Below are 46,294 nucleotides of genomic sequence, written 5' to 3'. Positions count from 1 at the left end.
TACTGTCTCAGTAGCCGCCGCATTCAAGAAGTCGTTAACCGAAGCTACGTCTTGCAGGGCGTTGGAGCTGGTGGACACAGTTTCCAAACCCTGCGGCCTCCCTTGGGAGGCTTTCTATGACACGCTCCAGGGTACCAGTGCCGATCTCGTCGTGAAGCGGAACGGGGACGGTCCGCGCGTCTGAATCGTGGTCCGCTGGCGGCTCCCACCGCAGGATGGCGTGATCGCCGTTGGTTCGAACCCACTCGTAGATACCGCTGTCCACCATCACTTTTACGACCTCTCTCCCGGAGAACGGACCAGTCGTCATTTCACTCCGCAGAGTACGTCACTCGAATATCTCGGAGTCGTCGAGCGATCCCGACTCGTTGTTCTCGGGATCGATTCCGAGTTCCCGAAGCTCTCCGTCCGTCGGTTCCTCGCCTTCGCCGCGGTAGCCCGCGAGCGCCTCGTCGAGATTCTCGAGGGCGGTCTCCTTGGTACGGCCCTGGGACGAGACTCCCGTTTCGGTGTCTCTTGCGACCCACCACTCGCCCTCGTCGGTCAGCGTGATCGTCGGTTCGACACCCTTGCTCATCAGGACATCGTACTGTGTCGCGTCAGTAAAACGTTGCGTCGAAGTGAGGTCCGGCGTCAGTCGTCCTCGGCGTCGAGCGCCTGCTGGGCGACGCGTTCGCTGGCCTGCTCCACGAACTCCTCTGGGAGTTCCTCGATTTCTCCCGCCTGTACGCGCCAGAGGTTGGCGTAGAGGCCGTCCTCGCCGAGCAGGTCGTCGTGGGTGCCGCGCTCGACGATCTTGCCGTCCTCGATGACGAGGATGGTGTCGGCGTCGCGCACCGTCGAGAGGCGGTGGGCGATGATGAACGTCGTGCGGTCCGCGGCGAGTTCGTCGATGGAGCGCTGGATGAGCATCTCCGTCTCCGTGTCGACCGCCGACGTGGCCTCGTCGAAGATCATGATCGCGGGGTGCTGGAGGATGGTCCGCGCGACGGCGACGCGCTGGCGCTGACCGCCGGAGAGCTTGACGCCGCGCTCGCCGATGTCCTGGTCGTAGCCGTTCGGGAGGTTCGTGATGAAGTCGTGGGCCTCGGCGCGCTTGCAGGCCGCGACGACCTCCTCGCGGGTGGCGTCGAACTGGCCGTACTTGACGTTCTCCTCGACGGTGCCGTCGAACAGGAAGTTGTCCTGGCCGACGTACCCCATCGACCCGCGCAGGCTGGAGAGGGTCACGTCGCGCACGTCGTGGCCGTCGATCCGGATCTCGCCCTCGTTCACGTCGTAGAGGCGCAGGAGGAGCTTGACGATGGTCGTCTTGCCGGCGCCCGTGGGGCCGACGAGGCCGACGGTCTCGCCGGGTTCGAGGTCGATATCGACGTCTTCGAGGATGATCTCGTCGCCGTCGTAGCTGAAGGTCACGTCGTCGTACTCGACGTGGCCCTCGATGTCTTCGAGGTCGACGGCGTCGGGCTTGTCCTGGATGTGTACGGGCAGGCTCATCAGGCCGAGGATGCGCTTGGTGGAGGCCTTGGCGTCCTCGTAGCGCTCGATGATGTTGCCCATCTGGGCGAGCGGATTGACGAGTCGCTGGGTCAGGAGGAGGAACGTGACGAGCGTCCCCACGGTGAGTTCGCCGTACTGTCGACCGAGGAACGAGAAGTCGTTCGTGATCGGGCCCGGCGGCCCCTGGAGGATCCAGACGCCGCCGACGATGAACGTCGCGATGAAGGCGAGGGAGGTGAGCACGCGCAGGCCCGGGCGGTAGATGAAGCCCAGTCGAAGCGCGAGCCAGTCGAGCCGGAAGTACCGGTAGGAGTGCTCCTCGACGCGTTCGTCCTCGTAGTCCTCGGTGTTGGAGGACTTGATGACCTGGATGCCGTTGAGGTTGTTCTCGAGGCGGCTGTTGAGGCTCCCGACGGATTCGCGGATGTCGGCGTAGCGCTCCTCGGCGAGTTGCATGTACCAGTAGGTGAAGACTGCCGAGAGCGGGACGACGATCAGCGTCACGACCGCGAGTTGCGGGTTGAGCCACAGGAGGATGACGGCCGTCCCGAGCATCAGGACGATGAGCTGGATCATCTCGCCCATCATCGAGTCGAGGAACTGCTCCAGCCGGTTGGTGTCGTTCGAGAGGATCGAGATGAGTTCGCCCGTCTGGACCTCGTTGAAGAAGTCCATGTCGAGGCGCTGCATCTGCTGGTACGTCGCGGTGCGGGCCTCGTGTTTCACGCGGTGTGAGAAGAGGTTCAGCGAGGAGGCCCGGACGAAGATGAGCAACGCCTGGCCGACCATCGCGACGCCCATCGTGCCGATGGCGAACCAGAACTGGCCCATCGTGGTGGTCGGGAGCCATGCCTCCGGGACGAACGGGAGGGAGAACGCGGCGTCGTCGCGGAAGATGGCGTCGATGGCGACCCCGAGGATGACCGGGGGAACCAGCGAGAAGAAGCGCGACCCGATGCTCGCGAGGACGCCGACCACGAACCAGCGTCTGTTGCCGTGGCCGAACTGCATGAACAACTGCCAGAGCGGGTGTTCGATCTCTTCGCGGTGACGTTCGATGTACTCCGAATCTATCGCTTGATCTGGGCTCACGGGTTAGGCTGTCACGCGTGTTAGCCATCGGGTTGGAAAAAGGAGTCGGTCGGCTACAGACTCGCCGCTAGTTCGGGGGAGACAGTCGGGTCGCGAAGCCGGGGACTCAGCACAGCTCGCCGAGGTCGCGCCACTCCTCCGTGTGGAGGCCGATTTCGAGTTCGCGCCCGCAGCCCTCGCAGTAGAGCGACCCGCTCCGGCGGTCCGGCGGGAACTCCGTCCACTCGCCGTGCTCGTCGCACTCGACGCGGATCCCGCGTTCCTCCCCATCGAGCAGTTCGACCGAGTAGGATGGCATCGATACCCCGTTCGGGGCCCAGCGGGAATAAGTCCGACGCCGGAGTCCGCTCGCGGTGGCGCCAGTAGCGGTCGACGACCGCCGCTCAGTCCCAGAAACTCCGGGTCCGCGCGTACTCCCGTTCGCGCCGGAGAATGTCGCGGTAGAACTCGTCCTCGTCCTCGCGGAGTTTGTTGATGATCCGGGCAGCGTTTCGCGGGCCGACGCCACGAGCGGCGAGCGCGATGACGGCCTGCCTGCCGTGGGTCTGGACGAGGCTCGCCGAGGTGTAGGCGCGCTCGGTCATCTTCTCCTGTTCGTCGTCCTTCTCGGCGGCTTTCACCGCCGACACGACCTCGTCGGCCCACGGATTGAGGGCTGCGATGCGGGTCGACCCGCACTCGGGACACTCCGGCTGCTCTCGAACTCGCTTGACCGGTTTCTTGCGCTTCCAGTCCTGGCAGTGCAGACAGAAGAGGATCATCCGGTCGCTCTGGATCCGCTCGCGCACCGTCTGGATGACGCTCGCGTCGGCGTGTTCCGGCGAGAGCAGTTCCTGCCCGGCGCTCCGGCCGCCGAGACCGATCGGCGTTCGCTCGCCGAGCAGTTCGACGGTGAGGTCGTCGGACTGGACTCGCTCCAGGACGTCCGCCGCGCCGTCTACGTCCAGTTCCTCGTGGAGCATCTCGCGCACGGCCTCGTCGTAGACGGGCGTGCCCTCCAGCGCGTCCATGAGGCGGTCGCGGCCGAACTTGTTGCTCGACCCGCGGCCGCGCCAGCGCTTGAGCGCGCCGAACTTCGTCGCCACCTGCGCGACCTTGAACTTCAGCGAGTCGGAGTTCTTGAGGCTCAACTCGATGAGTTCGGGGACGTGCTCGGGGTCGGTGTCCTCCAGCACGTCGACCACGTCGGTGGCGCTCACGTTCCGGGGGACTTCGAGTTCGATCCGGTAGGGGTCGATCTCCATGCCGACCGAGGAGCCCGTCCGCTGGCCCAGAAGCGCCGACAGGAGGCGCCCGAGCGTCTCGTTTATCTTGTGGCCGAAGCCGGCGTTGACGACGAGTTCCCGCCCGCGGAACTCGACAAGGAGGGTGTCGTCCGTCGGGATGGGGTGGTCGTGGTCGGCCAGCTGTTCGAGGCCGACGGCGATAGTCTCGGCGTCGCCGTCGTAGCGAGCGGTGAACTCCCGAGACACGGAGTCCACGGACGCACCGGACTGGAGCTGTCGCCCCGCGATACCTCGCATCTCGCCCACCTCTTGCGCGACGGCGTAGGGCACGGGGATCTCGGAGCCGGTCCACGAGGGGACCTCGCCGCCGGGGTCCTCGACCGGGGAGACGGTGACGGTCTCCTCCTCCTCGTCGATCTCGGTGATGCGCCACATCTCGCCGCGCTGGATGAACACTTCGCCCGGCGTCGCGAAGTTGACCACGAACCGCTCGTCGAGGGTGCCGACGTCGCGGCCGCTGGCCACGTCCTGGACGCTGTAGGTCGCCTCGTCTGGGATCATCGACAGGTTGTGGTAGAAGTACTGCCACGTTCCCCGCCGTTTCTGGATCTCGTCGACCTCCTCGTCCAGCCAGACCACCTTGTTCCCGGCCAGTTCGCGGACGACGCTCTTGAACTCGCGCTCGCTCAGGTCGCGGAAGGGGTAGGCCCGCGTGAGTATCTCGTAGGCTCGCATCGCGCGGATCTCGCCGAAGTCCATGACGAGGCCGGCGATCTGGTTGGCGACCGTGTCGAGGCTCCCGTCGTGGATGTCCGCCGACTCGACCTCTCCCGCCCGCGCCTTCCGGGCGATGGCGAGCGCCTCCAGCGTGTCGTCGGGGTGGGTCGTGACGACGGTGCCACGGGAGACCAGGTCCCGCCGGTGACCCGCCCGTCCGACGCGCTGGAGCAGGCGTGTCACCTGCCGCGGGCTGTTGTACTGGATCACGTGGTCGACGTGGCCCACGTCGATGCCCAGTTCCATCGACGACGTGCAGAGCAGGCCGTCCAGTTCGCCCGCTTTGAAGCTGTCCTCGACCTCGATGCGGGAGTCCTTGGCCAGCGAGCCGTGGTGGACGCCGATGTTGGCGTCGAGTTCCTTGAACCGCGAGCCCAGCGCCTCCGCCAGCTGGCGAGTGTTGACGAATATCAGCGACGACTCGAACTCCTCGACCAGATCGCGGATGTAGCGGACGTGGCTCGCGAAGTCCGGGTCGGTCATCAACTCGCCGGCGAGTCCCTCGTCCTCGTCCGTGACCTCCGGTGACCGGACGCGCACGTCGAGGCGGCTCCCCACGTCGATCTCGACGACCTCGCACCCTCTGTCGCCGGTCAGGAATCGCCCGACCTCCTGGGGGTCGCCCACGGTCGCCGAGAGGCCGATCCGCTGGAAGCCGTCGGCGAGTTCGAGCAGTCGTTCGAGGGCGACCGTCATCTGCGCGCCGCGCTTCGAGACGGCGAGTTCGTGCACCTCGTCGACGACGACGTGGTCCACGTCGGTCAGCGCGGTCCGCAGCTTCGACCCGGTCAGCATCGCCTGGAGCGTCTCGGGAGTCGTGACCAGTACGTCGGGCGGGTCGTTGGCCTGCTTTTGCCGCTGATAGTCCGTGGTGTCGCCGTGACGGACCTGCACGTCGAGATCGAGACGTTCGCCCCACCACTCCAGGCGCTCGCGCATGTCGCGGTTGAGCGCCCGCAGCGGCGTGATGTAGAGCGCGCCGATGCCGAACGTGTCCTGCCCTTCCAGTGCATCGAGAACCGGGAGCATCGCCGTCTCGGTCTTCCCGGTTCCCGTCGGCGAGACGACGAGGACGTTCTCCCCGTCGACGAGCGGCGGAATCGCCTTGCGCTGTGGCTCCGTGGGCGTCTCGAACCCCCGTTCCGAGAGCGCGGCCCGAACCTCCGAACCCAGCGCGGCGAACGCCGCCGGATCGCCCGCGCTCGACCCGTTCACGGCGTCCGCCTCACCGGCTGCTCCGGCGTCTGTCATCTCGCCCGTGCTATGGGTTTGAACCGATTAAGGGCGCCGATTCCGGGTTCGATTTCGCCCTCGATCTGATCACATCTGGCGCGCGCTGGCGCGCGCTTTCATGCGCGCGACGAAACGTGCGAGGGATGACTGAGGGAGCGGAGTCGTTCGAAAGGCGCGTAGCGCCTTTCGTGATGACGAGAGAGCTCCGCTCTCTCGGACCACGACCGAGGGAATCGGCTGGGGAGGCGTGAGGGTGTTTGCGGTGCTGTGCCGGGCTGTCTGCCGTGCCGCCCTGGCGGACTGAAAGGGCGAGGCCCGGTCGCGCCGACCGCAGGGAGGGCAGTCGCTGAGCGAGCACTATCCGAACGAAGTGAGGATATCTCGCTCAGCGACCGCGAGCGGGCCGAGGGCTTTCATCGCTTGCTGTCGGTAGCTGTACGAACGACTGCTAGCGAGCGGGTCAAGGGCTTTCAGCGGTGGCTGTCGGTAGCGGTCCAATCGACCGTTACCGAGTGCTTCTAGCGGACACGAGGAACACGAACACGGAGAGTACGTCTCACCCCTGATCGAGCCACTCCTCGCGCAAGAGCCCATATTGAACCATGTCCCGGTACTCGCCGTCGACGAACATGAACTTCCGGCGCCGGCCCTCCTCCGAGAAGCCGAGCGACTCCAGCAGGCCCCGAGAGGCGTCGTTGTGGTCGAACGCGCCGGCACCGATCGCCGGCTTGTCGTACGAGCGGAAGACGTAGTCCACGACCAGCCCGACGGCCTCGCTCCCGTAGCCCTGACCGTGGACCTCGGGAATCAGCCAGTAGCCCAGTTCGGGCCGGCGGTAGTGCATCTCCTCGGCGTTCACGGCGCCGATCCGTCTGACCTCGTCCTCGTCGACTTGGCCCGGTCCGGCGTCCTCGCCGTCGAGACAGACCAAGAACCGGTCCGTCCCCTCCTCCGCGGAGACGTTCATGGCTTCCTGATTCCGCAAGTAGGAGCCGAGGGGGTAGCGGATCTCGTCGTTCGCGCTGGCCCGCTGGAGGAAGGGCACGTCCTCCGCTTCGACCGTCCGGAGCGTGACGCGGTCGCCGCTGGCGATGCGTGCGCCTGGCATGTGGGACAGGAGTCCTCACCGGGGCATCCGTCTTCCGGTCTGTCGAGATAAATTCGAGTGTGCCGCCCGCCGACCCGTGCGGGGTGGCGAGCGCGTCCGTGTGTTTCGGCCGTGGCTCGGCCGTCCGTGACTCACCGACTCGCTTCGTCGACGACGTCGTCGTGGAGCGGTGTGAGGCGGAGCGAGTCGCCGGCGACGACTTCGACGAGGAACCCGTGATACCGGAACGCGACTCGACATCGGCCGTCCGAGTCGTCGGCGCTGTCGAGGAGTCCGTCGAGGGCGTCAGGGTCGAGGGTCTGGCCGAGCGGTTCGAGCAACTCGGGTTCGCAGTTCGTGAGTGCGGCGACGGCTCTGAGTACCGCGACGCTGGGTGACTCGGGCGCGATCGCCTCGAGTTCGGCTTCGTAGACGTGGGACTCGTCGCCCCAGGCTCTCTGATCGTTCATGGTTCGGTGGGGTGGCGACACCAGCGGCAGCCTGCCAGCGATCGTACACAGGGATATTCGGGCAAGTACCTGATGTCTATGTGATTAGGTACGGGACACTGGATCGACCCGTCCGACGCGGAGAGAGAAATCCTTTTGCGTGATTCGTCCGCACGTGGGGGTATGGACTGGCCGCACGACCCCGACGGTGACGAGGGGAGCGAGGGACGCCGCAAGTACGGGCAGGCGGTGCTCGCGAAGAAGATCGACGAGGACGAGGACTTCCCGCTGACCCAGTCGGAGTTCGTCGACGCCTACGGCGACCACCCGATCCGCATCGACTACGAGACGGTCGTCAGCGTCGCCGACATCTTCGACCACGTCGACCAGGCGGAGTACGAGGACTTCCCCGACTTCCACAAGGCGGTCGGACAGGCGCTCCGCGACGCCGACTACTGGCCCTACCGGCTCGAACACGCGTAGTCCGGCCGGAGTTTTAGGGGGCCGGCGCTCGTCGCTCGGGACGAGACCCGACAGTGGCAGACCGAACCGACGGCGACTCCGGCTCCGACTCTACCACCGATTCCGGAGAGGACGACCCGCGACGTGCCGATTCGGACGCCCAGAGCGCCGATACGTTGCGCGAACGAGCCGGCGAGAACCGGCTGAAGCTCTGGCTGTTCTTCGAGGCCGACCGCAGACTGGTCGCGGTCGCCGGCGCACTGATCGTCTTCGTCACGCTCGTCGGCGTCGGCGTCCTCACGCCGAACGTGACCGGGCATCTCCGGAGCGGCGACCCCATCGAGACCGCGTTCCAGGCGTTCATCGGTGCGATCATCACGGGCGTCACGCTCGTCGTGACGCTCAACCAGCTCGTCCTCTCGCAGGAGTTCGGGACGCTGGACCAGCAACGCGACCGGTTCGAGGGGACGATGGACGCCCGCGAGACCGTCGCCGACCACACCGACGTGGCCGTCTCTCCCTCTGACCCGTCGGCGTTCCTCCGCGTCATCGTCGAGGCGGCGGCCGCGGACGCCAGTGCCCTCCGCGACGGACTCGGCGCCGACACGCCCGACCACGTCGCCGAAGCCGTGTCGGACCTCGTCGACGGGGTTCGCTCGAACGCCGACACCGTCGGCGACCAGCTCGACGGCGCGACTTTCGGGACGTTCGACGTGCTCTCGGCGGCGCTCGACTTCAACTACTCGCTGAAGGTGTTCGACGCGCGCCGCATCCGCAACGAGTACGAGGACGACTTTTCGGAGGCGACGCTGGAGCGGTTCGACGAACTCGTCATCACGCTCGAACTGTTCGCTCCCGCGCGCGAACACATCAAGACACTGTACATCCAGTGGGAGCTCATCGACCTCTCGCGGTACGTGATGGGCAGTGCCATCCCGGCGCTCCTCGTCTCCGTCTCCACGCTCCTGTTCTACTCACCCGGGACGCCCGGCGGGTCCGTACTCGGCGTCCCGATGATCGTCCTCTTCGTCAGCGCGGCCGTCACGGTGTCCGTCACGCCGTTCCTGATCCTCCTCTCGTACGTCCTGCGCATCGCGAGCGTCACGAAACGGACGCTGGCGATCGGTCCGTTCACGCTCCGGAACACCGTCGACCAGGACGAGTGAGCGAATCGCGCCTCGCGGTCACGAGACCGGTTCGACGCCGGTGACTTCGAAACGCGCTCCGCCCTCGTCGCACTCCGAAAGTTCGACCGCCCAGCCGTGTGCCTCCGCGATCCGGTCGACGACCGCGAGACCGGACTCCATGGTCTCCGGCGCGGTGGACAACCCGGACTCGAACACCTGCTCGCGTACGTCCGAGGGGACTCCCGGGCCGTCGTCTTCGACGTAGAACCCGTCGTCCGTCTCGTCGATCGTGACTGTCACGGACCGCTCGTCGGCCCCCGACCGACTGCTCGTGGAGCCGTGCTCCACGGCGTTTCTGATCAGGTTCTCGAGCAGTCGTGCGAGCCGGTCCCTGTCGGCCCGGACCGTCAGGTCGGTCTCGACTACGAGCCGTCCCTCGTCGGAACCGGCGGTCTCCCAGCAGTCGGCGGCGAGAATCGCCAGATCGACGGGGACGGTGTCGGTGATCGTCTCTCCCTGTCGCGACAGGGTCAGGAGGTCGTCGATCATGGTCTCCATCCGGTCGACGGCCCTGTGACCGCGCTCGAAGTGTTCGGACTCGCCGGACCGCTCGGCGGACCCCAGGGCGTCTCGTACGGCGTCCAGCGGTTCGCGGAGGTCCTGGGAGACGAGCTTCGTGAACTCCGCCAGCCGTTCGTTCTTCCGTTCGAGCGCTCGCTCGCGTTCCTCGCGGTCGGTGACGTCGACGGAGACGCCCAGGACGGCCCGCTTGTCGGTCTCGGCCAGGCCGTAGGGGAGCACCCGCGGTTCGAAGCGATGGATCTCCCCCGTCGCGTCAGCGAGTTCGATCCCCGTGATCCGCGACGGGGATCCCGACTCCAGCACGTCCGCGAGGTCGGAGAGGAACTGGTCGGCGTCGTCGCCGAGGACCTCGCTCACGTGTCTCCCCTCGATGTCGTCGACGGTCGTGCCGTGGAACTCCGCCAGCGCCTCGTTGGCGAGCAGGTACGTCCCGTCCTCGTCGGTGACGTAGAGCAACTGCGGGAGCGAGTCGACGATCTCCCGGAGTCGCTTCCGACTCCGCTCGACGAGTCGCCGGGAGCGGTCGTGTTCGACCGCGTTGACGATCCGATTGGCCAGCACGGTGTACCGGTCGGTCCCGCTCCCCTTCTGGAGGTAGTCCGTCACGCCGGCCGAGATCGCGTCGCTGGCGACCTCCTCCGACCCCTTGCCGGTGAACAGGATGAACGGCAGGTCGGGGTGCTCCGTGCGGACGGACTCGAGGAACTCGATCCCGTTCTGTCCGGGCATGTCGTAGTCCGAGACGATACAGTCGACCGCGCCCGCTGTCAACCGCTCCTCCCCCTCGTCCGCGTCCGTCGCTATCTCGACGTCGAATCGGTCGTCCTCTCGCTCGAGGAACGTGGCGGTCAGTTCCGCCAGGTCTCGGTCGTCGTCCACGTGGAGCACTCGGATGACGCGACCGGACCCCGAACTCATACCGACCAGAAGTTCAGACCGCTACAAAACCGTTGTGCCACGAGTATCGGGACTGAAAGTTACACTCGCGGCTCGGTCACTTACTTCCACAGAAAGATGCTCCGTCTGGGATTTGAACCCGATGCCAGACCTCCCTGCGGTCGGTCTGCCGTGGTTCGAATCCAGAACGTGCGCGCTTCGCTCACTTCGTTCGCTGTAGTGCTCCGTCTGGGATTTGAACCCAGGTCATCGGCTCGAAAGGCCGAAATGATTGGCCGGACTACACCAACGGAGCGCACGACGCGTCGTCGTGTTTCGAGGATTGGACCGGTGGTATAAAAACTCGTCTCTCTCGGGTCGGTGTGGTGGTCACTGACGTGCGGCCCGCCGCGGCGCCCGGGCGACTGTCCGCTCCGTTCGGGCGAACATATTCGGATCTGTTCCGGTCGCGCGAGAACGCGCTGGACGGTATATCAGTGAGTGTCCGCCAGATACGGATGTCGATGACCAGTACCGATCCATCTAGACGGCAGGTGTTACGGGTCGCGGGAGCAGCGGTCGCCGGCGGTGCAGTGGCGGGCTGTTCGGCCGCGCCCGGCGGATCTTCGGACAGTGACGGTGGCGACGGTGGGTCCGAGGACACGCCGACGCCCACGCCGTCTGGCGACGGCGGGGACGACAGTTCGGGCGAGGAGTGGACGGAAACGGATACGGTCGAGATGACGGACGAGCTCGGCTACGAACCCGAGCGGATCCGGGTCGAGGCCGGGACGACGGTGACCTTCGACAACGTCGGCAGTATCGGGCACACCGTCACGGCCTACGACGACGGCATCCCGGACGACGCCGAGTACTTCGCGTCGGGCGATTTCGACTCACAGGACGCCGCTTCGGAGGCCTACAGCGAGGACCAGTCGGGGAACGTGCCCGCCGGAGAGACCTACGAATACACGTTCGAGACGGAAGGCACGTACGAGTACTACTGCATCCCCCACGAGCTGAACGGGATGGTCGGCTACGTCGAGGTGGTCTAACTATGAGTGAAGACAACACCGATACCGAGCGATTCGTCGAGGAACACGAGCGACAGATCAACGACCTCCTGCAGGACGTCGAGGACCCCGCCCAGACGAGCGACGACGACGGGTTCTCGATGCAACTCGGCGGGCTCGAACTCGGCCGCCGCGACTTCATGAAAGCCGGAGCGGCGGCCGGTGTGGCGAGCGCGGCGGGCGCGCTGGCCGGCTGTCAGACGGCGCTCCCCGACAGCGCGACGCCGAACGACAGCGGCGACGGCGGATCGCAGGGGTCGTCCTCCGGGCACGGCCATCTGGTCGCGCCGGGCGAGAAAGACGAGTACTACGGCTTCTGGTCGGGCGGCCACTCCGGGGAGATCCGCATCATCGGCATCCCGTCGATGCGCGAACTCCAGCGCATCCCCGTGTTCAACACCGAGGCCGCCCGCGGGTACGGCTACGACGACCAGACGACGGAGATGCTCGAGAACGAGGGCGGCGGCTACACCTGGGGCGACAACCACCACCCCAACCTCTCCGAGACGGACGGCGAGTACGACGGCGAGTACCTCTACGTCAACGACAAGGCCAACGGCCGCATCGCGCGAGTCAACCTCAAGTACTTCGAGACGGACGCCATCGTGGACGTCCCGAACGTGCAGTCTGTCCACGGCTGTACGGTCCTCTCGCCGGACACGAAGTACATCCTCGGGAACGGCGAGTTCCGGACGCCGCTGCCCAACGACGGCCGCGACGTCAACGACCCCGACAAGTACACCGCGCTGTTCTCCGCCGTCGACCCCGAGTCGATGGAGACGGTCTGGCAGGTGAAAGTCGACGGCAACCTCGACATCGTCGACACCGGCAAGGAGGGGCGCTGGGCCATCGCCTCCTGTTACAACAGCGAGGAGGCGGTCGAGATCCAGGGGATGACTCACGACGACCGCGACTACGCGAAGGTCTTCGACATCCCGGCCATCGAGGAGGCCGTCGACGCCGGCGAGTACGAGGAGATCAACGGCGTGCCCGTCGTCGACGGGACGCGAGACAGCGACCTCAACGAGGGCGACGACCCGCTCGTGCGCTACGTCTCGACGCCGAAGTCGCCCCACTGCGTCGAGGTCGGCCCGGACGGCAAGTACGCGTTCATCGCCGGGAAGCTCTCGCCGACGGTGACGATGCTCGACCTCGACAAGATCGGCGAGGTCGACGACCCGAGCGACGCCGTCGCGGGTCGGCCCAAGGTCGGCCTCGGGCCGCTCCACACGACCTTCGACGGGAACGGGCACGCGTACACGAGCCTGTTCATCGACTCGCAGGTCGCCAAGTGGGACATCGAGGAGGCGGCCAACGCTGAACTGGGCTCGTCGGACCCGGTCATCGAGAAACAGGACGTCCACTACAACCCCGGACACATCCAGGCGCTGGAGGCGATGACGACCGACCCGGACGGCGAGTGGCTCGTCTCGCTGAACAAGCTCTCGAAGGACCGCTTCCTCCCGGTCGGGCCGATCCACCCGGACAACGACCAGCTCATCCACATCGGCGACGGCGAGAAGGAGATGGAGCTCGTCGCGGACCACCCGGCGTACCCGGAACCGCACGACTGCATCTTCGCGCACAAGGACAAGATCGATCCCGCGACGACGTGGGACCGTGAGGACTACGAGGGCGAGAAGCCGTTCGTCACCGAGGAGGACTCGGGCGTCGAGCGCATCGACGAGGAGACCGTCCACGTCAAGGCCTCCTCGAAGCGCTCGGAGTACGGCATGTTCGACTTCACCGTCAAGGAGGGCGACGAGGTCCGCCTGACGATGACCAACGTCGAGGGCGTGCGCGACATCATCCACGGCGTCGCCATCCCCGAACACGACGTGAACCTCGCCATCGCACCGCAGGACACCCGCGAGGTGACGTTCACGGCCGACGACCCCGGCGTCTACTGGATCTACTGTACGTACTTCTGCAGCGCGCTCCACCTGGAGATGCGCTCGCGGATGATCGTCGAACCGCGCGACTGACCGGACCGACCCGAGCACCCGCCCCCTGAGCCGCGCGGGTTTCACCGCCCGCGGCTTTTCGCGTCACAGGAATCGAACGCCAACTGCCCCACGACAGACAAAACGACCCACAGCACTGCGGTGATACCCATGAACTACGAACCACCCGACCTCGGCGAGTTCACGCAGCTCCGACGCGCCCTGCCGCTCGTCGCGGCGGCGCTGTTGCTCGTCGCGCCGATCCTGCCGATGTGGCACATCGTCGTCGACGCCGTGCAGTACCCGGACACGACGCTCCGGCTCCACCTGCACGCCTACCCGTACATCGGCGGCGACTACGAGGAGATGGCCGCGCTGAACCACTACATCGGGTTCTACTACCCGGACCCGGTGTTCTGGCAGCCGAACTACGAACCCCACCCGAACGCGATCGACGTGCCCGAGTGGTCGCTCGGCCCGTTCGCCTTCGCCGCGCTCGCGGCCGCCGGGCTGTTCGTCGCGCTCGCGCCGGACGGCGACCGGCTCCGCCGCGGGCTGACCTACCAGCTCGCCGGCTCGGTCACGGTGCTGACGGTCATGCTCGTCGACATCCAGTACCGCCTCTACCAGGCCGGCCACACCCTCGACCCGGGTGCGCCGGTGATGGGCGTCGACGGCTTCACGCCGCCGCTGTGGGGGACCTACGAGGTCGCGAACATCACGAGCCACTCCCGGCTCGGGATCGGTGCCTACGTCACGGGCGCCGCGATCGGCCTGCTCGTCGTCGCGTTCTACTACCGCGACGCGACGGTGACGTTCGGCGACGTCCCCGACAGGATCGCCGCCCGGATAGAGGGCGGCCGCGACTGGCTCGACGAACGCACCGTCGGCGACGACGAGTGGGCCGAGGGTGACGACGACCCGGACCGCGACGACCGGTCCGGCCCCGGCCCGAGCGGAGGTGACTGACCCGTGCGACTGCCGTCGACCGAGTCGCTCATGGCCGCTGTCGCCGCCGCGCTCCTGGTGGCCTCGGCCGGGACGGTCCTCGCCGTCCCGACCGACGCGACGCCCACCGGCGACGACGTCGCGTTCGACGCCGGCGTCCCGGAGTCGTTCGACTTCGCTCCGACCGAGCAGCCCGGTGTCGCGACCGTCGACGGCGAGCGCTACGACGAACTCCGCGCGGCGCTCGACGCCGCCGACCCGGGCGACACCGTCGCTCTCCGCGGGCGCTTCGACACCGCGGACGCGGTCGTCGTCGAGACGCCGAACGTGACGATCCAGCGCGCTGAGGCCGCCGGCGACGCCCGCCCGCTCCTCGACGGACCCGGCGAGGGCGACGTGCTCGTCCTGAACGCCACCGGGGTCACCGTCGACGGGCTGTGGGTCCGTGACTCCGGCTACGAGACCGAGGGCAACGACGCCGCGATCTGGGTCGCCGGCGACGGCGTCACCGTCCGCGACACGCGAGTGACGGAGACGACCTTCGGGATCTGGGTCGACGGTGCCGCCGACGTGACGCTGGTCGGGAACACGATCCTCGGCCGCGAGGAAGTCCACCCGCTCACGGACCGCGGGAACGGCATCCAGCTGTGGGAGGCGACGGACACCGACGTCGCGGACAACCGTATCGCCGACGCCCGCGACGGGATCTACTTCTCGTTCGCGGAGGGCGTCGAGGCGCGTAACAACACGCTGTGGGACCTCCGATACGGCGTCCACTTCATGTACTCGAACGACAACACGCTCACCGAAAACACGGCGTTCGACAACGACGTGGGCTACGCGCTGATGGTCTCGGAGGAGCTGCGCCTCCTGAACAACACCGCCGTGAACAACACCGGTCAGAGCGGCCACGGGGTCCTCCTGAAGGGCATCGACGACACGACCGTCCGGGGGAACCACCTCGTCGGGAACGGGAACGGCCTGTTCCTCTACAACTCCCTCGACAACGAGATCGCGTACAATCTCGTCGCGGGCAACGACGCCGGCGTCCACCTCTCGGCCGGGAGCGTCCGCGAGTCGGTCCACCACAACACGTTCGCGCGCAACGCGCTCCAGGTGCGCGCCGACGTCGGCGAACAGGTCGTCTGGAACGGCTCGGTCGGTAACTACTGGGCGGGCGCCGACGCGCGCGACGTGGACGGCGACGGCGTCAGCGAGACCCGCTACCGCCCCGCGGGCATGGTCCAGCACCTGACCGCCCAGCACCCGAACGCGAGCGTCTTCACCGGCAGTCCGGCGTTCGAGGTCGTCAGACTCGCCGAACGGAGCCTACCGGTGGTCGAGGCGCCCGGCGTCGTCGACCACAGACCGCTCGTCGACCCCCCACACGAATGGAGAGACTACTATGATCGAAGTCACTGATGTCACGAAGCGGTACGGCGGCGTCGTCGCGCTCGACGGCGTGTCGCTGTCCGTCCCCGACGGCGCATCGCTCGGCCTGGTCGGCACGAACGGCGCGGGCAAGACGACCCTGTTCCGCCTGCTCGTCGGCCACGAGACGCCCGACGCCGGGACCGTTCGGGTCGCCGGCGTCGACCCCACCGCCGGCACTCGCGTCCGCGAGCGGGTCGGCTACCTCCCGGAGGACGCCGGCTTCCAGCCAGCGCTCACGGGGTCGGAGGTCCTCGGCTACTACGCCGACATGTCCGGCGTCGAGGCGCCGCGGGTCGAGACGCTCCTCTCCGTGGTCGGACTCGAGGGCGCCGGCGACCGGCGCGTCGGCGGCTACTCCAACGGGATGAACCGCCGACTCGGGCTCGCGACCGCGCTGCTGGGCGACCCCGACGTGCTCCTGCTCGACGAGCCGACCGCCGGGCTGGACCCCGGCGGCGTCGACGCGTTCAATCGCGTCGTGGAGCGAGTCCGCGAGGAGCGCGACGTGACGGTCGTCCTCAGCACGCACGTCCTGAGCGAGGTCGAGGCGCTGTGCGACCGCGTCGCCGTGCTCGACGACGGTCAGTTGCGGACGGTCGGCACGGTCGAGGAGGTGGTCCGAGCGGCCGGCGACGCAGTGACCATCACCGCCGGATACGCCGACGAAGCCACTCGTTCGAGCGTGACCGAGACTGTCCGAGCAGCCGTTCCCGAGGCGTCGCTCACGGCTCGCACGACCGACCTCGAACTCGCGGTCGAACGCGACCGGGTCAACGACGCGCTCGCGGCGGTCGTCGAGACCGACCCCGAGTCCGTGAGCGTCGACGAACCGGGGCTCGAAGCCGCGGTTCGCCGGACCGTCTCCAACGGAGGTGAACGAGCGTGACCGATTCGGAGAGCGAGGGGGTCGACGCGCCCCACGACGAACGACCGTGCCCCGACGGGGGCGCGACCGCCCGTGCGTCCGCGTCCGCCACGGCGACCGAAACCGCGGGCTCTGTCGACACCGTGCGGCAGGTGTTCGGCGTCGCTCGCCGGGAGTACCGGGTGCTCGCGCGCGCCCGCTGGAGCGTCGGGCTCGCCGCGCTGTTCGGCGTCTTCTCGCTGGCGGTCGTCGGCCTCACCGGCACCGCGACCGGGCCGACCAGCGTCGGCGCGCTGCTCGTGACCCTCGCCGAGCTCTCGGTGTACCTCGTGCCGCTGGCCGCGCTCGCGCTCGGGTACGGCACCGTCGTCGGCGCCGACGAACGCGGGACGCTGGAACTCCTGCTATCCGTTCCGCTCGGCCGCACCGCCCTGTTGGTCGGTACCTTCCTCGGCCGCGCGGCGACGCTCGCGGTCGGGATGACCGTCGGGCTCGGTCTCGGCGCCGTCGCGGTCGGCCTCCGCTTCGGGCCCGCGGTCCTGCCGGCGTACCTCCACTATCTGCTGACCGCGGTGACCGTCGGCGTCGCCTTCCTCGCGCTCGGCGTCTGCATCTCGGCCGCCGCGACGGAGAAAGCCCGCGCGCTCGGCGGCGCGCTGCTCGCGTGGGTGTGGTTCGTGCTCGTCTACGACCTCGTCGCGCTGGGGGTCGTCGTGGCGCTCGACCCGCCGCGCTGGCTCCTGAGCGCGCTCGTCGTCGCGAACCCGGCCGACGTGCTCAGGCTGGTCGTCCTCTCGCTCGTCCCCACCAGCGGCGGTGGGGCCGGCGCCGTCCTCGCCACCGCGGCCGTGTCGACCCCGGCTATCCTCGCTGGCCTGGCGGTCTGGATCGTCCTGCCGCTCGCGGTCGGCGGGCGGTTGCTGGGTCGGCGGGCCTGAGCGGTCGGCAGGATTCGATCGCTCGATTACCGCTGTGATCGCTTCCCGTCTCGAATACCGTTCGAAACACCGTAAATGGTCCACTGAGCATGTGTGTGGCCGTAACTCGTTCTACTGTTCCGAGAACTACACTCGAACATATGTCTCTCCTCGACGTAGTTAGAGTCGATGCCGGAAGACCAGCTCTTCAAAACCGAGGAACAGGCTTCGAGAACGGAGATCTCTGAAGCGTTACGCGACGCTGCAGATCAGGTCGAATCCGGGGACGTCACGTTAGTGAGCGCCACAGCGGAACAGACTGTGACTGTTCCGGAGAACCCCCGATTCGAAGTCGAACTCGAACGACTCACGGATTCGGAATCCGGAGACCAACGGTACGAACTGGAGTACGAGATCAGGTGGACGGAGTAGCGCTCTCTTCGTGTTGACTCCGTCCTCTGTATCCGCAAGCTGTTCTCGACACGTCCCGTTCGAGCCAGTATTCGGACTGACGTGAGCGTCTCTCCGTACCGAGCACCCGCCGGGCGCCGGAGGCGCGAGGCTGTTCAACGCATCGAGGCCGAAGGCCGAGATTCGGGCTTCCCCATGAGTAGCGAGGGAGCGACGCTCCCTCGGACCGTTCGCGCGGCGACGCCGCGCGAAGACGAAGCGGACGACACCTCGTCAGAGGGGCGCTCCGACTGTGTTTTCACCCACGTTTTTCGGCAGGGTCGTGGACTCCTCCGGGGAAATAGTGGTAACGAGGTGGTCTCAGTGCTGGATCGCGGGCGTGCGTTCGCTGCTCAGGTCCGTCTCGTCGACGAACTCCTTGACGATCTTCTCCTCGGCGCGGTGGAGCGTCTCGCTGCAGGTCGACTTCGCGATGTCGGACTCGTCGGCGAGTTCCGTCAGCGTGCACTCGCGGGGCGTGTCGTAGTACCCCTCGCGGACGGCGGTCTGGACGAGCCTGTGCTGTTTGGGCGTGAGTAGCTGCTCGGTCTCCATCTCCTGGCGGACGGCGATGACCTCGAAGTCGATGCCGAACTGCCGGAGCTGGTCGCCGAGGGTCGAGAGCCGGTCCCGGGGTGCGGTGACCTCCCACTGGACCGTTCCGTCGACGACGGTGAAGGGGAGTTCGAGCGGCGTCCCGGCGTTGCGAACCGGCAGGAGGAGCACGGGGTTCGACGTCTCGAACTGGACGAGCGCGGTGTCGTCGGTCCGCTGGAGGTAGTCCGTGCTGGTCACCTCCTCGTAGGCGTCCATCTCGACGACGATCTCCTCGACGGCCTCGGCCGTGATCTCGGCCAGTGCGACCCCGCCCTCCCCCTTCGGAAACACCGTCAGGATCTCGAACTGCGCGTCGGGGTAGTTACGGGACAGTTCGCCGATCCACACCGAGTCCGGGACGGTGATCTCCAGTTTGGCCCGCGGCATACCCGTAATTACGGGCCCCGAGGACTATCAGTGTTCCCGAACATGTTCGGAAATTCGACCGCCGAACTGCCGTTCAACCGAACAATGTTCGGGAACTACGGGTTGCTGGTCCGGGCTTCGGGGCGTCCCGATTACTCCGAACGCCTCGCGTGCCCCGGTCGATCCCGCTTGCCCTGGCCGATCCCGCTTGCCCCGACCGATCCCGCTGGTTCCGGGCGAACCCGCTGGCTCCGGCAGGGGTTTGTGGGCGGTCGCCGTAGGCGAGCGCATGCGACTCGGAGGGCGGCTATTCGCCGACTACGACAGTCCAAAGGAGTGGATCGACGCGGTGCGGGAGTGGGGATACTCGGCGGCCTACTGCCCGCTCGATCCGGGTACCGAGAGCGAGACGATCCGTGCCTACCGCCGGGCGGCGGCGGACGCGGACGTGTCCATCGCCGAGGTCGGGGCGTGGGGACACAATCCGGTCAATCCCGATCCCGAAGCACGCCGGGAAGCCGTCGAGGCGTGTACGCGACACCTCGAACTGGCCGACGAGATCGGCGCGAATTGCGCGGTCAACGTCGCCGGGTCGCGCGGCGACTCGTGGGCCGGTCCACATCCCGAGAACTTCGACGAGGCGACGTTCGATCTGGTCGTCGAGACCGTCCGGGATATCGTCGACGGCGCCGACCCGGACGACGCGACGTACACGCTCGAAGCGATGTCGTGGATGGTCCCCGACTCTGTCGAGAGCTACCGGCGCCTCCTCGACGCGGTCGACCGCGAGGCGTTCGCCGTCCACTTCGACCCCGTCAACCTCGTGGCCTCGCCTCGACAGTACGCCGACACCGCGGGGCTGATCGAGGCGTTCGTGGACGAGTTCGGGTCGGAGATTCAGTCGGTCCACCTCAAGGACGTTGCGATGGGCGAGGACCCGCTCGTCCACCTCTCGGAGGTGCCTCCGGGTGAGGGGAATCTCGATTATCACGCGCTCCTGCGGGCGCTCGACGGACTCGACGACGATCTTCCGGTCATGCTCGAACACCTCGACGGCCCCGAGGAGTACGAACGGGCCGCGGCGCACGTCCGGTCGGTCGCCGACGAGGTCGGCGTCTCGGTGTAGCCGGCCCGGCCGGTGCGAGCGCGCCGAGAGTCCTTACCGCGTCATCGTCGCCCACTGCTCGCGAGGGATCCGGTATTCGAGCGAGGTCCCGTCACGGAAGCGCTCGACGTCGTCCAGCACGGCGGCGGTCAGCGGCGGTCGGATCTCCGACCCGCCGACGTGCGGCGTCAGGAGCACGTTCTCCAGCGATCGGAGTTCGTGGTCGGCCGGGAGCGGTTCCTCGTGGTACACGTCGAGCGCCGCCGAGATTCTGCCGGAACGGAGTTCCGCGAGGAGGGCGCCTTCCTCCACGATCTCAGCACGAGCGGTGTTGACCAGCAGTGCACCGTCGGGGATCTGCGCGAGTCTGTCCGCGTCGAGCATCCCGACCGTCTCCTCCGTGCGTGCCGCGTGGACCGAGACGACCCGGGAGTCGAGCGCCGTCTTCAGGTCCGTCAGCGACGCGGACGGCCACTCGGACAGGTCCTCGGCGTCGACGTACGGATCGTACACGGAGACGGTAGCGCCGAACGAGTCGAGGTGGTCGAGCAGGTTCCGTCCGATGGTGCCGAGACCGACCAGACCCACGTCGGCCTCGTGGAGCGTCCGGATCTCGGCGCCCTCGCCGTCGCCTGTGCCCCACTCGCCCGCGCTCATCGTGCGGTCGAGCGCGGGGACGGCACGTAACTGCGAGAGCAGGAGCGCGAGAGTGTGCTCTGCGGTGTGGTCGGCCATCACGTCGTTGGCGCTCACGACGGCGATCCCGGCGTCGTAGACGGCTTCGGAGACGAGCGAGGCCACACTCCCGCCGGTGTGGGCGACCAGCGAGAGGTCGTCGGCCGCGTCGAGCACGTCGGCAGTGACCCGCGGACTGCCCCAGCCGGTCACGAGCACGTCGACGCCGTCGATACGATCTCGCAGTTCCGCTTCGGTGAAGTCGTCGACGTCCGGGTTCCACTCGACGGTCCCGAGCGATTCGAGGCGGTCGCGCATACCCGGCGGGAAGAACGAGTCGCGCAAGTCGCCCGCGGGCAGGGTCACGAGGATTCGCATACGCGGCGATTTCGGCCCTCGCGCATAAAGACCGGTCCTCGACTCGCGGAACGGACGACCGCCACCCCAGCGATTATTGTCGGGCCGACGGAAGCGCGGCCATGGCTGACAGACCGCTCTCGGCCGACGAGCGCGCCGAACTGCTGGAGTCCTACGAGGGACTGCGCGTCCCCGACGTGACCGACGGGATGGACTTCCTGGGCTTCCACGACGTGAACCGACTCGACTCCGACGTCGAACCGCTCCACCGTGATTACGAGGCGTTCTCCCACCGCTTCGTCGGCTTCGCCAACACGATCCGCTTCCTGCCGGCTCGCCGACCACGTGACCTGCCCGCCCAGGACGAGCGAACGTTCGAGACGACGACGGCGTGGCGCGACGAGTGGTACGAGGAGATATCGGGGGAACCCGAGGACGTACGCGAGGGCGACGTGATCGTCGTCGAGTCCCACGAGATGGACGTCGGTATCGTCGGGTCGGCGAACTCGCTGCATTGGCACGGCGAGGGCGCGGTCGGCGTCGTCACCAACGGCGGCCCGCGCGACACCGACGAGATCGTCAAACAGGGCACCCCGGTCTACGCGAAGGACCGCAACAAGACGATCATCCCCGGGCGCGCCGAACTCGACGACACGCACGTCCCCGTCAACGTCGGTGGCGCGCAGATCCGCACCGACGACGTGATCGTCGCCGACGGCGACGGCGTGGTGGTCGTCCCGCGGGAAGTCGCCCACGAGGTGGCCGAGGCCGCCCGCCGCGAGCAGGCCGACGACCAGGAGTTCCGCCGCGAGCTCTACGAGAAGGCCGGCCTCGAACCCGACTTCACGCTCGAACAGGACGAGTGAGCGCTCCGCGGCGTCGCTCGCTACTGCGAATCGTCGGCCGCTGGCTGGAACTCCCGGTCGGTGGCGTCGTTGAGCAGTTCCCAGTATCGCAGGAGCGTCGCAGCGTGGCCGTCGTCGGGACCGGTCCGTCGGACGGTCGCCTTGTACGCCTCGTGGACGGCCGCACCGATCGGGAGCGCGGTGTTCCCCTCGCGGGCCACGTCCCGGGCGTACCCGACGTCTTTGTGCCAGATGGCGAGGCCGCCCAGCCCCTCGATTCCCTGCGAGAAGTCGCGCTCGATATACCGATCCCACACGTCCATGCCGAAGAAGTCGCGGAGGTGGGCGGGATCGACGCCGTTGTCGCGCGTGAACTCGACGATCTCGGCGTCGAGGGCGTTCTGTCCCGCGTAGCGCATCTGGAGCGCGAGTTTGAGGATCGTGGCCTTCCCGACCGGGCCGACGTGGAGGTGGTCGTCGCTCAGGAGTTCGACCAGTTCGCGGGCGGACTCGTAGGCGTCGTCGTTGGCCCCGACCATCATGTGCGCGCCGTCCCGTGGCGCGGCCCGGGTGATCGGCGCTTCGACGAACGACGCCCCGCGTTCCTCGCACCACGTCTCGCAGTCTCGCGAGGTGTCGGGGTGGGTCGTCGTCACGTCGACGACCGTCTGGCCCGCCGAGAGCGCGCTCAGAATCCCGTCTGCGCTCTGCATCACCGCCTCGACCTCCGGCGTCCCCGGGAGCGCGAGGACGAGGAGGTCGGCGCGGTCAGTCGCGTCCGCCGGGCTCTCGGCGGCGGTCGCGCCTCGCTCCGCGGCGGCTTCGATCTGTGATTCGTCCACGTCGTAGGCGACGACGTCGTACTCGGTGTCGGCGAGTCGGTCGAGGAACGTCTTCCCGATGTAGCCGACGCCGATCAGTCCGACTGTGGGCATGTCCGAATCCTCTCGGACGCGCTCAATAAACGTTCGAGTCGGCGAGGATTCCGCCGCTTGCGGCCCGGCGGGCAACCCGCTACGCTTGGTCCCGACGCTGGGCGTCCAGCACCGCCGCAGCGCCCAGATTGACGATATCTTTCACTTCGTCGTCGCGCTGGAGGACGTGGACCGGTTCGTCCATGCCGGCGAGCATCGGCCCGACGGCGTCCGCACCGCCGAGGCGCTGGAGGAGTTTGTAGACGATGTTGCCCGCTTCGAGGTTCGGGAGGACGAGCACGTTCGCCGGCTCCTCGAGTTCGGCGAACTCGTAGTCGTCCTGCAGGAGGTCCTCGACGACGGCTGTGTCGGCCTGCATCTCCCCGTCGACCGGGAAGTCGACCGCGGGGTCTTCGCGGAGTCGCGCCGCCGCGCGCCGGGGTTTGCGGGTGCCCGGGTTGTCGACGCTCCCGAAATCCGAGTACGACAGCAGGGCCGCCCGTGGCTCCACGTCGAACTGCCGAGCGACCCCGGCGGCGTGGCGGGTCACCTCCGCGAGCGTCTCGGCGTCGGGGTCCTGGTTGACCGTCGCGTCCGCGACGAACACGACCTGATTCTGGAAGGTGAGCATGTACACCCCTGCGGCGTGCTCGACGCCGTCCTCGGTCCCGATGACGCGCAGCGGCGGCCGGAGGGCGGAGGGGTAGTGGTGAGTCAGCCCCGTGAGCATCGCGTCGGCGTCGCCGCGCTCGACCATCACCGACGCGAAGTAGTCGCCGTCACGGATCGTCTCCGCCGCCTCGCGGCGGGTGAGCCCCTTGCGCTGCCGGAGTTCGTACAGTCGATCGACGTACGCCTCGTAGTCGCCGCCGGCGGGGTCGACGACCTCCGGGTCGAACGCCAGTCCGAGCCCCTCGACCTTCCGTTCGATCGTCGTCCGGTTCCCGATCAGCACCGGGTCGGCGATGCCCTCCTCTTCGAGCTGGTGGGCGGCGCGGATGATCTTCTCGTTGGCCCCCTCGGCGAGTGCGAGCCGTTTCGGGTCGCTCTTGGCCTTGTTGAGGACGATCCGCATCATCTCTCGGGACTTGCCCAGCCGGGCTTCGAGGCGCTCGACGTACGGCTCGGTGTCCACCTCGTCGCGGGCGGCGCCAGACCCCATGGCCGCTTCGGCGACGGCGGGTGCGACCTCGAAGAGGACGCGCGTGTCCAGCGGCTTCGGGATGATGTACTCGGGACCGAACTGCAGCGGCTGGTCGCCGTAGGCTTTCCGTACGGCGTCGGGTACGTCCCGCTTGGCGAGGTCGGCCAGCGCCTCCGCCGCGGCGACTTTCATCGCCTCGTTGATCTCCGTCGCGCGCACGTCCAGCGCCCCGCGGAACAGGAACGGGAAGCCGAGCACGTTGTTGACCTGGTTCGGGTAGTCCGAGCGCCCCGTCGCCATGATGACCGTGTCGTCGCGGGCCGATTTGGCCGTCTCGTAGTCGATCTCGGGCTCGGGGTTCGCCATCGCGAAGATGATCGGGTCGTCCGCCATCGACTGCACCATCTCCTCGTCGACGATGCCGCCGGCGGACAGCCCGACGAGCATGTCCGCCCCGACCATCGCGTCGTCGAGCCCGCCCTCCGGCACGTCGCTGGTGAACTCGCGATTGTACTCGTTCAGGTCGCCGGACGCGGCGCGCTCGTCCGTGAGGATCCCGTCGATGTCGACCATCGTGATATTCTCGCGACGGACGCCGAGCGAGAGATAGAATCGTGCCGTCGCGATGGCGGCCGCCCCCGCGCCGGCGAAGGTAACCTGCAGGTCTTCGAGGTCCTTCCCGCTGATCTCGATGGCGTTGAGCAGGGCCGCGCCGGTGATGATCGCCGTCCCGTGCTGGTCGTCGTGGAAGACCGGGATGTCCATCGCCTCGCTGAGGCGCTCCTCGATGACGAAGCATTTGGGCGCCGCGATGTCCTCCAGATTGACGCCGCCGAACGTCGACTCCATCCCCGCGACGCAGTCGACGAAATCGTCGGGGTCGGTGTGGTCGACCTCGATGTCGAACACGTCGATGTCGGCGAAGCGCTTGAACAGCACTCCCTTCCCCTCCATGACCGGTTTCGACGCCTGCGGACCGATGTCACCCAGACCCAGTACCGCGCTCCCGTCGGAGACGACGCCCACGAGGTTCGCCTTCGCGGTGTACTCGTAGGCGGCCTCGGGGTCCTCGTCGATGGCGCGGCAGGGGCCCGCGACGCCGGGCGAGTACGCCAGGCTCAGGTCGCGCTGCGTGCTCGTCGACTTCGTCGTCCGTATCTCGATCTTCCCCGGCGGGTCCTCGCGGTGGTACTCCAGCGAGTCGTCTTCGAGAGTCATACCGGGTATTCTCGAGTGGTCCGGTAAAGATGTGGGTGTCGCCATCTCGAAGGTGTATTAGGTCGAGTGGCGTGAGCGTGCTGCCGCCGATTCCACGTGTGAAATTTATTACACGGTGGTCGATGTCGGAACGTTGTCTCAGTGTGGTTGCGAATTTAGCAGAAAGTATTCATTCTGTTTACCATATGTTCAAGTAATGCGTGATCGCTTGCTGAAGGCGTTCTGTGCTTTCGCAGCGATACTACTCCTGACTGGATGTATGGGGAATCAGAAGACGTTCCAACCGAATTCAGACCATTCAGTGAATCTCGAAAACCAGGGAAGCGAGAGCGCGACGTTCAACATTAGCGTAATACAGAATGCGACGGACGAAACCGTTCACAATCAGAGTCATGTAGTTGGCCCCGGCGAAAACCGAGAGGTCTACAACACCGACGAAGCGTCCCCCAATGGCATCGAGACCTTTGAAATCCACTGGACCGTACGTAACGAAAGCGGGCAGGTAAACATCAGGACGAACCATTGTTACGGGGATGCAGATATTGTGCTTCAGGAGGACGGTACTGCCTCATCTCACTACTCAATTTGCTGAGTGAGTCTCCTCTACTGAGCATCCGCGCGAGTGAAGCGAGAGCGGTTCACCGGTCACGACCGAAGGGAGTGACCGGCCTTTCTCGTGAGCGGAGCGAACGAGGGCTCGTCAGAGCTTTGCTCTGACGGTGTTTTCACCCATGTTTTTGCGTGCGGGGTTCCCGCAGCGAGTGCGAGGCCGAGCGAAGCGAGGCCTCGAAGGCGAGCGGGGACCGGAGTGACCCGCGAGCCGCAGGCTCGCGAGGAAACCCCGTGGGGAAAATGATGGTAGTGCTCCGTCAGGGATTCGAACCCGATGCCAGACCTCCCTGCGGTCGGTCTGCCGTGGCTCGAATCCCTTCCGTGCGCTTCCTTCTTCGTCACTTCGTTCCTCAGAAGAATGCTCCGTCAGGGATTCGAACCCTGGTCCTTGCCGTGAGAGGGCAAGATGATTGGCCGGACTACACCAACGGAGCGCATACGCCCTCTGTGCGTACTCAATCCTTGCGAGGATACGGGTTTAACGGTTGCGCTTCGCACCCGTTCCGTCACGCAGTCGCACACTCACTCGTCGTCGAACGGCGAGCCGGCGGCCTCGGGCTCGTTCCCGCTGAGGCTGATGATGTTCTCGCGGCCGACCCGGAGTTTGCTGATGTCGCCGTCGTCCTCCATCTCGGAGAGGAGCATGCTCACTTTCGACTTCGACCACCCCGTCCGGTCGACGATCTTCGCCTGTTTCATGCGCCCGTCGTTTGATTCGAGGATGTCGACGATGATCTCCTGGTCCGTTCGCTGTGCGGGCTCTGCCGTCTCGGTCCCGGAGTCTCCCTCGACGCCTGGCTCCTGGGGACGGTCCGCCGTCTCCGGCTGGTCGGTCGCGCTCGCGGACGACCCGCTGTCGCTCGACCGACTACGCGAGAGCAGCGACGGGATCCCTGAGTGCCAGGCTGCGACGCCGCCGAGGCCGAGCACGAGGAGGATGAATCCGGCCATGAACATGGCACCGAGGTCGCCCGACGCGGACGACTGGAGGAGGCCGACCAGCGGCTCACCGACGGTCGAGAAATCGAACGGATAGTGCGGGTGTACTACCCGCACGCTCCCGACCCCGGTCGACAACGCTCCCCCGACCGCGTCGACGACAGACCACTGCAGCATCTATCGTAACATGCCGGGTTCGGTATAAAAACGCTGTGAATACGGGGGATCGGAACGGCCAGATCGCCGGACGTGAGTGGGGTGGTCAGGCGAGACCGAGCGTGGGAACGCCGGCCTGCTGAAAGACGCCGGCGATGTCGAGGACGGCGACGAGGAGCGTGGTCAGGACGATGGACGCGGACGGTGGGTCGAAGTGCGTGTCCGCGTGGGCGTAGGCGACTCGCTGAGCGAGTTCCCCGAGGACTCCGCCGAGGACTCCGAAGCCACCGCCGACCAGGACGGCGACGACCGGCGTCGCGTTCGGGACCGCGAGCGCCGCGATACCGGCCGGGAGCGCCATGTGGTGAGTGACGGGGAACCGCTCGACGCCGGCGGTCAGGAACAGCATCCCGGTCGCGGCGATACCGAAGGCGAGGAAGTAGCTCCCGGTGGCGACCGCCAGGAAGCCGCCGAAGACGCCGACGACGAGTCCGAGCACCGTCACGACCGCCCACTCGGACTGGTAAGAGAGCCACGGCTCGACGACGTACCGGCCGACGAGCGACTGTGCGCCCTCGCCGTCGCCGTCGGTGGCCATCCGTCGGTCGCCATCCTCGTAGGGAGACATGTCGAGAACGTCCGTGTCGAGTCGACCGACGAGCGAGTAGCCGAAGACGGCGCGGTGGAGGAGCGCGGAGACGACGACGCTGGCCGCGACCGGGTCCCACGGGAGCGCGAGGCGGAGCGAGAGCTGGGCGAGCCAGTAGCCCAGGATCCCGAAGACACCCCCGACGGCGAGCGCGGCCGGGCGCGGACCGAGCGGCGTCGAGAGGTGTTTCGCCTCGTGGTAGGGGAAGTCGGTGTCGAGGTGGCCCTTGCGGCCGGCGAAGGCCGCGGCCGCGGCGGCGCCGGCGAAGGCAACGTGCGGGCCGAGAACGGGTCCATAGCCCACGAGGCCCGTGACGCCGGCCGTCCCCAGGTCCGCCGATCCGGAGACGAGCGAGGTTCCACCTCCGTCGGTCGTGACGCGGGCTATCTCGCCGATCGTGATCGTCAGGCCCGCGAGCCCGTACGCCGCGTAGCCACCGACGGCCGCTCCGATGGCGCCGCCGGCGAAGGCGACGAGCAACAGGTCCACCGCGAGCAGACCGCCGTCAACGGCCATCGGCATCACCCGTCGGACCGGTCGAACGACGGTCTCCGGCAGCGTCGCCACACCTTCCTGTCATAGGATACGGCAGTCAGAGCCAGTAGTTAGTACTGACGGATGGAACGCGGCTGGCTCGGGTCGAAGAAAACCGTCCGTCGGACGGACCGAAGAGCGAGCGTGACCGCTCAGTCGCGCCGAGAGAGCCCGACGAGCGAGAACAGCGCGGCGCCGGTGAACGCGACGACCGTCAGGGGACCGGCGGCCGACGGAACGGGCAGTGTGACGTCGTTCGGCGCGTCGGTCGCAGTCCCCGTGGACGTGCTCGAACCGTCGGTCGACATCGAGTCGTCAGTCGGGGTGCTGGTCGAACCGTCACTCGGAGTCGCTGTCGAGTCGCCGGTCGGCGTCGAGTCATCCGTCGGGGTGGCGGTCGAGTCGTCCGTGGTCTCGTCTCCGCTCGAGTCGTCCGTGGTCGTCTCGTCGCCCTCCGTCGAGTTCGTCTCGATGCGGTTGGGCTCCTGGTCCGACAGTGCAGGACCCTTCTCCAGGGAGACCTCTGCGGCACTGTCGTCCTCGCCGATGACCTGTCCCTCGGTGACGTTGGTCGTGCCGACGTACCGGAACGAGTGGGTCTCGTTGGACTTCACGTCGGTACGGAACCGGTAGCCGTCGGTCGCACGCACGGTCGGGTCGGTGTACCCCTCTTCGGTGCCCCACTCGTCGTAGCCCGTCGTCGAGTACGGGACCGTCATCGTGAACGTCCCGTCCGAACCGGTCTCGGCCTGCTGGCGGTAGACGAACGTGGAGTTCGTCGAGGGGACCTCCATCTGGACGGCCGCCGTGACCGTCGAGTCGGCCGGTCCCTCGCCCTCGATGGTCGCGCCGGGGACCTTCTCGAACGCCTTCACCCAGTTGCTGGAACTGGGCTGCAGCGAGCTCGCGACGCCCGGCGACCGGATCGACGTCTGGTACGCGCCCTCGGCTTCTTTTCGGAGTCCGAGCAGGTAGCGCTGTGAGTCCGTCGAGCGGGACTCACTTCCGCCGACCATCCGGTAGTGTTCCATCGCCGGGACACGCTGCTCCGGGAACTGGCCGATGCCACCGATCTGCGAGGTCGGGTCGTTGGAGACGTACTCGCGGGCCTCCTCCATCGTGTCGAACCGCCTCGTTCCGTTGCTCTGTCGGATCTGACTGCCCTGGACGCTCTCGATGGTCCAGTCCACGACGACCGGTTGCGGCTCGACGGCGCTCCCGTGGAAGTTGTACAGTCGGACGGCCGTCGAGTTGTAGTAGGGCTGGTGCTGCAGCCTGAAGAACTGGTACCCACCACGCTGACCCGCCTGGTAGAAGATAGAGTCACCCGTTCCCGTGTAGTAGTCCGACTGGTTGATGTTCTTGTCGGTGAACTGGAAGGGGGCGAAGTACTTGCCGCCGACGTTGATCGAACCGCCGCCGGATCGCTGGTAGAACTGCGTGGTCTCGGTCATCTTCCAGTCGACCATGACGAATCGCGTCTCCGCGTCGTCTTCGCTCAGACCGGCGACAACGTCGTTCGCCTCCGACTCGTCCTGTGAGAGCAGGAAGTTCGCGGCCTCGCTGGCGCCCTGCTGGAAGGGGTTCGCCGTCGGTATCCGCTCACCCATGACCGTGATGAAGTGGCCGTAGTCCCACCACGAGAGGACGCCGTAGTACCCCTCCGGGTAGTCGAAGTCGTCCGTCCGTTCGAAGGTTCCGTAGTACGGGACGTCCTCGGCGTTGTCCGCGCCGCCGTAGGTCCCTTCCTCGGGCGAGTTGTCCTGCATCCAGCCGAGGCTCTCGTTCCACGCCGTGGCGGACGGGCCCGCGCCGCCCTGGCCGTTGGTCACTTGCAACGCGATCGCACTCGGGTACACGAGCGGAGCGAACACTACCAGGACGACCGCGAGCACCGTGAGCACCTGGTACGTCTCGATCTCGGTGTCGGGCTTCGAGAGGCCCGCCAGCTTGGCCATCTGCCCGACCATCAGGCCAGTCATCACGGCGACGGTGACGGCGAAGTAGTAGTCGAAGCGGCTCTGGGTCAGCGTCGCGAGTAGCATGAACACTGTCCAGATCGGGAGCAACGTCAGTTCGGCTCGCGGCCGCTTGTAGAAGAGGCGAGCAGCGATGTACGCGACGCCAGCGAGGGCGATAACCAGCGTGAACTGGTATCGCGGGAACAGCTGTCCGAACGGCATCGACTGCGCCTCGCCGACGGTTCCGGCCGTATCGGAGGTGGACAGGCCGACGACACGGGTGGCCTGGTTGACGAGGAATCCCCAGAAGTCCGGCAAGAGGATGGCCATCCCACCGGCCACCAGAACGAGGATACCTGCGACGGCGGCGGGGAACCCGACGTTCGCCAGGTCGCGTGACTCCCACTCACGTGCGAACCACGCGAGGAAGACACAGCCCGCTGCGACGGCGAACGCCAGGAGCGGCTGAACGAGGTTGTAGCTCGTCGCACTGAGACCGATCTCCTCCACCACGGCCAGACTCAGGACGCCGGCCGTCGACAGGGTGATCGCCCCGGCGATGGCGACGTGTTCGGGGCTCTCGCCGTGAGCGTACTCCGAGGAGAGTTCGACGAGGAAGTAGACACCGAGGATACCGACGAGGAAGATACCGGGCGCCCACGTCCAGAGGTAGATCGCGATGGTGGTCCCGGCGACGAGCGACCAGCCGACCGGGCGTCGGAGCGCGTCGACGTCGCGTGCGCGGAAGAGCTCCCAGACGGGTTTCTCCTTCTCGGCGACGGAGACGGCGACCATCGTCGTGAGGACGGCGATAGTCTGGAAGAGCGCCTCGGCGATGTGGTGGTCGTAGAATCCGACGGTCCCTCGCTGAGCGAACGTACTGCCGACGAACGCGAGCGTCGCGACGGCGATGACGCCGGCGAACCTGCCGCCGATGCGTTTGCCGATGAAGTAGACCGGGATCGCGACGAGCGTCCCGATGACAGCGGGCGCGAACAGGGCGACCAGTCGGATCGTGTGGTCGGTCGGACTCCCGAGGCCGACGACGAGGGCGGCAGTGGCGACGAGCTGGTCCATGACGGTCCCGAACTGGCTCGAGTGGGTCCCGTACGGGAACTGGGTCCAGGGATCGAACGGACTCGTCGCGGGCCAGTTCAGGACGGTGTATTTCACCATCCGGTAGTGATACCACGGGTCGAACCCGTTGAAGTAGACTGTTCCTTCGACCAGGAACTGTTTCCAGTGTCTGGTCCGACTCCACAGCATGAACCCGAGGAGGGCGACGATCGCCGGGATGTGGTAGTAGTCCCCCACCACGTCGACGACGTCTTCGGGTTCTTCGATGTCTTCTATACGGCCTCGCCACTGACTCATTGGACGGAACCAGTCCCATCGCGCGCATAAGCCTTGTCATATCGACGTAAATCCGACCCCGAAGCGACAACGGATACCCCTCCAGTCCTGCGGTTCACGCCCCGTTACGGTCGGCTCCTCGCTCGGGACAGCAGGCGGATATCGGTCAGACGGAAAGCCTATCCCGGGCCCCAGTCCATACGCGGCACATGCGCGTCTCCGTCGTCCTGTGTGAGCACACGATGGACCGCTACGACGCGGTCACCGAGGCCGCCCGGAGCGTCCTCGACCAGACCCACGACGACGTGGAACTCGTCTTCGTCAGCGACGGAAACCCCGAGGTGCTGGAGCGGTTCGAACGCGACTTCGGCGACAGGGAGAACGTCGTCACTCACTGCAACGACGAGAACCGTGGCCTGCTGGTCAGCCGCAACAACGGCGCGGAGACTGCCAGCGGCGACGTCGTGGCGTTCATCGACGACGACGCCGTCGCCCATCCCGAGTGGATCGCTCGGCTCGTCGATGCCTACGAGGACCACGACGCCATCGCCGCCGGCGGCCGGATGGACCCGATCTGGGTCGACGGCAAGCCCGACTTCCTCCCGGAGGAACACTACTACCTGATCGGCGCGACCTATCGCGGGTTCGGCGAGGGGAGAGACGTGCCCGCCGAGGTCCGCAACACCAACGGCTCGAACATCTCCTTCAGGCGCGAGGTGTTCCTCGATCTGGGCGGGTTCGACGACGAGATCGGCGGCCGAAAGGGGGACAAGAACCTCCAGGGCGGCGAGACGGAAGTCTGTGCTCGGATGGCGGTCGAGTACGGGCAGGGCGTCCGCTACGTCCCCGAGGCGCGAGTCGGCCACAAGGTGTTCGCCTACCGCACGGAACCGAAGTGGCTCCTCGACCGCGCCTTCTGGCAGGGCTACTCCAAGCGCGGGATGCAGCAGTTCGTGCCCGGTTCGGCCGAGGAGGAGGGGGACTTCCTGGGGAAGATACTCGGCGAGTACGTCCCGGGGCGACTCTGGGGGCTGGTCCGGGACCCCGACGCGGCCGCGGCGAAACAGCTCGTCTGGCTCGTCCTCCTGACTGGCGTCGTCGGCCTCGGCTACCTCTACGGCATCGTCAAGTGGAGGTGAGGCGGCAGGGCCGTCGGCTGGGCCGGTCGAAGCGCTCCCGGCAGGATTAAGCGGCCGCCGGAGCCAGAGAGCGGTAATGGCGGACCTGCCCGACGTGTGCGTCGTCACCCATCCGCTGGCGGCCGCCGGCGAGAACGCGACCCGGAGTCTGCTCGACATCCTCTCGGCGATCACGGGCGTCGCGCTCGTGACCGCCGACCTGCCGGCCGACTCCGAGATCCGCGACCGACACGAACTCGTCGAACTCACGCGGAAGAGCGCCGGCGACTCGGTACCGGTCGCGGCCGCGCGATTCCTCCTGAATCAGCTCCGCATGTGTCGCGTCCTCGCCGGCCGCGACGAGGACGTCGTCCTGTTCTACGGTGCCACGTCCTACCTGCTCCCGATCCTGTTCGCTCGTGCTATCGGGAAGACGGTCCTCGTCGAACCGCGCGGCGACGTACCGCTGACGCTCCGCATCGCCTGGGAGGAGGCGCTCCCGTCGCCGGTCGCCCGGGGGCTGGCCGGTCTCGTGCGTGCGCTCGAACGCGCGGGCTTCGCCGCCGCCCACGGCGTCGTCACGTACACGCCGTCGATGGCCGAGCAGCTGGACGTCGATCCCGACGCGCCCGACGTGTACCCGACCGGCGCTCGCTACGTCCGAACCGACGAGTTCGACGTGGTGACGCCCTTCGACGACCGCGACCGACGGGTCGGCTTCCTCGGCCGCCTCGACGAGGAGAAGAACGTCCGCGAACTCGCCGAAGTAGCGAAGTCGCTCCCCGACGACGTGACGTTCTCGTTCGTCGGCGACGGCGGCCTCCGGGAGTGGCTGGAGACGGAACTCGCGGCGGAGATCGAGGCGGGCTCCGTCGAGATGCGCGGCTGGGTCGACCACGACGACGTGCCCGCCGAACTGAACCGCCTGCGGCTCATCATCCTGCCCTCAGAGCCGACGGAGGGGCTGCCGACCTCGATCCTCGAGGCGCTGGCCTGCGGGACACCGGTCTACGCGACGCCGGTGTCCGGGGTTCCCGACGTGGTCCGCGACGGCGAGACCGGATTTCTGATGGAGAGCACGGAACCGGAGGACATCCGACGGGAACTGCTCGCCGTCCTCGACCGCGAGGACCTCCCCGAGATCAGCCGCGCCGGGCGTGACCTGATCGAGACGGAGTACAGCTTCGAGGCCGCCCAGCGACGATACCGGGAGATACTCCAGCGCGTCGGGCGACGGCGCCACCGGTAGCGGTCGGGTCGCCGGTCAGTACGTCTGGTCGCGCCCGAGCAGGAAGTACAGCACCAGTCCCAGCAGCGGAGCGAGAAAGACGACGATGGCCCAGAGGAACGCGGGGTGACTGCTGTTCTTCTGGGCGTCGTTGTACGTCCAGACGATCAGTGCGATCCCGATTGCGAACAGGAGCAGGCCGAACAGGAGGACGAACGCCGCCTCACCGGCCTGCAAGGGTATCATGGAGGGCATCACTGCCGAAAATCCGGCCACCGCGGCAAATGCTTTGTGTTCGGTTCGGCTCCGGGCTCGTTAGCGGTCCGACCCCGGCTTCTCCGCCCGCCGGCTCCCCGAAGCGGTCACGTCGACGCCGGGACTGTAGCGGAAGACCGGGTCGCTCTCGGGCGTCGCGAACCCGTTGGTCTCGAAGACTTCGTTCTCGCCGAACTCGACGGACGCCTCGTACAGCGGCCACGGGCGGTGACGGATCTGCGCGTATCGCAACTCCCCGCCGGGCGTCTCGGTGTAGTAGCGGTACCGCTCGGTGAGGAACTCGTCGAGCGTCCCCGGTTCGAACCGGAACCGGTCGCCCGCGGGCCCGTAGCGCGCGTCGAAGTCACAGGGCCGCGCGCCGGGGTGCCAGCGCTCGCTCTCGAATGCGATCCGGGAGCCGTCGCCCGTCATCGACATGCTCGCGAAGTAGTAGGGAAGGTGGTGGAACACGCGCGCGCCGGTGACGCCGAGGACCCCGTCGGCGTCGAGGCTGAAGAAGTAGACGCCGCGGTCGGCGGCGGGCCCGTTGTCGGTCGGTCCGGCGTCACCGTCGGATCGCTCGCGTTCGCCCTCGTGGCTGACGTACGTCCGCAGATTCAACTCGGGGAGTCGGAAGCCGGCCCACTCGGGGACGCCGTTCGGGCGGACCGCGACGTTGGTGAACGGGACGACAGAGAGCCACGCCCGCCCGCCGTGCGTGTCGACGGTCAGCGACTCGGGGAGGTGGGCCCGGACGACCGCGGGGTCGACCGGCCAGTTGGCGAACAGGACGTGGCGCCAGCCCATCTCGACGGGCAGATCGAGCAGCGAACGGAGAGACATCGGACGCTCGATCCTACGGGCTGGTTGCCTATCACTTCGGGGACTCCGCCGGACTGTCTCGCCCGCTACTCCATGTATCCGAGTTCGGTGAGTCGGTCCGCGACCTCGTCCGAGGGGCCGCCGGTGCCCGCCTCCTCGTGGTCGATGGGCTCCTGCGTTCCCACGTCGGGGTCGTCGACGAAGATATCGAGTACCTCACCGTCGACGTCCGTCGGCACGTCGACGCCGTGGTTCGCGAGGATCGTCGGCGCGATGTCCCGGATGTCGATCTCCGGGATCTCGCCCCTGTTCCGGAAGTCGGGGCCGTTCGCGACGAAGATGCCCGTCGGCGTGTTCTCGGCGGCCCAGCGGTCGGGCTTCGTCTGGATCTCCGACCCGCCCATGCCGTCGTTGACGTGGACGCCGGGTCGCTGGTCCAGCACCACGTCCGGCCCGATGTCGAGGTAGGGGCCGTCGTACACCTCCTCGGCGCGGTGGACGCCCGTGAAGAGCGGCTCGCCGTGCTCGTCCGTGACGTCTTCGAGGTCCGAGATGAGGTGTTCGCGGACCGCCTCCACGTCGAACTGGGGGTTGATGTAGATCGGTCCCTGCCCGCTGGCGAGCGCCTTCGTCTCCTGTGGAACGATGAGTTCCATCTTGCGCTCGCGCTTGGCGCCGGCGCTCTGGGGGACGAGTTCCTGCACGCTCTCGGGGACGGTCTTCGCGAGGAACTCCACGAGCCCGAACCGTTTAGCGACGCTCAGCGCGTTCTCGCGCGTGAGTCCGACCCGCTGGAAGTAGTCCTCGACGCCGCTGGCGCGCGTGAGGTAGCCGTTCTCGGCGAGCCACTCGTTGATGTAGAACTCGGTGGTGGTGGCGGCGGCGCCGTGGTCCGACATCACTACGAGGTTCGTGTCCTCCAGTTCGGCGAGTTCGCCGAGCCACTCGTCGACGAGTTGCCACGCTCGCTTCGTCGGTTCGTCGTCCCAGAAGAAGTGGTGGAGGACGTTCAGGTAGAACAGGGTGACGTGCGTGAACTCCAGATCCTCCTCGAGGAACAGGTCGCGGGCGACCTCGAGGCGGAGTTCGAACAGGCGGAGGATCTCGTCGACTTCGGCGCCGCGTTCCTCGTTCGAAGAGAGGAGGGGGTCGGGGTGGACCTGGTAGTCGTAGCGGTCGGCGAGCTCCCGTTCGAACTCGGGCGGGTGGGTGTAGCCGGTGTCGAGCGAGCGGTACTCGCCCTCGACGGCGTCCGGGCCGCCGGAGACGACGTAGTCGTCGATCTCGCGGGGCGGATACATCGAGGGCATGTTGACGACGGCGGCGCGCTGGTCGTCGGCGTTGAGGTAGTCCCACAGCTCGGCGGTCTTGTAGTCGCTGCCGCTCATGATGTCGATGCGTTCGTCTGCGAGGTCGATGCGTTCCCACCAGAAGACGCTGTGTTTGCCGGGGTTCTTGCCCGACGCGTAGCACTTCCAGTTCGGGTAGGTCACGGGCGGGAGACAGCTCCGACTCGTGGCGTAGGACCCGGTCTCGCGGAGCTCCGCGAGGTTGGGAAGGAGGCCGTCGTCGATCCACGGCTCGGTCAGGAGCCAGCTCGCGCCGTCGAGCCCGACCACGAACGTCCGCGTCATTACCGGATGCCCGCGAGGCGGCCGGAAATACGTTTCGTTCGCGCGGACAGTCCCCCCACACGTCCCCGGGTTTCGCCCCCGATCACCCCTCGTCGCGCCGCGCGAGGATATCGGCGAGGTCGACGTTTGCCGCCGGCAGCCACCCGATGACGGCGGGGAGGTAGACGCCGAACGTGCGGTCGACGAGGATAACCACGGGCGCGAGCTCCGGCGCGACGCCCAGACTGACGAACACGGCGGTCGCCGACGCCTCGGCGACGCCGACGCCGCCGGGCGTCAGCGGCAGGACCGTCACGCTGTAGGCCATCACGAGCACGACCGGCAGGAGGATCGCGGGTGAGAACTCCCCGCCGAGCGCGGTGAGCAGGAGCCACACCCGGAGCGCCGGAAAGATCATCAGGTTCCCGGCCCACCCGAGCGCGTACGGGACGACGACCGACGGTTTCGTCGACAGCCGCCGGAAGACGCTCGCCGAGTCCGCCGTGAACGTCGGGAGCGCGCCCGCGACGCCTTCGAGTCGGTCACCGACCTTCGGGACGCGACTGAGGAGGCCGCCGAGCCGACTCGCGAGGCGGCCGGCCACGTCCATCCGGCGGCCGGCGAGCAGGACGAGCGCGCCCGCGACGAGGTAGATCCCCGTCGACAGCAGGATGACGAGCAGCCACCCGCTCCCGAGTCGCGTCGCGAAGACGGCCAGCCCCGCCAGCGCCGTCAGCCCGTACAGCGCGGCGTACAGCCCCGTGTTGAGCCCGGAGATGCTCACCGCCTCCGTCCAGTCGACGTCCGTGTAGTAACGCAGGACGAGCGGCGCCACCGAGTGACCGGAGGCTTTCGACGGGATCACGTGGTTGATGAACTTGATCACCAGGTCTATCCGCGCGGTCGTGGCCAGCGGCGTCGGCTCGCGCCCGTTCAACAGCGCGTACCACATCGAGAAGCGCGACCCGAACTCCAGGACGGTGATCGCGAGGATACCGACGACGACGAGCGGGGAGAGCGTGACGAGTTCCGCGGTCGTCGCCGCCCAGTCGACGCCCCTCGCCACGTACCAGAACGCGCCGACCGCGAGGGCCCACTGGAGAAGTTTGATCGCGGTCCGGCGCCAGTTACGGCCGCCCGGATCTGTCTCGCCGGGTTCGGCTCCGCTGGAGTCCGTGTTACCCGGTTCCGCGCCCGGATCCGAGTCCTCGGCGCCCGCGCCGCCCACGGCTACTCACTCCCGGCCGCTGACGCGGCGTTCCCGGCCGTCGGGCCGACACGCTCGGCGAGGCGCCCGACCGAGACGAACTCGAACGGCTGCGCGAGTATCTTTCGGACGGCTCGACGCATGTACGCCCCCGTCCTGACGTACACGCGCTTGGGGACTCCCTCGACCGCCGGGAGGTCGACGAGTTCCCAGGGGTGGACGTACAGCACCGGTGCGATCCCGCGCCGGGCGAGCAGGCGCATCCCGAGGATCGTGTACTGGACGCCGAAGAATCGGATCCAGGTTCCCGTCAGCGGGAGTCTGAGTCGCGGCATCACGGAGACCGGAACTTCGGCCACGTGGTCGGGTGCGTCCGGGTCGACTGCGCTCGCCCGGACCGGCCGCTCGGCGTCGAACTCGCCGCCGTACCAGCCCGGGATCGACCGGCAGGGGACGACACTCGAGTCGTACTCGTACCCCAGTTCCGCGAGCGTCCCGAAGTGGTCGGGGCCGAGGTCGAACGACGGCGCGCGAAAGCCGGTGACCGATTCGCCGGTGACCGCTTCCAGTCGCTCTCTCGACGTCGCCAGTTCCTCGCGACGCTCGGACTCGGAGAGGTCCGAGAGGTGCTGATGGGTGTGCGTGTGCCCCCCGATCTCGTGGCCGGCGTCGGCGACGCGCTGCAGGACCTCGGGCCGCTCGTCGGCGATTTCGCCGACAGTGAAGAACGTCCCCGTCGCGTCCGCTCGTTCGAACGCGTCGAGCAGGCTCGTGACGCCGTCGAGGCCGACCGCGGGCCGGTCGGTCGTGCCGCGGGCGCCGCGGTAGGCCGGCAGGTGCGTGAAGTACTCGAAATCGACGGAGAGAGCGGCCTGTGTCCTGGACATCGGCGGGTCGACCTATCGGCGGTACACTCCCGCCCTACTTGGGCGATGTGTTTCTCCCGAGGGCAACCGTCTGCCTCGTCGGTTCTCCGCGCCGGTCTCACGGCTGACCCCCGGACCGGCAGATACAAATCGTCCGAGTCTGACCAACGACACGAAACGATGCTGCCGAACCCGCCGGTCGCGCCCATGGCCGTTCTCCCGGGGCTGAGCAACGAGGCGCTGTCACTGCTCTTTCTCGGGCTGGCCGTCGTGACGCTCCTGTGGGGGTTCGAGCGCTACCGCACGACGTTCTCGCGGGTCGAGTTCGGCCTCGCCGTCGCCGTCGCGCTCGGACTGCTGACCGTCGCGTTCGCGCCCGGTCTGTACGGGTCGCTCGCGGGCCTGCTCAACCTCGAGAGCCGGTTCATCCTCATCCAGATCTTCGCGAACGTCACGTTCCTCGTGCTGATCTTCTATCTCATCTCGCAGCTCAACACGAGCCAGCGGGTCGTCAGCGACCTCACCCGGAGTCTGACCGTCCAGCAGGCGACCACCGACGCCGCAGTCGACGAACGAACCCTCTACGTCGTCATCCCGGCGTACAACGAGGCCGACACCATCGGGCCCGTCCTCGCGGAGCTCCCCGGCCGGATCCACGACCACGTCGTCCAGGCGGTCGTCGTCTCCGACGGCTCCGACGACGCCACTCGCCGGGCGGCGGACGAGTACGACGCCATCGTCGTCGAACACCCGATCAACCAGGGCCAGGGCGGCGCCCTCAAGACCGGGTTCGACATCGCGCGCCAGCACGGCGCCGACATCGTCGTCACGATGGACGCCGACGGCCAGCACCCCGTCGACCAGTTGCCGGAACTCGTCCGCCCTATCGTCGACGACGAGGCCGACTACGTGCTCGGCTCTCGCTACCGCGGCGAGGACAACTCCGGCAACTCCATCACCCGTCGGGGCGGTATCCGCACCTTCACCTGGCTGATCAACCGTCTCGCCAAGACGGACATCACCGACTGCACGAACGGCTTCCGCGCCATCAGGGGCTCCCGCCTCGAAGAGCTGACGCTCACCGAGGAGCGATTCTCGGCGCCGGAGCTCATCATCGAGTCGCGCAAGAACGGCCTGCGCATCGTGGAGGTGCCAGTCACCATCCACGAGCGCGAGGCCGGCGAGACGAAGAAGCCGAAACTGGGGTACGCGGTCGGGCTCGCGCGGACGATTCTCGTCACCTGGATCCGGTGACCGACCCGGTCGAGGCAGGAGAACGACCGGAGCGAGCATTCTACCGGAACGAGAGCCGCGGCCGGGCCGCCGGCGTTACTTGTAGCCGAGGTCTTCGAGGAGTCCGTCGATCTCGAGTTTCTCGGTCTCGCGGACGCCTTCCTCGGGAATCCGCGCTCTGAGTCGGCTGGCCACCCTGTCGTCCTCGACCGGGTTCAGTTCGTCCGGATCGGCCTCGAGGTCGTACAGCTCCGGCTCCCAGTCGCGATTGGGGTACTCGACGTACTTCCAGCCGCCGGAACGGACGCCGCGCTGCCAGTTCTCCTCGCGGATCAGCGCCTTCCCGCAGGCTCGGACGTACGCGTCGCGGTCGTCGACCTCGCCGGGCGGGAGCAGCGAGCGCCCGTCTAGTCGGGCTGGCGACTCGTCACCGCCGTCGGCCGCTGCTTCGCTCGCGGCGCTCTGGGTCGTCTCCTCGCGGTCGACGCCGACGGCGTCGAGCAGCGTCGGCATGATGTCTACCTGCCTGACCTGCGCGTCGACCGAGTCCGACTCGACGCCGGGGCCGGCGAGTACGAACGGCACGTTCGTGGTGAAGTCGAAGACGTTCTCGCCGTGGGCGTCCTCCATGAAGTGGTCGTGGATGGGTGGGTCGCGGTCGAAACGCCGCTTCAGCTTGCGTTCGGTCGACCGCGTGTCGACGCCCAGCCCGTAGCGGACGCCCGTTCGGAGGAACTTCAGCACCTTGTGCAGGTAGCTGTCCCGGTACGCGATCGCCTCGCCGTGGTCGCCGTGGACGGCGACGACCGTGTTCTCGGGCAGCCTGTCGCAGAACGCCTCCAGACTGCGGTCGAGCGCGGACAACGTCCGCGCGTACGGGTAGCGTCCGTACTCGGGGTCGTCGTACCCGTCCGGGACGTCGACGGGCGTGTGGATCTCCCAGAGGTGGAGATAACAGAAGAACGGCTCCGATACGTCCTCGAGTTCCGCGACGGCGTCGTCGAACCAGTCGCCGACGAGTTCCGCACGCCGGTCCCGATAGTGATACTCGTCGAACCCGCGGTCGAGACCGGTGTCGGCGACGATGGGTCCCGTCACGAGCGCCCGGGTGTCGTACCCCGCCGCCGAGAGGTGCTCGGCGAGCGTCGGCACGCCCTCGTCGAGTTTCGCCTCCTCCAGCGAGTAGACGCCGTTCCGTTCGGAGTACGTCCCCGTCATGAAACTCGTCACGCAGGGCGTCGTCGTCGTCGCCGTGGAGTACATCTGGCTGTAGTGGGTGCCTCGCTCGACGAGGCCGTCGAGGAAGGGAGTGTCGGCGTGCTCGGTGTCGACGAAGTCGTCACGGAGGCAGTCGACACAGACGAACAGCAGATTTGGGTTCGACATCCGGCGTCACCCCGCGTCCGTGTAACCGAGGTTCTGGAGTTGCTGTTCGACTTCGTCGGAGACGTCGGACCGCTCGACTGCGACCTCCTCGCCGCGCTCGGCGATGGAGACGTCCGCGTCGCGAGCGACCAGTTTGCGTTCGAAGTCCTGCCAGGCCACGGTGGCAGAATCGTGCCACGGGGCGACGGTCAGCGTCTCGTCGGTCGTCGTCTCAGTCAGGTCGTTGCCCTGCCACTCTTCGGGTGCGGTCAGCCCGGCGCTCTCGACGAGGGTCGGTGCGACGTCGAGTAGACTGAGCCGGTCGCCCACCGTGTCGACGCCGTCGAGGACGACCGGGACGCGGATGATCGGGTCGGCGACGCGTCGCCGGTACCCCTGGTGGTAGTAGTACTCCTCCTCGCCGAACTCGTCGCCGTGGTCGGCGGCGAACGCGAAGATCGGGTCGTCGCTGTCTATCTCGTCGAGGAACCGCTCGATCCTGGCGTCCACACGGCCCAGGGAGGCACGGTAGGCGTCGAGGATCGTCTCGCGCTCCGTCTCGGTGACTTCGGAGGACCCGAACCAGTGATGGCCGCCGCTCGCTTCGGCTTTCCGGTCGATCGAACCGGGGATAGCGTCTCCCCCGGTGCCGTACGGTCTGTGGCTCTCCATCTGGTGGACCCAGATGAACCGCGGGCCGTCGGCGTCGTCGAACCGCTCGATGGCTTCGTCGACGACCGCATCGTCGGCGGGGAGGTCGTCCATGTTGGCCTCCATCGGATAGACGCGTCGGTACACCTGCCTGACGATGTCGAACGAACCGAAGAACTCCCGGAGACCGCTCCGCCGGTTCTTCGCGGCGTTCCCGGACCCGCTCATGTAGTTGTCGTAGTGGTCGAACCCGGCGTCGAAATCGAACGCCGGGTCGGCCTGCGCGGTCGGAACGAGCCCGATCGTCGTGTACCCGGCCTCGCCGAACACCTCGGCGAGCGCGGGCCCGATGACCTTCGACTGGACGGACGCTCGCAGACGCGAGGACTGGAGGGCGGCCAGACTCGGGCGGGTGTAGTGCCCGGCGGTGACGCCGGTCAGGACGTCGTGGGAGTCGACGAACGGCATCGCGTCCACGTAGTCCCGGCGAACCGAGTCGGCCGTTAGTAGAACGACATCTCTCATACAGAGCTCGTCTCTCCATTTTTCGGGCACGTATACAACCTCTTCGGAAGCACGCAGTCCGCGACTGCCGGGCGCCCCGGCGGGCTCAGTCGGCGGATCGCACGCCCGCCCGCGTCGCCGTCTCTCCCGGCCCGACCCGCTCTTCCGGCGCCAGTATCACGACGTACCGCTCCTGTCCCTCGACCTCCGGCGTGAAGACCGCCTGCCGGAAGTCGTCCCGGAGCGTCTCCGTCCGCTCCCAGCGGCCGAACTCCGCGACGACCTCGTAGCCGTACTCCCCGTTCAGGAGCCCCTCGATGTACTCGCGACGCTCCGGGTACTGGTGATAGTCGGTGTCTGTCGGGTCGACGTAGGCCAGTTCGTTCGCCGTCAGTTGGACGAACGCGGGCTCCCGGTCTGGCGTGTCGGTCATCCACTCGGTGTACCGCGACTCGTTCGACACGAGCGAAGCGTTCGACGTGGCCTGTTGCTCCCGGTAGTCGAAGTGACTCGTCTCTCGCCCGTGTGGCGTCGCGATGTCCGCGACGGAGTTCTCGTACACCGTCACCGTCTCTCCCGACGCCGCGTTCGCGGCGATCCAGCGGGTCGCCTGGTCACGCGGCTCCGTCACGTACCCGGCTTCCGCGACACCGGCCGTCAGCGCGGTCGACAGCACCACGACGACGAGCGCGGCGCGGATCCCCGTCCGCAGTCGCGGACGGTCGCTCTCCCGCCAGCGACTCGCCGCCGCCGCGAACAGGACGAGCAGGGGTGGAAACGTCGGCACGACGTGCCGGAGGCGGACGAACTCCCACCCGGAGTAGACGAACAGGAACACCGCGGCGGCCGTCAGCAACAGCCAGTAGAGCGGGTCGACCCGGCCGCGGCGTTCGACGAGGTGACCGACCGTAGCGACCGCACCGGCGACGGTAGCGACGAACAGCGGCAGTCCGAGACCGCGGACGTACTGTCGCAACAGCCAGTACCAGATCGGCGCGTCCAGGCCGCCCGACTTCCCGGTCTTCGAGGCGATCGATCCGCCCGCTCTGGTCAGCAGCTCCATCGGGCCGCCGAGCAGGACGCTCGGGATGCCGACGGTGACCGACAGGGCGCCGACTACGAGCCCTCCCAGCACGACACGCGGTCGCGTCAGCTCGCCGAGCGGATCGTCGCTGCGGCCGGCGCGGACGAGGAGGGCGACGCCGAGGACGACCGCGGCCGCGCCGCCCGAGAGTTTGAACGCGATGGCGAGGCCGCCGGTGAGACACCCGAGCAGGAAGTGGACGGGCCGGCCGCTCTCGACGTAGCGTCCGGCCAGCAGGACGGATGCGAGCAGGAGGAAGAGCATCGGGAGGTCCTCCCCGATCATGTGGGCCTGCGAGAAGAACCCGAGCGAGAGCGCGAGCAGGAGCGCGGCGAGGCGCCCGGCGAAACGGTCGCGCAGTTCGACGCCGAGGCGATAGGTCAGGTAGACACACCCGACGCCGAGAGCGACGCTGACGAGGCGTCCGAGCAGGACCGACCCGGCCCAGAACCACGCCGGTGCGGCGTGCCAGAGGTCCCACCGCGACTCGATGGTGCCGAGCGTGGCGAACTCGCCGAGGTTCCCGCTCGCGAGAACGACGAGGAAGACGGGAGCGAGCACGACCGCGTAGAGGTAGAAGGTCGCACCGAGGGCCCGTCCGTCCGTGATGCCCGCTCTGACGGACTCGAACCTCGGGTCGGCGACGAACTCGCCGGCGACTTTCATCGGCTGGATCAACCGGGAGTACTCGTCCGGCGCGGCGAAGTTCGGGAGCCGAAACCAGACGCCGAACCCACACGTTACCAGCGCCAGCAAGAGCAGATACGGCAGATACGGGTCGGCCGCGACGTCGGCGCGAATCCGTTCGACCGGCCGACGGAACACCTCGCGTCCCCGAGACATATCGCCCGGTTGTTCGCTCGCTGTCGAAAAGGTTGCTAAATCGCGTTCGGCGACGGTCGCCGGTCAGGCCAGTACCGAAAACAGCTTCGTCCGAACGCGACTGGAGATGGCCGTCAGCGACGTGATGTACAGGGCAGCACCGACGGCCACGATCACGATAGCTGTGAGGAGTGTCTGGGGGAGGACGCTGTCGAGGCCGAATACGACTGCGAACATGAGCGCCGACGCGGCGAGTTGCCGGGCGATTTCACCGTACGGAACGTCGATAGAGCCGATGATGGTCGACAGCGCGTACCCGGCCACAGCGACGCTGCCGAGCGCCGACAGCGCGGTCGCGGCCGCTGCGCCGTACCAGCCGAACAGGGTTATGAGAACCGCGTTCAGTGAGAGGTTCGCGACGACGTAGACGAAGTTGACCTTGAACGCCACGTCGGGCCGATTAACGGCGTTTATCGCGTTGTTCAGGTAGTCCCCGTAGGCCGCGAACAGACGGGCAGCGATGAGGACGACCAGAATCGTCCCTCCGCGGGCGTACTCTGGCCCGAATATCGTCAACAGCGTCTCTCCGACCGTGACGGCGCCGAGGAGTCCGGGGACGAGCAAGACCCCCGTGAACGCGATGCCCTCGTTGAGGAGGTGATGGATCTGGTCGTAATCGTCTTTCACGCCCAGTTCGCTGATCTCGGGGAAGAGCGTCTTGTTGATCGAGATACTGAACAGCGCGAGGACGGACGCGACCGTCCACGAGACAGTGTAGATACCGATCTGGACCTTCGAGACGCTCGCGAGCCCGACGATAGAGAGACTGAGCGCCCGCATCATCATCACGTCTGACCAGGCGAACGCCTTGTTCTTGATCGTCCCGAGCCAGGCGAACCGAGCGAACGCGAACAAGCTTCGAACCTGCTCCATGGACGGCCGCTCGTACCGTGTTTTCAGGACGAATAGTCCCGCTACGGTCGAAATAGCCACCGCGACGCTGTATCCCGCGACGAGCCCTGCGACGCCCACGCCGAGGAAGAACAGCGCTCCTATCTGGACGGCCGACCGGACGACCTGCTCCCCGGTCTTGACGAATCCGGCGGTGTCGACCTGTTTGTTCCCCCTGAGGGCGTACAGCGTCGCATCGAACACTCCTCGGCCCCCGACCAGCGAGGCGAGCAACAGCGCGACATCCGTGCCGACGAATACGTTGACCTGGCCGCGAAACGCAACGATGACGGCGACGATGGCGAGGTGGATGCCGATGTTCAACAGGAATCCGGTCGAGACGAACGCGCCGGGTCGGTCGCCCTCGCTGATGCGTTTCGTCATCGAATCGCCGAGCGCGCTCGCAGGGATGTTCAACCAGAACAACAGCGCGAGCGCCGTGGAGTACGAACCGAAGACGCCCGGACCGAGCCGCCAGTTGATGTACCACGTCGCGACAAACCCGGCAACGGTCGTGCCGATCTGGGTGAGGAAGTGGATGACAGCTGTTTTTCCGATACGAGAACTCACAGATCGAACCCCCGGGTATCCGGCCGCAGATGGCGCGAACGCACCACTCTCTCTGACACGCGTCCGCTTCTCTGCGACGGTTTGAAATCCTTGTGTTCTCCTCGTCGACCGTGAGGAATTCTCCCACAACCGTGGCTGCGGGGACAGGGTCCCGCGACCACCCTACAGATACCCGAGTCGCTTGAGTCGCTCCTCCGGCACGTCGTCGCCCCAGTCTTTCTCCTGTGCGTCGCTGAACCGGCCCTTGAACTCGTGTAACTCTACTTCGAAGAGTTCCTCGACCGTGTCGTCCCACGGTTCGTCGACTTCGGTCTGCCGGCAGGGGCGGTCGCGGTCGATGCCGTAGACCGTCCGGTCGCCGAAGGAGTCCCAGACGTACTTGCGGTCGCCGTCGTACACCGCGCGGATCATGCGGTCCCAGTAGTCGTAGTTCTCGACGTGGTCGGGCGGCGCGCCGCCGACGACCTCGACGGGGACTCTGTCCCGGTACTCCACGGGCAGTTCGTCCTCGGCGAGGCCCGCTAGCAGGGTTCCGAGGT

38 protein-coding genes, 2 tRNA genes and 1 pseudogene (1 of these 41 running past the window's edge) are annotated in these 46,294 nt (G+C 67.3%); 14 read left to right on the top strand and 27 right to left on the bottom strand.

The genetic code is table 11. The features are described 5' to 3' along the window. Positions 1-34: 34 nt before the first annotated feature. The 7 genes from D1409_RS05330 to D1409_RS05300 form a co-directional block, all read right to left on the bottom strand. The gene (locus tag D1409_RS05330; protein ID WP_235853510.1) at positions 35-268 is read right to left on the bottom strand and encodes a type II toxin-antitoxin system HicA family toxin; all 234 of its coding nucleotides are present in this window, start codon (positions 266-268) and stop codon (positions 35-37) included. A gap of 60 nt (positions 269-328) precedes the next feature. Further along, entirely contained in the window at positions 329-577 is a 249-nt protein-coding gene (locus D1409_RS05325) for a type II toxin-antitoxin system HicB family antitoxin (protein WP_123534736.1), read from the bottom strand. Positions 578-633: 56 nt separating this feature from the next. Then, positions 634-2,592, bottom strand: a complete 1,959-nt coding sequence (locus D1409_RS05320; protein ID WP_206424969.1) for an ABC transporter ATP-binding protein — start codon at positions 2,590-2,592, stop codon at positions 634-636. Between the two features lie 106 nt (positions 2,593-2,698). Continuing rightward, entirely contained in the window at positions 2,699-2,890 is a 192-nt protein-coding gene (locus tag D1409_RS05315) for a hypothetical protein (protein WP_123534734.1), read from the bottom strand. Between the two features lie 85 nt (positions 2,891-2,975). After that, positions 2,976-5,846: a DEAD/DEAH box helicase gene (locus D1409_RS05310; protein ID WP_123534732.1), complete on the bottom strand. Its 2,871-nt coding sequence runs from the start codon at positions 5,844-5,846 to the stop codon at positions 2,976-2,978. Positions 5,847-6,384: 538 nt separating this feature from the next. Then, positions 6,385-6,936: a GNAT family N-acetyltransferase gene (locus tag D1409_RS05305; RefSeq protein WP_123534730.1), complete on the bottom strand. Its 552-nt coding sequence runs from the start codon at positions 6,934-6,936 to the stop codon at positions 6,385-6,387. Between the two features lie 131 nt (positions 6,937-7,067). After that, positions 7,068-7,385, bottom strand: a complete 318-nt coding sequence (locus tag D1409_RS05300) for a HalOD1 output domain-containing protein (RefSeq protein ID WP_123534728.1) — start codon at positions 7,383-7,385, stop codon at positions 7,068-7,070. A gap of 162 nt (positions 7,386-7,547) precedes the next feature. On the opposite strand from D1409_RS05300, the gene D1409_RS05295 reads away from it, so the two are divergent. Beyond that, positions 7,548-7,847 carry a DUF5785 family protein gene (locus tag D1409_RS05295; RefSeq protein WP_123534725.1) on the top strand — a complete coding sequence of 100 codons (300 nt, stop codon included), beginning with the start codon at positions 7,548-7,550 and terminating at the stop codon, positions 7,845-7,847. A 53-nt stretch (positions 7,848-7,900) separates the two neighbouring features. Further along, a complete protein-coding gene (locus tag D1409_RS05290; RefSeq protein ID WP_235853500.1) occupies positions 7,901-8,992 on the top strand; it encodes a hypothetical protein in 1,092 nt (363 codons plus the stop codon). Between the two features lie 18 nt (positions 8,993-9,010). Here D1409_RS05290 and D1409_RS05285 read toward each other — a convergent pair whose 3' ends face one another. Continuing rightward, entirely contained in the window at positions 9,011-10,453 is a 1,443-nt protein-coding gene (locus D1409_RS05285) for a hybrid sensor histidine kinase/response regulator (RefSeq protein ID WP_123534724.1), read from the bottom strand. A 199-nt stretch (positions 10,454-10,652) separates the two neighbouring features. Continuing rightward, a tRNA-Glu gene (locus D1409_RS05280) sits at positions 10,653-10,727 on the bottom strand. 208 nt (positions 10,728-10,935) lie between these two features. Between D1409_RS05280 and D1409_RS05275 the strand changes: the two genes are divergently transcribed. From D1409_RS05275 to D1409_RS05245, 7 genes are all read left to right on the top strand, one after another. Next, entirely contained in the window at positions 10,936-11,466 is a 531-nt protein-coding gene (locus tag D1409_RS05275) for a plastocyanin/azurin family copper-binding protein (protein ID WP_123534856.1), read from the top strand. A 2-nt stretch (positions 11,467-11,468) separates the two neighbouring features. Next, complete coding sequence (nosZ, locus tag D1409_RS05270; RefSeq protein ID WP_123534721.1) at positions 11,469-13,469, top strand: TAT-dependent nitrous-oxide reductase; 2,001 nt, start codon at positions 11,469-11,471, stop codon at positions 13,467-13,469. 129 nt (positions 13,470-13,598) lie between these two features. Continuing rightward, positions 13,599-14,396, top strand: coding sequence for a hypothetical protein (locus tag D1409_RS05265; protein WP_123534719.1), 798 nt, complete (start codon positions 13,599-13,601; stop codon positions 14,394-14,396). Between the two features lie 30 nt (positions 14,397-14,426). Beyond that, positions 14,427-15,797, top strand: a complete 1,371-nt coding sequence (nosD, locus tag D1409_RS05260; protein WP_123534854.1) for a nitrous oxide reductase family maturation protein NosD — start codon at positions 14,427-14,429, stop codon at positions 15,795-15,797. Then, positions 15,781-16,695: an ABC transporter ATP-binding protein gene (locus D1409_RS05255; RefSeq protein WP_123534717.1), complete on the top strand. Its 915-nt coding sequence runs from the start codon at positions 15,781-15,783 to the stop codon at positions 16,693-16,695. Before nosD ends, D1409_RS05255 begins: the two co-directional genes overlap by 17 nt. Continuing rightward, positions 16,692-17,612, top strand: coding sequence for an ABC transporter permease (locus tag D1409_RS05250; protein ID WP_123534714.1), 921 nt, complete (start codon positions 16,692-16,694; stop codon positions 17,610-17,612). Before D1409_RS05255 ends, D1409_RS05250 begins: the two co-directional genes overlap by 4 nt. A gap of 168 nt (positions 17,613-17,780) precedes the next feature. Next, positions 17,781-18,023 carry an amphi-Trp domain-containing protein gene (locus D1409_RS05245; protein ID WP_123534712.1) on the top strand — a complete coding sequence of 81 codons (243 nt, stop codon included), beginning with the start codon at positions 17,781-17,783 and terminating at the stop codon, positions 18,021-18,023. Between the two features lie 339 nt (positions 18,024-18,362). Here D1409_RS05245 and D1409_RS05240 read toward each other — a convergent pair whose 3' ends face one another. Continuing rightward, positions 18,363-19,025 carry a helix-turn-helix domain-containing protein gene (locus D1409_RS05240; protein ID WP_123534710.1) on the bottom strand — a complete coding sequence of 221 codons (663 nt, stop codon included), beginning with the start codon at positions 19,023-19,025 and terminating at the stop codon, positions 18,363-18,365. A 268-nt stretch (positions 19,026-19,293) separates the two neighbouring features. Between D1409_RS05240 and D1409_RS05235 the strand changes: the two genes are divergently transcribed. After that, complete coding sequence (locus tag D1409_RS05235) at positions 19,294-20,130, top strand: sugar phosphate isomerase/epimerase family protein (protein ID WP_123534708.1); 837 nt, start codon at positions 19,294-19,296, stop codon at positions 20,128-20,130. A 33-nt stretch (positions 20,131-20,163) separates the two neighbouring features. Here the strand turns inward: D1409_RS05235 and D1409_RS05230 are convergent, their stop codons facing one another. Then, positions 20,164-21,162: a hydroxyacid dehydrogenase gene (locus D1409_RS05230; RefSeq protein ID WP_123534706.1), complete on the bottom strand. Its 999-nt coding sequence runs from the start codon at positions 21,160-21,162 to the stop codon at positions 20,164-20,166. Between the two features lie 101 nt (positions 21,163-21,263). Here D1409_RS05230 and D1409_RS05225 point away from each other — a divergent pair, with 101 nt between their 5' ends. Beyond that, a complete protein-coding gene (locus D1409_RS05225; protein WP_123534704.1) occupies positions 21,264-22,007 on the top strand; it encodes an RraA family protein in 744 nt (247 codons plus the stop codon). A gap of 20 nt (positions 22,008-22,027) precedes the next feature. On the opposite strand, the gene D1409_RS05220 is transcribed toward D1409_RS05225, so the two are convergent. The 6 genes and pseudogenes from D1409_RS05220 to D1409_RS05195 form a co-directional block, all read right to left on the bottom strand. After that, positions 22,028-22,921: an NAD(P)-dependent oxidoreductase gene (locus D1409_RS05220; protein ID WP_123534702.1), complete on the bottom strand. Its 894-nt coding sequence runs from the start codon at positions 22,919-22,921 to the stop codon at positions 22,028-22,030. A gap of 79 nt (positions 22,922-23,000) precedes the next feature. Beyond that, positions 23,001-25,262, bottom strand: a complete 2,262-nt coding sequence (locus D1409_RS05215) for an NADP-dependent malic enzyme (RefSeq protein WP_123534700.1) — start codon at positions 25,260-25,262, stop codon at positions 23,001-23,003. A gap of 971 nt (positions 25,263-26,233) precedes the next feature. Further along, a tRNA-Glu gene (locus D1409_RS05210) sits at positions 26,234-26,308 on the bottom strand. An 88-nt stretch (positions 26,309-26,396) separates the two neighbouring features. After that, a pseudogene (locus D1409_RS25805) lies at positions 26,397-26,714 on the bottom strand (helix-turn-helix transcriptional regulator); the annotation flags it as partial. A gap of 361 nt (positions 26,715-27,075) precedes the next feature. Then, complete coding sequence (locus tag D1409_RS05200; RefSeq protein ID WP_328587660.1) at positions 27,076-28,185, bottom strand: hypothetical protein; 1,110 nt, start codon at positions 28,183-28,185, stop codon at positions 27,076-27,078. A 119-nt stretch (positions 28,186-28,304) separates the two neighbouring features. Beyond that, on the bottom strand, positions 28,305-31,487 hold the full coding sequence (locus D1409_RS05195; protein WP_123534697.1) for an oligosaccharyl transferase, archaeosortase A system-associated: 3,183 nt from the start codon (positions 31,485-31,487) through the stop codon (positions 28,305-28,307). Positions 31,488-31,675: 188 nt separating this feature from the next. On the opposite strand from D1409_RS05195, the gene aglG reads away from it, so the two are divergent. Then, positions 31,676-32,605 carry a glucosyl-dolichyl phosphate glucuronosyltransferase gene (aglG, locus tag D1409_RS05190; protein ID WP_123534695.1) on the top strand — a complete coding sequence of 310 codons (930 nt, stop codon included), beginning with the start codon at positions 31,676-31,678 and terminating at the stop codon, positions 32,603-32,605. A gap of 76 nt (positions 32,606-32,681) precedes the next feature. Further along, positions 32,682-33,833, top strand: coding sequence for a glycosyltransferase (locus tag D1409_RS05185; RefSeq protein WP_123534693.1), 1,152 nt, complete (start codon positions 32,682-32,684; stop codon positions 33,831-33,833). A gap of 15 nt (positions 33,834-33,848) precedes the next feature. Here the strand turns inward: D1409_RS05185 and D1409_RS05180 are convergent, their stop codons facing one another. The 5 genes from D1409_RS05180 to D1409_RS05160 form a co-directional block, all read right to left on the bottom strand. After that, positions 33,849-34,067, bottom strand: coding sequence for a PLDc N-terminal domain-containing protein (locus tag D1409_RS05180; protein ID WP_123534691.1), 219 nt, complete (start codon positions 34,065-34,067; stop codon positions 33,849-33,851). A 60-nt stretch (positions 34,068-34,127) separates the two neighbouring features. Next, complete coding sequence (locus tag D1409_RS05175) at positions 34,128-34,910, bottom strand: YqjF family protein (RefSeq protein WP_206424967.1); 783 nt, start codon at positions 34,908-34,910, stop codon at positions 34,128-34,130. 65 nt (positions 34,911-34,975) lie between these two features. After that, the gene (locus tag D1409_RS05170) at positions 34,976-36,523 is read right to left on the bottom strand and encodes an alkaline phosphatase family protein (RefSeq protein ID WP_123534689.1); all 1,548 of its coding nucleotides are present in this window, start codon (positions 36,521-36,523) and stop codon (positions 34,976-34,978) included. Between the two features lie 82 nt (positions 36,524-36,605). Then, entirely contained in the window at positions 36,606-37,730 is a 1,125-nt protein-coding gene (locus D1409_RS05165) for a lysylphosphatidylglycerol synthase transmembrane domain-containing protein (RefSeq protein ID WP_123534687.1), read from the bottom strand. Positions 37,731-37,732: 2 nt separating this feature from the next. Beyond that, positions 37,733-38,596, bottom strand: coding sequence for a polysaccharide deacetylase family protein (locus D1409_RS05160; protein ID WP_123534685.1), 864 nt, complete (start codon positions 38,594-38,596; stop codon positions 37,733-37,735). A 159-nt stretch (positions 38,597-38,755) separates the two neighbouring features. On the opposite strand from D1409_RS05160, the gene D1409_RS05155 reads away from it, so the two are divergent. After that, on the top strand, positions 38,756-39,829 hold the full coding sequence (locus D1409_RS05155) for a DUF2304 family protein (protein WP_206424966.1): 1,074 nt from the start codon (positions 38,756-38,758) through the stop codon (positions 39,827-39,829). Positions 39,830-39,904: 75 nt separating this feature from the next. Here the strand turns inward: D1409_RS05155 and D1409_RS05150 are convergent, their stop codons facing one another. From D1409_RS05150 to D1409_RS05130, 5 genes are all read right to left on the bottom strand, one after another. Continuing rightward, positions 39,905-41,194 (bottom strand): sulfatase family protein, encoded by a 1,290-nt coding sequence (locus D1409_RS05150; protein WP_123534683.1) that lies wholly within the window; start codon positions 41,192-41,194, stop codon positions 39,905-39,907. A gap of 6 nt (positions 41,195-41,200) precedes the next feature. After that, positions 41,201-42,349, bottom strand: a complete 1,149-nt coding sequence (locus D1409_RS05145) for a sulfatase-like hydrolase/transferase (RefSeq protein WP_123534681.1) — start codon at positions 42,347-42,349, stop codon at positions 41,201-41,203. Between the two features lie 85 nt (positions 42,350-42,434). Continuing rightward, a complete protein-coding gene (locus D1409_RS05140) occupies positions 42,435-44,255 on the bottom strand; it encodes an ArnT family glycosyltransferase (protein WP_123534679.1) in 1,821 nt (606 codons plus the stop codon). A 63-nt stretch (positions 44,256-44,318) separates the two neighbouring features. Further along, positions 44,319-45,755 (bottom strand): oligosaccharide flippase family protein, encoded by a 1,437-nt coding sequence (locus D1409_RS05135; protein ID WP_164471568.1) that lies wholly within the window; start codon positions 45,753-45,755, stop codon positions 44,319-44,321. 162 nt (positions 45,756-45,917) lie between these two features. Then, a protein-coding gene (locus tag D1409_RS05130) for a sulfatase-like hydrolase/transferase (RefSeq protein ID WP_123534674.1) crosses the window boundary here: on the bottom strand, positions 45,918-46,294 show its 3' end. Its footprint extends 1,021 nt past the window's final position; 377 of the gene's 1,398 nt are visible here — the last part of the coding sequence; its start codon lies off the right edge, out of view; the stop codon is at positions 45,918-45,920.

The organism is Halosimplex salinum, from assembly GCF_003730195.1.
Classification (GTDB): domain Archaea; phylum Halobacteriota; class Halobacteria; order Halobacteriales; family Haloarculaceae; genus Halosimplex; species Halosimplex salinum.
This window is presented reverse-complemented; position numbering and strand designations above follow the sequence as displayed.

Bases quoted from the DNA above. Each gene is read 5' to 3' on its own strand.
- D1409_RS05330 (WP_235853510.1), bottom strand. From the start codon at position 268: ATGGTGGACAGCGGTATCTACGAGTGGGTTCGAACCAACGGCGATCAC.
- D1409_RS05325 (WP_123534736.1), bottom strand. From the start codon at position 577: ATGAGCAAGGGTGTCGAACCGACGATCACGCTGACCGACGAGGGCGAG.
- D1409_RS05315 (WP_123534734.1), bottom strand. From the start codon at position 2,890: ATGCCATCCTACTCGGTCGAACTGCTCGATGGGGAGGAACGCGGGATC.
- D1409_RS05310 (WP_123534732.1), bottom strand. From the start codon at position 5,846: ATGACAGACGCCGGAGCAGCCGGTGAGGCGGACGCCGTGAACGGGTCG.
- D1409_RS05305 (WP_123534730.1), bottom strand. From the start codon at position 6,936: ATGCCAGGCGCACGCATCGCCAGCGGCGACCGCGTCACGCTCCGGACG.
- D1409_RS05300 (WP_123534728.1), bottom strand. From the start codon at position 7,385: ATGAACGATCAGAGAGCCTGGGGCGACGAGTCCCACGTCTACGAAGCC.
- D1409_RS05295 (WP_123534725.1), top strand. From the start codon at position 7,548: ATGGACTGGCCGCACGACCCCGACGGTGACGAGGGGAGCGAGGGACGC.
- D1409_RS05285 (WP_123534724.1), bottom strand. From the start codon at position 10,453: ATGAGTTCGGGGTCCGGTCGCGTCATCCGAGTGCTCCACGTGGACGAC.
- D1409_RS05275 (WP_123534856.1), top strand. From the start codon at position 10,936: ATGACCAGTACCGATCCATCTAGACGGCAGGTGTTACGGGTCGCGGGA.
- nosZ (WP_123534721.1), top strand. From the start codon at position 11,469: ATGAGTGAAGACAACACCGATACCGAGCGATTCGTCGAGGAACACGAG.
- D1409_RS05265 (WP_123534719.1), top strand. From the start codon at position 13,599: ATGAACTACGAACCACCCGACCTCGGCGAGTTCACGCAGCTCCGACGC.
- nosD (WP_123534854.1), top strand. From the start codon at position 14,427: ATGGCCGCTGTCGCCGCCGCGCTCCTGGTGGCCTCGGCCGGGACGGTC.
- D1409_RS05255 (WP_123534717.1), top strand. From the start codon at position 15,781: ATGATCGAAGTCACTGATGTCACGAAGCGGTACGGCGGCGTCGTCGCG.
- D1409_RS05245 (WP_123534712.1), top strand. From the start codon at position 17,781: ATGCCGGAAGACCAGCTCTTCAAAACCGAGGAACAGGCTTCGAGAACG.
- D1409_RS05240 (WP_123534710.1), bottom strand. From the start codon at position 19,025: ATGCCGCGGGCCAAACTGGAGATCACCGTCCCGGACTCGGTGTGGATC.
- D1409_RS05235 (WP_123534708.1), top strand. From the start codon at position 19,294: ATGCGACTCGGAGGGCGGCTATTCGCCGACTACGACAGTCCAAAGGAG.
- D1409_RS05230 (WP_123534706.1), bottom strand. From the start codon at position 21,162: ATGCGAATCCTCGTGACCCTGCCCGCGGGCGACTTGCGCGACTCGTTC.
- D1409_RS05225 (WP_123534704.1), top strand. From the start codon at position 21,264: ATGGCTGACAGACCGCTCTCGGCCGACGAGCGCGCCGAACTGCTGGAG.
- D1409_RS05220 (WP_123534702.1), bottom strand. From the start codon at position 22,921: ATGCCCACAGTCGGACTGATCGGCGTCGGCTACATCGGGAAGACGTTC.
- D1409_RS05215 (WP_123534700.1), bottom strand. From the start codon at position 25,262: ATGACTCTCGAAGACGACTCGCTGGAGTACCACCGCGAGGACCCGCCG.
- D1409_RS05195 (WP_123534697.1), bottom strand. From the start codon at position 31,487: ATGAGTCAGTGGCGAGGCCGTATAGAAGACATCGAAGAACCCGAAGAC.
- aglG (WP_123534695.1), top strand. From the start codon at position 31,676: ATGCGCGTCTCCGTCGTCCTGTGTGAGCACACGATGGACCGCTACGAC.
- D1409_RS05185 (WP_123534693.1), top strand. From the start codon at position 32,682: ATGGCGGACCTGCCCGACGTGTGCGTCGTCACCCATCCGCTGGCGGCC.
- D1409_RS05180 (WP_123534691.1), bottom strand. From the start codon at position 34,067: ATGCCCTCCATGATACCCTTGCAGGCCGGTGAGGCGGCGTTCGTCCTC.
- D1409_RS05175 (WP_206424967.1), bottom strand. From the start codon at position 34,910: ATGTCTCTCCGTTCGCTGCTCGATCTGCCCGTCGAGATGGGCTGGCGC.
- D1409_RS05170 (WP_123534689.1), bottom strand. From the start codon at position 36,523: ATGACGCGGACGTTCGTGGTCGGGCTCGACGGCGCGAGCTGGCTCCTG.
- D1409_RS05160 (WP_123534685.1), bottom strand. From the start codon at position 38,596: ATGTCCAGGACACAGGCCGCTCTCTCCGTCGATTTCGAGTACTTCACG.
- D1409_RS05155 (WP_206424966.1), top strand. From the start codon at position 38,756: ATGCTGCCGAACCCGCCGGTCGCGCCCATGGCCGTTCTCCCGGGGCTG.
- D1409_RS05150 (WP_123534683.1), bottom strand. From the start codon at position 41,194: ATGTCGAACCCAAATCTGCTGTTCGTCTGTGTCGACTGCCTCCGTGAC.
- D1409_RS05145 (WP_123534681.1), bottom strand. From the start codon at position 42,349: ATGAGAGATGTCGTTCTACTAACGGCCGACTCGGTTCGCCGGGACTAC.
- D1409_RS05140 (WP_123534679.1), bottom strand. From the start codon at position 44,255: ATGTCTCGGGGACGCGAGGTGTTCCGTCGGCCGGTCGAACGGATTCGC.